Genomic DNA, 41084 nt, shown 5'->3' on the forward strand with positions numbered 1-41084 from the left:
ATCAAGGCAACCAAAACAACCCCAAACCCAATCAATAATAACGACATGGTATGTGCCATGCCATAGTTTAACGCTTCGACTTGCTCGTAAATGGCAATAGAGATGACTTTGGTCTCACCGGCAATACTGCCACCAATCATTAGCACCACACCAAACTCACCAATCGTATGCGCAAAGCTAATCAAGCTACCCAGAATAATACCTGACTTGGCTTGGGGTAGAGCCACACGCCAAAATCGGCGTAACCTATTGGCTTCCATCAATCGAGCCATGTCATTGACGCTTTTTGGAATGCGTAAAAATTGCGCGTAGACCGGCTGCATATAGAAGGGAAGGGAGTAGATAATAGAACCAATAACCAAGCCTTCAAAAGTAAATGCCAGTGCGCCAATATCATGCGCAATGAGCCATTGACCCAGTCCAGATTTTGGACTTAACAGGAGCAGTAAATAAAAACCTAATACTGTGGGTGGTAATACCAGTGGCATGGCAATGATGCCCATTAACATGATTTTTAGTCGAGCGATTATGCTATTTGATGACGGTTTAGCTAGCCAATAAGCCAGTGGCGTCGCAAATATCAGTAGGCAAAAAGTGGTGACGCTCGCAAGCTTGATGCTGAGCCATAACGGAAGCAACATATCAGCAAGCGAGGGCGAGAGTAATGACATAGCGTCAACCGACTATCAATGGGTCAAAGTTCTACAAAAGTGTGCACAGAAACCCTATTATAACGGTTTACGCCATATTAAGTAGACCATTAGATGAAAGTCTAAAGATGAGAAAATTTGTTTATCATTCAATCATATATTTACTCAATGGCACCTTTGTCGATAGGCAGATATCCGGCTTTAGAAAACACCTGCTGAGCAGGTTTAGACTGTAAGTACTGGCTAAACTCAACCGCCTTTGGGTGCTGACTGATAACAATACCATCTTGTAGGATGGCAGGGTAACTGTCCGGTGCCAAAGGGATATATTGGCTGGAATTAATATCGGCACTGACTAATTGTGATAGCGCAACAAAGCCATAATCGGTACTGGCGGTATGCGTATATTGAAAGGCTTGGCTGATATTTTCTGCTTGAATGATATTTTTGTTAGCGCTTAAGGTTTGATAGAGTCTTTGCTGTTCCAAAAATGCTTTGGCTGATGCGCCGTAAGGGGCGAGTTCTGGATTGGCAATCGCAATTTTCAATGTCGGCTGAGTTGCCATATCGTTCGAAAGCAGCTGATTCACTTGCGTACTACTAAGTTTAGACTTATCTGCCTCTTGCTTATTATTTAACGGATGCTTGCTACTGTATAACGCCAGTTGACCTTGCGCGTAGGTAAAGGGCTGATAAGACTGCGCTAACGAGCCTTGCTCTGATTGTTTCTGGTGCTGCTGAGCGTATTTTTTCGGATAACTTTGATCCGCTGATAAAAAAATATCATAAGGTGCGCCAGAGTTAATCTGAGCGTACAGCTTGCCAGAGGACGCATAGGTAACCTCTATATGGGTATTATCATTTGCCTTTACTGAGTCTTGAGCTGAATGGTTTTCATTATACTCATCAATTATAGATGGTAATACACCTGCTAAGTTTGCCGCTGCTGCGATACGCAAAACCTCAGTGTCTTCGCTGGTGTTATGCTCAACTGTTTTTGGCTTTGTTTGAGATTGCGTGGCAGTGCTGTTATCGCTGTTGTTATGAATGCTAGATTGATTATTGTTCTGTAAGCTGTTCTGATTGCTGGCTTGATCGTTTGAGCAGCTAGCAATCATGACAGCCAGTGGCAATAATACCAGTTGTTTTAGACGCAACGTCAGGGTTATGGTTGGCTTAGAGGTTAGCGGTGGTTTATGAGTCAATAGGGCGAACATAGGTCACCTAGATAATATTGGGATTAAAACTGACGCAAAACAAGAATAGTTCTAGTCAGCGAACTACTAAAATGTCTAGCGGGTGGTGTAGCGCAGCGAAACCCATGTTGACGTCTTTAATCGAATAAAAAGTTAAGTGCCTAATTTAGTATCGCGACATCACTATTGCAGCACTTCTGCGATCGCATTCGCGACATAATCGACATTATGAGTATTTAAGCCGGCGACACACATCCGAGAAGTGGCCAATAGATAGATGGCATAGTCTTCTCGTAGCCGATCGACCTGTTCAGGGGTCAAGCCGGTGAAGCTAAACATCCCCTTTTGAGACGTCAGATAATCAAAGTTATGAGCAGGTAGCTTAGCTTCTAATACCGACTTGAGCTTATAGCGCATGGCTTTGATGCGATCTCGCATAGCATATAATTCACCTACCCATTGCTCGTACAACGCATCGTCACTCATGACGATATTGACCACATGCTCTCCGTGGAATGGCGGAGTAGAGTACAGACGGCGTACGACAAGTTTCAGTTGCCCAAACACCCGCGTCGCCTCATCCTCTGACGGGCAGACGATAGACAGGCCACCGACTCGCTCCCCATACAAAGACAGGTTTTTCGAATATGAGTTACTGACAAACACTGGCAAGCCCAACGCTACCGCTTTGCGAATCGCATAAGCATCGCTGTCTAAGTCCTCACCAAAGCCTTGATAGGCAATGTCCATAAAGGGGATAAGCTCACGTTCTTTCACCACTTCCAGTACGGTGTCCCATTGCTCATGGGTCAAGTCAACGCCAGTGGGGTTGTGACAACACGGATGCATCAGCACCACATCGTGTTTATTCAGGCTCTTAAAGAAGGCGATCAGCGCCTCAAATTTAAGTCCGCCCGTCTCTGTGTCATAGTAAGGATAGCTACCCACTTCAACACCGCTACCTTCAAAAATAGCAACATGATTGACCCAAGTTGGGTCGCTCACGTAGCATTTTGATTTTGGGAACCAAGCATCGATAAATTCCGCACCGACTTTCAAAGCGCCAGAGGCTCCGACTGTGCCAATAGTCGCGACACGATTTTGTTGTAATACTTCCGCATCTTTACCAAACACTAAGTTTTGACAGGCTTTTTGAAAGCCGACCAGTCCCTCCATCGGCAGATAAGGACGCGGAACAATAGGATCGGACAGACGTGCTTCTGCTGTCTTCACGCACTTTAGTACCGGTAGCTGACCGTGCTCATCCAAGTATATACCAACCCCCAAGTTTACTTTATTAGGATTGGTGTCCGCCAAATATTGACCCACCAATTCTAAGATGGGATCACCTGCATAAAACTCGACATGTTTAAACATTTTAGAACCTTACGTTTTACGTTGCCCTTTATTGCCCTTCATAACGTTCATGAGCCGCATTGAGCAACAATAAGCCACTTTATTGTTATCAATATAACTATTGAGATTATGATTTGGGTTTATGATTAAAGTATAGGTAAAATTAGTGATAATTGCTATGATGCGTCCGTAACATAGTGTCCAAACCTATAGTTAGCAATATCGGTACTAATATAGGTACTAATATAGGTAGCAATATAGGTAGATAGATAGCTCGACAGCATAGCTCAAAAACATAGCTCGAAATATAGAACACTAAAACTGACACAACCCAAAATAGCCAAAGCAAAACAGCCGTTACAAAATAGCAAATCTATCAATAAATCCCGAAGCAAAAAATACCCGTCATTTCATTATTGGGTCAACAGGAGGAAGCGTGTATGACGACAGCGCAGACAGACACCGCACAACAACCGTCCCCAGATCTAAACCAGTCCACTCAACCGCAAAGTGCGCCACACAGCCGCCCGCCCAGTCCGCCGCAAAGTCCACTGCCCACGCCACTATGGGCGCTTATCATTGCTGGCCTAGTGATATTGATTATGGGTATCACCATGATAGGCTTTGGCTGGGTGCCTCACTTGTCGTTGCTATTGGCGATTTGCTTCTTATTCTTTATCGGTAAGACTCGAGGTCTAAGCTTTCAGCAAATGCAAGCCCACATGGCAGAAGGGGTGATGAGTGGTATTGGGGCCATCTATCTGTTTTTCTTTATCGGACTGATGGTGGCTGCTTTGATGATGTCTGGCGCTATTCCGACCCTGATGTATTATGGCTTTGAGCTGATTTCACCTGACTTTTATTATATCTCAGCGTTTGTATTGACCTCGATTATCGGTATTGCCTTGGGCAGTAGTCTTACCACCGTCGCCACTTTGGGCGTTGCGTTTATCGGCATGAGCCATGCCTTTGATGCCAATGTTGCGATAGCGGCGGGTGCGGTGGTCTCTGGCGCATTCTTTGGTGATAAAATGTCGCCGCTATCAGATACGGGCACTATCGCCTCGTCTGTGGTCGGTATTGATTTATTCGAGCACCTTCGCAATATGGTATATACCACCGTACCGGCATGGCTGATCAGTGTCGCATTATTTTGGCTATTCTCAGGGCAGACTCACAGTCCAGAATTGGCTCAAGTCTCGGCATTGGCGCAAGGCGAGGTTCTCAGTCAAGCAAGCGAACTTAGCCAAAGCGGCAGTCTTAGTAAAGTCACCGTCCTGCAAGCACAATTGATCGACAGCGGCTTAGTACACCCCTATGCGGTATTGCCGTTTGTGGTATTGATCGTATTGGCCCTACTGCGCGTCAACGCCATTTACACTATTATCGCCACTATCCTCACCGCGTTAGTCATTACATTTAGCCACAGCACGCTCAGCATCGAGCAATTGGGTGGTTACTTCTTTGCAGGCTATACGCCAACCGGCCCCTCTGGGCAGTCGTTAGAATTGGGTGAGGTCGGCGATATGTTGTCACGGGGCGGGGTGCAAAGTATGTTCTTTACCCAGACCATTGTGATATTGGCGTTAAGCTTAGGCGGACTGCTAAAAGCCTTGGGTATCTTACCTGCTTTGTTATCAGGGCTACACGATACCTTAACCAATGCAGGGCAAGCCATATTTGCCGCCGCCATGACTGCACTAAGTGTCAACGTATTGATTGGCGAGCAGTATTTGAGTCTGTTGCTAGCGGGTACCGCGTTTAGACCGACCTTTGAGCGTCTCAACCTCCATCCGAAGAATTTATCGCGTACCCTCGAAGATGCCGGCACGGTGATTAACCCGTTAGTGCCGTGGAGTGTCTGCGGGGTATTTATTAGCCAAGCGTTAGACGTTCCGGTATTGGATTATCTGCCTTATGCGTTCTTTTGTTACTTGTCTTTGTTATTGACCCTGATATTTGGCTTTACCGGCTTTACCATTAGTCAAAAACAACCCAAAACCCTAGCCAATCCTTATAACGATCAATGACAATAACACCCAACAATAACCATCAACCTGCCACACTAAACGGGTGCAATGCATCGTATTAACAGTATGAAGGCGATAATACAACAGGAGCTGATCCAGCTTTACGCTACTATCTGCCCGTCTGTGCACAGCGTTGGCAAGTGGGCGTTGACTGTCACTTGCTTCGCGTGCCAGCCAACCCCCAGCCATCGCAATTTGCACCGTCAGGCAGGATATTCGCTGCAATCTGGGCTAGCGGTCACATCCTATCTCTTACCACTATACCTCGTAGTCTGAATTAACGCCTTCCTTTCTCAAAGAATGGTTGCGCTGGATTTTTTAGCCCCTTCCTTTCTCAAAGGAAGGTTGGGATGGATTTTTTAACTCCCTCCTTTTTCAAAGGAGGGTTGGGGAGGATTTCTTAAAGCAAGGCTGGGATGGATTTAAGCCCCCTCCTTTTTTAAAGGAGGGTTGGGGAGGATTACTTAAAGGAGGGCTGGGGGGATTTTCGGTTGAGATTAACAAAATAGGCTGAACAAATTCATTGTTCAGCCCAGATATTAAAAAATTAGAAATATCAAAAGTATTAAGCTTTAATTAGCATCGTCCTTTAACACTTCCGCCATCGCATTCGCCACATAGTCGATGTTACTGGTATTGAGTCCCGCCACACACATACGAGAGTTGGACACCATATACACTCCAAACTCCGCTCTTAAGCGTTCGACTTGCTCAGGTGTGAGACCAGTGAAGCTAAACATACCATTTTGGGTAGTCAGATAGTCAAAGTTACGACCAGGTACTTTTGCTTCAAGCACTGATTTAAGCTTTAAGCGCATGGCTTTGATACGGTCACGCATACCATACACTTCGCTGACCCATTGCTCATATAGCGCGTCATCATTCATCACGATATCGACGATATGACCGCCGTGTGACGGTGGGTTTGAGTAGGTACGGCGCACCGTAAATTGCAATTGACCAAATACTCTATCGGCAAGCTCAGCGGTCGGGCAGACGACAGATAGACCGCCGACACGCTCCCCATATAATGATAAGTTTTTAGAAAATGAGTTACTGACAAACAGTGGCAAGTCCATTTCGACCGCTTTGCGAATCGCATACACATCGCTGTCCATGTCTTCGCCAAATCCTTGATAGGCAATATCCATAAACGGGATTAATTCACGGGTTTGGATGACCTCGAGTACTTTGTTCCACTGCGCGGGTGTCAAGTCCATACCGGTAGGGTTATGACAGCAAGGATGCAGGATGACGACGTCATTTTTATTCAAGGTTTCAAAGAAGGCCACCATCTCATCAAATTTGACGCTGTTGCTGGCTTTGTCATAGTACGGGTACTTAGCCACCGGCACATTGCTGTATTCAAAGATAGAGATGTGGTTGCCCCAGGTTGGGTCACTGACATAGGCTTTGGCATCAGGGAACCATTCATTGATAAATTCTGCGCCGATTTTAAGCGCCCCAGAGCCGCCCACTGTGGCGATGGTTGCCACACGTTTGTCTTCTAGTACTTGAGCACCTTTACCAAATAATAGCTCTTGGCACGCTTTACGGTGTCCAGGCAAGCCTTCCATCGGTAGGTAGGGACGCGGAGTGATAGGGTCTGCGATACGTTGTTCTGCTGTCTTTACACAGTCCAGTACCGGCAATTTACCGTCTTCATCATAATACACGCCCACACCAAGATTGACTTTATTAGGGTTTGGGTCAGTGGCAAATTTTTTATTAAGACCTAAAATGGGGTCACCAGGGTAATAATCGACACGATCAAACATATTTTATCCTTTACAGGTTGGTGAGTCATAGCATACAAAGGATAAACCAGAATGAGGGTTAACTCAATCTAAGATTGTTTAGTTTCCTCACTTATCAACAAATAGCTTGTATAATGTAAGACGTAATGAACATTTTTATAATAATTTAAATAGGGAGACCATTCTATGACCTTAACCAATACTGAAAATGCAACGACTGATAACAATCAAACTAATAAAATATTAGTCACTGGTGGCGTCGGCTATATTGGCTCACATACTTGTATCGAGCTAATTGAAGCAGGCTATGATGTGGTGGTCTATGATAATTTATCAAACAGTCATCTTGAGGCATTAAAACGTACTGAACAAATTGCGGGTAAAGAGATACCTTTTATAAAAGGGGATGTGCTTGATGGTGGGCTGTTAAATCAAGTGTTTTCAGAGCATGACTTTTTCGGTGTTATTCACTTTGCAGGATTAAAGGCGGTTGGTGAGTCAGTAGCACAGCCACTTAAATACTACAAAAACAATGTTAGCGGTACATTGGTCTTATTAGAGGCAATGCAAGCGCATAATGTGAAAAACTTTGTTTTCTCATCCTCAGCTACGGTGTATGGCGATCCTGAAATCTTACCAATTCCTGAAACAGCACCCAGATCTTGCACCAATCCCTATGGTCAATCCAAGCTAACAGTTGAATATATTTTACAAGACTTAGCTAAAGCAGAACCTAGTTGGAATATTGCGTGTCTACGTTACTTTAATCCGGTAGGGGCACATAGCTCAGGGTTAATCGGGGAAGACCCTAATGGTATCCCCAATAATTTAATGCCTTATATTAGCCAAGTCGCTGTCGGTAAGCTTAATCAGTTAAGTGTCTTTGGTGGGGACTATGATACGGTTGATGGTACAGGCGTACGCGACTTTATTCATGTAGTCGACTTAGCTAAAGGACACGTGGCTGCTTTAGACTATCTAGAGCAGAGTCAGCAAGCATCTAAGACAGGTTTGGGTTTTGAGGCGATTAATTTAGGGACTGGTAATGGAAGCTCGGTTCTACAATTAGTAGACGCTTTCGAAACAGCAACAGGTCAAAAGGTACCTTATCAGATAAGTGCTAGACGTCCAGGTGATATAGCTGCTTGTTATGCAGGGGCTGATAAGGCAAAAGCTTTATTGGGCTGGGAGGCTGAACTAACGATTGAGAATATGTGTAAAGACAGTTGGCACTGGCAGAGTAAGAACCCTGACGGCTATAAGTAAAAACCCTGATAGTAGGCAATAAAAAACAGCCGCTAAATTTTAATTTAGCAGCTGTTTTTTATTTGATAATCTAAGCTTAACGTTTAAAAGTTATTAAACTCAATACCAATACCGCCGCCGATATCTGTTGAATGAATATCAGAATCAGATACCCAAGCACGGCTTGAAATCAAGGTTTTTGGATTTAGTTGATGCTCCCATGCAACATCTAATACTTTTAATTTATCTGCTTCAGGGAAAGATTTGTTATTAGTACCGTTAGACTGGTTGACTTTGGCATACTGCATTTTACTAGTAATAAAGTTCTGATTATCCAGCCACAGTTTGCCGCCAACAGCAATGCTTTCAGTGTCTCCGCCTAATGCATAACCCAAAGGATAGCCTTGTTGGTAGTAGCCATCAGTATAAATAAAGTGATTATAAGAAATACCTTCTACATCACCGCTGGTTCGAGTATCTGTCCACTCTGTATATAGTTGGTAAGGCACCGCACCAAATTGTTCAGTATTAAAGCTTGAGGCATAATCAGCACCAGCAAGGTACATGTTTTTTGCAGGTAATGCGCCCGCTTCATCTTCACCAATATATTGTCCATACACGCCTACAGGTGCTTTAATCAAAGGGGCTAGGTTAATTCGAGCATCAAAGCCACCTAACTGGTTTGCGGGGTCGCTAGTACGATTACCTGTATTATCACTAGTGCCTTTTAATGCATCCCAAAACGAATCCCAATTTTCAGGACGACCGTTACCACCCCACATAAAGCTACGCGATGCACCAAGCTCTAACCAATCCGTAGGGTTCGCTGTCAAACGCATGCCAATCAGCTTTGCATCATCAGCTGCTTTATAATCCTCAAGCTGACCCGCGAATAATTGATATTGCCATGGGCCAATCCAGTTTAGATAGCGATTACTTGGTGCCGCTTGCGTATCACGCTGCATGGTAACCCCCATGACAGGGCGACTTGCATCGCCACGGATTAAACTACCATCATTACCAGGACCCCACCATGTGGGTATTTGACCAGCTATCAGCCATTGATTAGCATATTTACCCGCAATGTACGACCCTTCAAAGCTGACATCATCGTCATCAATTAAATCGTCATCTTTTAGGTTAACCTGTACATTAAACTCCCAATCATCTTTACTCATCCCTGCTTGAGCGCGGGCCCCGAAGTCTGCCATCTTATCATCAGCAAAGCTTTGAGGTAGTTGCTTTCTGCTGGTTTGACCATAGGCAGATACTTTAGTATTCACTAATGACTTAGGCTGCTTACTCAGTGTATAACGTACAGATTGAATAATTTGCTGCTGCTCAGTAGTCTGAACTTTTGCGTTCGACAATGCTCGATTAATCTCATTAGCAGTTAGAGGCCATGTACTCGTACTAATCTGAATAACGCCTTGCGCTTGTAACCAATCAAGCTCAGACTTTAGACTCATGTCGTTCAGCTGCAAATTCTGTGCATTAGCAAGGCTACTGACTAAGCCTAGGCTAATGAGTAGGCTTAATGTTTTTATTTTGGGATAGTTCATTGATAGATTCATAATAAGAAAGTTCTATAGTTGAAGGGGTAGAGTAATAATAGCATTGAAAGACTTTAGAATCGGCTTCCATCAGATAAAACAAATGAAATTAATTGAGCCAGCATAATACTTCAAATTAAAGCAAAATTACATAGTTGGAATTACTCAGATTAAGTCATTTCAGCTAATTTAAACTTGATAAATAACAATAATGGGATAGATAGACAGATTTATGAATGTTCCGTACTTTCAGTAATTTTGGGTATGGTTTTTACCGCATCGCCACTTCCTTTACCAAGTGCGGTCCGAATAATATAGCTGAAGTAATTTTTTAGCGTTAAGTTGTCAATCATCTCTTTATCTATCTCGGCAAGCAATTCTGGTGTAGACATATCTATACCGCTAAGTTGGGCCAATCCAGTAATACCGGGTAAAACATTGTAGACACCTTTGTCATCTCTGGCTTCTATAAGTTCACGTTGATTAAACAAATTTGGTCTTGGCCCAACCAAGCTCATCTCACCTTTCAACACATTAATGAGCTGAGGTAATTCATCGAGTTTTGTTTTACGAAGTATGCTACCAAGTTTAGTGATTGAGCTTGTATCAGCTAAGTGACTCGCTACGGAAGCAGTATCAACCTTCATGGTACGAAACTTTACTAACTTAAATGGCTTTTTATCTTTACCAACACGTTCTTGAATGAATAGGGGCGAGCCTGTGTCAAAATAGCCAATAATAGTTGTGGCTATCAGCAAGGGAGATGTAGCTATTAACCCTGTTGCTGAAAATGTAAAATCTAGAGGTCTTTGCCAACCTAGATTGTTCTCATTTTTTTTTAAATTCAGTTTATATGATTTAGCCGTTTCTTTAATAGAGTCATGAGTACCTTGTTTCGGTTGCCAGTTTAACTTTTCTTTGCTCTTCGATATGTCTACTTGAAGGGAACCACATAGTCTTCTGGCTATATGCTCTTTGCCAAAAAGACGTGCTCCAGCTTGAATTAGTACAGGAGGAATAGGTAACGCCCGATTCTTAACCTCTAAACCGGATGCAATGTCTTTAAGCATACTGGCAGTCGATATATCCTCATCGTCGGAAACTAAAAAAATTTCATTTTTAGCATTGGCGTTATCAATAGTATTGATAATAAAATCAATTAGGTTATCCACAGAGACTAAACTACGTAAATTATTTCTAATACCACCTAAAGGCAGGGGTATACCCTTATAAGTCCATTTCATTAAAGAATTAAAGTTTCCTTTAACATTCTCTCCGTATACTAAGGTAGGACGTATAATCACATAATCCATATCAGAATTATTAGCAACTTCTTTTAGTCCGAGCTCCGCCTCATACTTACTAAACCCATAGGGATCAGTAGGGGTTTTTGATATATCTGGTGTAAAGGGTTGGTCAGGTAAACTATATTCGCCATTGACCTTGATTGAGCTTAGAAAAATGAATCTTTGTACACCTGCATATACAGCTTGCTTTGCTAAGTTTAGAGTTGCTAGTGTATTTATTTCTTTTAGAGACTTTGACGAATTATTGAAGTCCTTTTTAGAGACACTTGCCTTGGCTGCGCAATGTACAACAACGTCAATATCTTTTAAAATATTTTGCCAATCAGTAGTGGCGCTAAGATTGTTAATAAAGCGATACTCACAATCAAAAGTAGGTTCCACTGATTGGCGAACACAAGCAATAACTGTATATGATGTCTTTTTTAATAAACTTTTTATTAAAGCTTGACCTATAAAGCCGTTTGCGCCAGTTACTAAAATATTCATGTGTTATCCATATTTAGGTGTTTGATATTCAGGAAAATATAAATTCTAATACAATATCTAAATCCATGTGGTGCAACGTTTCTATAAATTCATTTCTTTAATCATGTGAGCGTTTACTTTTTTAACATCATACTTATCTTCTGCTATTCGCCTTGATGCTTGTCCCATCTCTGTATATAAATTAGGGTTTGCAATAAACTTAATCATAGCATTAGCTAGTTCATCAACCGACTTTATAGAGACTAAAAAACCATTCTCACCATTTACAATAGTATCCCGACAGCCAGGCGCATCGGTAGTGATAATAGGTCTACCCATGGCCATGGCTTCAAGTACAGAGCGTGAAGTACCCTCTCTATATGAGGGAAGGACATATACTGAACTATTGGCTATAGCAGGACGAACATCATCAAGCTTTCCCCAATAGTTTATAACATTCGAGGCTATCCAACTGTCTAACTGGGCTTGATTTATAGCTGCTGGATTTTCATCAATCCAACCTACTAAATGGAACTCAGCATGTGGGTATTTTTGCTTTACTAACTTCGCAGCTTCCACATACTCCACTATTCCTTTATCTTTTAAAAGACGTGCGACTAGTAGAAAAGAGGGTCTAATTTTATCCTCTATATCCCTAGGAAAGTCGACAACATTAAAGTCGCTAACATCAACACCTGAACCATTCACAACTACCGTATTACACTTATTGTTAATCAACTTTAGCTGCTCGAATAGTTTTAAGTCGTCTGGATTTTGAAAAAAAATAACCTTTGTTTTTGATAATGATTGTTTATATAAGCCGTAAACGATTTGCTGTAGTTTTGTCGGTTTACTGTCTTTGTCAGAAGCTTGAAAAGCATAACCCAAACCAGAAAGTAGAACAAAGCGTTTAGGCACTCTAGCCAGCCAGGCTGCTAAGGTGCCATAAACAACTGGTTTTATGGTATATGAGAGAATAGCATCAGGTTTAATTCTAATTAGCAACTTATAAGTGTAGATAAGTGTTTTTATATCTACCACAGGGTTTGTGCCAGTTCTCTGCAGTGGAATTGAGTGCAAATGATAGCCAAGTGAGTTTAAATGTTTATACTCATTAGGATGACTATCTAAATCAGGCGCAAGTATATGAATCTCATAGCCTAAGTCTGATACTGTTTCAAGAATCTTGCCTCTAAAATTTAAAACATGAGGCAAATAGTTAGCGACTATAGTAAATTTCAATTTACTCTCCTACTTTAGGTACAAGTAATGCAACCTAGTAACCAAAAAATTGTTGCACCGTCAAAACGTCAGACATCTATAAGACTGCTATGCGCAATGAGATGCACATTAAACGTTTTTTACTATTTATACCCTCTATTAAGTGCCTTAACACTCTTAGTCAATATTTATTAAAAATATTGGAACTTTATATAATTAAAGCTTTTAATTATAACTTATAGTAACTTGATATAAGCATTTAAGCGTAAATAAGCTTCTTTAAAATTTAATTGTAATAAAGATGAAGCAAAATGCTTATAAAAGATAACAAATAAATATTTATCAAGAGATTTGGTTCTTTTTGTTTTTGGATACTTAGAGAAGTATATTAATGGATAAGGAATACTTTGTTTTCTAGAAGATCTAGAATTATCAGCAACTTGATGCACGATACAAGAGTAAGACATCTCACATGCAACAGGACCTAATAATGCTAATTGAATCCATACATATAAGTCTTCACCGGCTACAGCTCTCTCAGGAAAACCACCGAATGTATTAATAGCAGACTTCCTAGCACAAACTTTTGAGCTTTTTGCCACACTTCCTTTACATGAAGCTTTAAAAAAGTCATCAACATATCCACGATACCCTGCACTTAGGGCATGCTTGGCTTTAGTAGCAGTTAGATCCTCTTTTTTGAGCATGTGCGCTAAACAGTAAAGGTTTGCACTAGGATAATCCTTAATCAAATGATGTATTTTATATAAAAAGTCAGGTAGCCATTCATCATCAGCATCTAAAAAACATATATATTCAGAGCTGCAAAGTTGTAAAGCATTATTTCTTGCTACTGAAACGCCTTGATTATGTTGTTCAAGTACTTTAATTAAGCCTTGACTAATTTCGTTTTTAAAAACATCTTTAACAATAAGTAGGGAGTCATCAGTAGAGCCATCATCTACGATAATTATCTCATAATTAGTATATGTTTGAGCTAAAACAGAATTTACACATCTCGATATTGAATACTCCTTATTATACAGAGAAATTGCTATAGAAAATTTCATTATGAAGTCCATAATTTGTTAGTAGTATACATATTAGTTTAAAAGATACTTTAGAAGTATGCTCAGAGCGGATGGTAATCATTCATAATTTATTTTAGTAAGTCTATACTGATTAAATTATGTATTTTAGATAATTGAAGTAGATTACTGTTATTGCTAAATAATAATATTTAATTATAGTTTAGACTCTTCCATATTCATCCGACAATCGAATGATGTCATCTTCATCTAAATAGCTACCAGACTGTACTTCAATCATCTCTAGCGGAATCTTGCCAGGATTTTCTAAAGAATGAATGCTGCCTATGGGTATAAATGTGGATTGGTTCTCAGTCAAAATGAATTCTTTATTATCTATTTGAACTTTGGCAGTACCCGAAACAATAATCCAATGTTCTGCTCGATGATGGTGAAGTTGTACTGATAGCTTCTCTCCAGGCTTAACTGTTATCCGTTTGACTTGATAACGGTAACCTGAGTCAATACAGTCATATTTACCCCAAGGTCTATAAACCTCTCTATGTAACGCTGTCTCTTTACGGCAATCAGCTTTTAGTTCGTTAACAATTTTCTTAACATCTTGAGTGTTGTTTTTATTTATTATCAAGACTGCATCTTTTGTGTCAATAACTATAGTATCTTTCAATCCTGACATCACAACCAGTTTACTATTAGCGTACCCAAAGCTATTACTACACTCTTGGAATAAAACGTCTCCTTTTTTAACATTTCCATGAGTATCTTTATCAGATATTTCCCACAGTGCATTCCAAGAACCTACATCGCTCCAAGTAGTATCTAATGGTATTAATGCAGCATCTTGAGTGTTCTCCATTACAGCGTAGTCGATAGAGTCTGAAGGTGATTTTTTAAATTCCTCTTCATTAATTCTAATGAAGTCCAGATCCTGGTAACTAGTGGAGATTGCGTCTTTGCATGCAGCTAATATACTAGGTTGGTATTTATGGAGCTCTTCAAGATATCTCTTAGCCCTAAACATAAAGATACCGCTATTCCAGTAATAGTCACCCTCGGCAATATATTGTTTAGCAAGATCTAAATTAGGTTTTTCAACAAACTGTGAAACCAAGAAGCCTTCTGTATTCACAATACTTGATCCAACTTTGATATATCCGTAACCTGTTTCAGGATGTGTGGGATTTATTCCAAAAGTCACAAGCTTTCCTTGCTTGGCCAAAGGTAGTGCTCTGCTTATAGCATCATTAAATGCCTTTGTATCAGGTATTGAATGATCAGCAGGGAGTACCAACAATATAGTATCTTCAGAGTTTTTTAGCGTATGCAAGGCTGCAAGCGCAACGGCAGGTGCTGTGTTTTTTACAATAGGTTCTAATAAAATATCTGGAGCAAGGTTTAGAGCTCTTAATTGCTCAGCAACGATAAAGCGATGTTCTTCATTACAAATAACCATACTGGATTCATAGTTCAAATCCTCTAAACGGTTAAATGTAGCTTGCAACATACTTGATTCACCAACCAAGTTGAGAAACTGTTTTGGATATGCTGAACGGGATAGGGGCCATAGGCGACTACCAGTACCACCGGCAAGTATTATTGGGGTTATCATAGATTGTATCTCTGACAGTTTTAATTGGTTATTGAAATTTATTTGTTTAACTTATCGATCAGCTTCTGCTTACTAAGAATCGATAAGACTTGATCTTTGGTGTACATTGCTAAACCTAGAGGTGCATAAAGAAGAGGTGCATTAAACTTTTCGTTCTGATATTTTTTAAATAACCTAAAGCGCCACCAATTTATAGCGGCTCTATGTTTATTTGATGAGAACAAAGGGTAAGTTTTATACATTGATTGATATACGAATAACGTAGAATTAAAGCAGCGATGTCGATTAATAATGCTATTGTCACTTAGACCATCAGGCAGATATTTGCATACATACCCACCGTAGTTTATAAACTTGGTTTTACCTTTAGTTCCAAGCCATAGAAACATTGGTGCTTCAGCCATGAAGTTTTCATCTTCAAACTCGGGGAATGAGAAACCTTGTAATGCAGACTTTCTAATTAAATCAGATTTATCTCCAGTAACTTTTCCTTTTGAAAAATCGAGGTAGCTTTCACGAGACTCTATATGCTTTGTTCCAATAACACTGTCATCTTCGTAGACTCTCAAAGTGGATAGAGAGTTGTATGATCCATCAAGCTTTGAGCTTTCTTTTACTAAAAAGTCAACCATGTCAGGTTTTAGCCAGTCATCACTATCTACAATTAATACCCACTCGTGCATAGCCTCACTAAAGCCAATATTAAGAGCTGAATGCTTGCCTCCATTGCTTTTTTTAAGGTAACGGATATCTATTAAACCCTCTTCCTTAAATTGTTCAATCAGACTTTTAGTCTGATCAGTACTTCCATCATCTATGACTAACCATTCGAAGCCCTTATTAGTTTGATTTAATAGTGAGTTATAAAGCTTTGGTAAAGTATGTGCTCGATTATAGGTTGGTGTCAGTATAGTTATCATTGAAAATATCCTTTGGTATAAATCAACATCAATATACTGTAGCTAATAAACATTATAGCGACGAATACATGACTATATTTTTTTGTATTTATTATTTGATACAGTATATAAGGTATCAAAAACCATGAAAATGCTGCGACCCTATCTGAAAAAGGTATGAATGACAGTAAGAAGTAGCCACTAGCTAATAAGCAGTATATTTTTAGAAAATCATACTCCCGATTAGCTTTTAGTTTGGGTGGTCTTAATAATAAGAAACAAGCAATAGGTAGAACTGTAAATATTGCAAAGTCTAACCTAAAGCCAGTTTGATAGTTTAAACTTTGATAGTGCGCACCTGAAGTAAATGTATCATCAAAGTATTCATTAAAACTTAAGCTTTCTACAACACTAGCTGGCAGTGCAAACCTGACAACTGGCTCTACTAGACCTAATATTGATAGGCTCATACACAGCATGAGTATTGCTATACTCCACATTATAGAGCGATGTTTAAACCAGTAGCGCCATGCTATAAATGCAACTATAGCTATCAAAAATGAGTTATGAAATAACGTAGCAATAAAGAGTAACAACAACCCTTTAATTGGTTTAGATTTATCTAGGCCGATCAAACAGTTATACCCCCAAAGCATAAATCCAAAAGCGATACCTTGTTTAAATCCACTGCCTAGATAAGTCAGATAAAATGGGTATAGCAAGTAGAGCATGAGGAGTGTAGAGGTGTCAGTTTTACCGTACTTCTCACGAAACGCTAAATAAAGGGGAACAATACATAATATGTAAATTATAGAGAAAAAGAACTCAGATTTAATACTAACTAATGACACAATCCAATTAAGTAGAGTAAAGCCGATAGGGCCTTCATGAGTCAGAAGTTGACTAAAGCTCAACGTTGATATGTACTCAAGGCCTCGCATGTATCGCCAAGGGTCACCTGCAGGCTCGCGAAAGGAAAGCGTAGCCCACAACCATATTACTGCAATAAAGGCATACAACAGCATACCTGCTTTTGCAGCTTTATTATTCCGATATGAGTAAAGTAACAAGAAGGTCACACAGACAATGCTATAAAAGGTAAAGTGAAAAAGAATCACAATCCATTAACTCTCTTTTAGACTGTCAAGGGATACTTCTACTCCCTCAAGCTGAGTGTTTAAAGCAGGCATTTTTGCGACTTTTCTGCCTTTATTCAGTCCTTTTAGTGTAGCAAAAAAGGGTCGAGGGCTTTTATCTAATTTACTATAGGACACGCCAAGTAATAACGTACGTATTAGAGAAGTAGGCCAATAAATAGGTGCAAGGTGTCTGAACACCAAAATAGCTCTATTATAACCTAAACCATACATATATTTAGGCCAATCGTTAGGCACACGACATCCGCCCATAGGGGCAGCAAGGTGAGTTAGATGTGCCTTTGGCTCAAACCAGGCTTTAAAGCCTGCTTGTTTAAGTCTTAGTGCAAATTCTGATTCTTCATACAATGCAGCACCAGTACTTAAAGCTTCATCAATGCCTCTAATATCTTGAAAGGTGCTTTTGAGGATAGAGAAGTTTCCTCCAGGTGCATGACAACACCAGCCCGGCTGCTTAGATGAATAGTTTCGTATAGCAGTACCAGTCCACATCCTAAAAGAACCAGGCTTAGCCTTTGATAAGCTATCTCCTTTCAATTCTGTTATACCACCAGCTATTAGTTGGGCACCACTTTTTAAATGAGCATCATAATGGTTTTTGACTAGGTTAGTATCACATCGTATGTCATCGTCAATGTATAGCAATATATCTTTAGAAGCTTTTTGAGCACCAAAGTTACGCGCTTGAGGTAAGCCCTTAAACTTAGCTTTAAAATAACGATGCGGTACTGTTGATTCCGCCAATAATTGCAACGCTTCGTTATTAGTTTGATCAGACTGATCGATAACGATTATTTCAAAGTTATCGAAGTTCTGTTGGAGAATATCGTTTATAGTATCTATCAATACGTCTGCACGATTAATAGTAGGAATAATAACAGAGACACCATTAGGTAAGTTTGTAGGCATTTTAATAATTCTCCAAAATCTGAAGCAGTTGTTTTGAGTAGTTATACCAAGAAGCATCTGTTTTTGCTCGTTGTTGTCCAATTATTGCTTGTTTAGCAAATAATTGAGAGTCACTTATTAACAACCTTACATATTTACTAACTTCACCTGGGTTATTTTGTTCGATTAGCCAACCCCCTTGTTCAGGTATAATGGCATCAGATATACCACCGGCATTAGTTCCAATAACTGGTATACCAGCAGCTTGTGCTTCTAAAAATACCATGCCAAAGCCTTCAACTCCTCGAATATTCTTATCCTCTCTTGTGCATAAAATAAAAAGATTGGAAGCTTTATATAAGATAGGTAAGTCGCTATCCTGAACAAAACCGGTCCATGTAATACAGTCATTCAAATCAAGACTTTCAGCTAATTTTTTTAGGTCATCTAGATAAGATCCTTTACCAGCAATTACATAATGAATTTGCTGTCTTTCAGGCTTAGATAGGTTAGCTAAAGCATGCAGTACAGTATCATGACCCTTGTAAGCATCAATTCTAGAAATACTAAGTATTATTTTTTTATCTATAGGAAGATTGAGTATTTCTCGAGCTTCTTGTTTAGATATATCAATATCAAATCTTTTATAATCTACACCTGGATTGAGAACTTCAGTTTTAATACTTGAGTCAATATCAAGTACAAGTTGCTGAGTGTATCTGCTATTACAAATAACACAGCGAGCGGATTTTAAAACCCTTTCGCGAAGCTCAGATTTTATTTTAAATTTAACAGACTCGGGGTAGGGCATTACCTCATTTCCATGCGCTAGAATATATAAATTTTTCCGCTGTAAGCAGTAGGCTATAGTTGCTTCCGGGTTCCAGACTGAAGTAATTAGAGTTCTATCTCCCGGTATTTTTAATAGGTACTTGGCTAGGCCTATTTCACGAAAGCCTTTTTTTCTAGGTAACTCATGAGTAGGAATCTCTGGACGGTGTAAGATATCCTTAGATTGCGTCATCTTCAGTGTACATAACTCTATATTATGCCCTTGATTGCTTAGCTCTTGGCAAAATGAGGCAGTAAGACGACTGATACCCCCATCATTGGGAGGGTAGTCGTAGCTTAATACACTAATATTACTTTTCATTTTCTATCCTGATTTCATCAAATATTTTAGCGAAAGATGCAACCTGTGAACTTGCTAAGTAACGCTTCTGATAGTCTAAGTTTTCATTTTTTAGGCTATTACCTATTAGCCATTCTTTTATATCTTTCGCTTCACTTTTGGCATCATCACCTTTGAGGAAAAAACCATTACCAGCTTTAGATAGCTCTTTTCGGGCTTCACTAGAATCTGGCACATAAGCAATGACAGGCGTGCCAAGAGCTATATAATCAACCATTTTAGCGAAGTTGGTCCACCAATATCGGCTCCTGCCGGGAGCCAAAATGCATGCTGTTGAATTTTTTATTAGTTTATAAAGTGATTTTTGAGGCATATGATCTTCAAAAGTTACCCTAACATTCCAATTTGAAATATTGGATACAATAGTTTCAATAATTGGTTTGTTGACTTCTACTCTTCCTATAAATTTAAGTTCAACGTCTCCATCTAAGTTGTGGAGTTCATTAATAACTTCTAATATATAAGAACTTTGCTCTGGCATAACCTCGCCGGCAAATATAATATTTTTTGTCTTAGTAGATTTATCAGGAGTAGACATCGGTAAATATTCATCATCTAAACCTGTGGGTATAAATGTATATCTTTTTTCTGGCAAATTATAAATATCGGAGAAAATAGATCCATAAGCTTCAGAAAGACCAGTTATGCGGTCTGCCTGATTAAGAGTGTTAGTAATTAGCTTATTTTGTAATAATTGACCTATGTAGTTGCTTGATGAGTTTTTATAACCATAGCCACAAGGATCTCTAAAGTCTGCTAACCATGCAATATCTAAATCTTTTTTAATCTTTGAAGCTAAAGCTAAGTGACTATAAGGATTTGCTGTTGTATACATGATATTAATATCATACTTTTTTATCAGCTCTTTGGCAGTACTAACTGAAGCCAAAGCCCATGTCCAGTATGCATCTGGTATATTATATAGATAGTCAGTTGTAGAGCCATATAGAGAGGACAGAGTCGTTCTAATTAATCCAGATCTAGATGGCTGTTTAGAGACTCTCGAGGTTCTTGAGACTTGAGTATTATTTAATTCTTGCTCATGTTTATTCGCTGAGAAAGTTCTATCACGCCCGCCAAGCTGCATGCGAACTCCGCGCAAACTTGGCTCCATATAATGTGTACGGATAATTTCTACACAGTCAGGCAGCTCTTTTAATAGTTTGTCATCGCTATTGTAAAGGTAGTTAATATCTGTCGTTAGAATAATAGGTCGGTACCCATACTTTGGTAGGTATTTAGCGAGTTTATGCACACGAAACATGGCTGCATGTGACTGAGGTGCAAAAAAAGGTGTAATGATTAGAATTGGCTCAAACATGGTTTGATATCTCTTTATATAATGCTTCATTTTCAGTGACTTTATTTAAATTAGAATAGTGCTCTTCTACAATAAATCTACCAAGATTTGCTAAGTATTGCCTACGCTCCTTATCCTTTAAAAGTGAAATAATTTTTGCAGCAATATCTTTATGATTGTTGGGATCAACGCTCATACTAATTAAATCTTCATGCCTCATAACTTCAGGGCCACAACTTAGCTTGGTATAAATAGTAGGTACTTTTAAGCTCATAGACTCTATAGGAGCTAAACCAAATGTCTCTGAGTAAGAGGGGTAAACAGCTAGGTCACATTCAACCATAATTTTCTGCATCTCATCTTTAGGGAGGTGACCATAAAAAATAATATCCTTATGTTGAGACAGTTTTTTAATGTAGTCCTTAGAACTTAATCCATTTTTTTTATAAAGTACATCCTTTCCAATCAGAGCTAATTGTACATCAGGAAACTCAGCCTTAACTAAAGGCCATGATTTGGCTAATGCAAAAACACCTTTTTTTTCTATTAGAGACCCAGTGAAAACTACCTTATGAGCTTTATTCCAGTTACTTTTACATTGATTAAGATTAGGTAGATCAATGCCATTGTAAATAGTAGTTATTTTTCTTTTGATACCGAATAGCTGTTTAGTCTTCTGAGCTGTATAGTCACTTACTGAAATGATAGAATCAGCACGTTTAAGAGCTATATATTCAAGAGACTTAATAAGCAGTGATGGGTCTTCATTCATCTCATCAGCAAAGTACGTATGAGATCCATGTAACCTAACTATAGATTTATATTGACCTTTCGGTAGAAAGCTCAGAAGTCCTTCAAAATCAGGTGTTTCAATTATATGAATTTCATCATTAGAAATGATGTTTTTAATTTCTCTATAAAGAGATATCCTGTCTAAAATGAATCCAAGCTTTCCAGATGACTTAGGTAGCTTAATGACATTAATATTGTCGACTTCAACTTCTAGCCTTAGTTTGACATCGTCAATAAAACCTACTACAAATATCTTATGACCACGAGCAGTAAGTTGACTTGCTAATTCATGAACAAATGTACCAATGCCTCCAGTTTTACCAGGAGGATACTCATTGCATATATATATAACATTCATAGATGGTCACTTTTTATTTAAAAAATTAAACTTAATTAGAAGTTCATTGAAGATTAAATCTTTCATGAAAATATAAGCAGTAAGTGAATAGGTAACAACACCTACGATTATTTTTGATATAAGGGTAGCTACCCATGTAAATTCTATAGTATTCATTACTAAGTCTATACATATTACTGAAAAAGACATTACTGTTAGTGAAAGAGCAACTGGCCAAAGCTGTCTCAATGACTGTAAAAATGAAATTCTTGCTATATTATGAGACCACCAAAGTGCAGGGACAAAAATAAGTATTCCCATCACTATGCCATAAGCTTTAGCAACTCCTATAGCACCATTGGTAACTGAAACATAGAAACAGATACTTAGTACGATGCCACTTATAATTGTAAGAAATAAATATGATTTAGCTTTGCCAACAGCTGTAAAAAGCCATCCTGTGGTGTTATATAAGGGTTGAGTCACACTGGCCAAGCTTAACCATAGCAGAATGGGTACCACAGGTTGCCACTGTTCGCCATATATTAACATCACCATCTCGTCAGCAGTTAATGCTAAACCCACTGCCATTGGACACCCGATCAACGCAACCAATGTTAATGCTTTACGATAAGCATCTCCAAATCGTTGTAGATCATCTTGAAAAGCCGATAGCGAAGGAACCATTAGGTTTGTAAGGACACCAGTCGCTAACATACTAGGCAACAACATCAAAAAGTAAGCTCTATTATAGTATCCAAGTTCTTCTGCGCCCCAATATTTGCCGATTAACACGCTATCAAGGTTTCGAGCCATATATATTAATAAGCCGTTTAAAGCCAAAGTACCACCAAAACTCACTAAGCTTAAAGTATCAACATTTCGCTTAGGCGCATATAGACTGATTTTGCTCATACGAATAGCTAGCACTGCTCTGAAACTACTACTGGTTAAACCTTGAATTACTAAAGCCCAATAGCCCAGACCAGTATAGGCAGCGTACAAGGCAGCGATAGCGCCTGCAATAATTGATAGGACCTCAATTTGTGCAACCGCCTTATAATTCATACTACGGTTTAACAGCGCTATCGGCTGAGCAGCAAATCCACTCAGCAAGAACCCTGCACCAAGCACAGTAGTAACTGCAGTTAGCTTGGGTTCATCATAGAAGCTAGCTACTAGGGGTGAAAAGAATATGCAGATCACCCATAAAAACAGACCTACAATCAAGTTTATCCAAAACAAATTACTAACTTGTATTTTGCTTAGAGCCTGACGCTGTATCGTTGCCCAACTTAACCCCATATCTGAAAAAACCATCAGAAGAGCAGTTAACGTAGCAACCATGCCGATTAAACCAAAGTCTTCTGGAGTTAATAGGCGCGCCAATACAGCGGTGGTTCCGAGGCTTAGTATATTGCGTGCAATAATCTGTAAGGCTGTCCACTTAACGCCTTTACGTGCCTTCGATCCTACTTCATCTTTACTAACATGACTAACTTTGCCAGAAGATTCTTTAGTATCATTTTTAGTCATGAGTTTTATCGCACATTTCTTACATACCAAGGCATCGCTTCATCAATGCCCTGCGAGATATTAAACTGAGGCTTATAGCCAAGCAGGCTATTGGCCTTACTCACATCCGCTTGACTGTGTCGCACATCACCGGGTCTAAAGTCGCGATAAGTCGGCTTCTGATCATAGGTCACACCGTTGTCTGCTAATGCTGATTTAATCGCATTAAATAGCTCGTTTAGAGTCGTACGATCACCGACAGCTACGTTATACACTTGATTAGTAGCGTCTTCATTCTGAGTCGTGGCTGCCAAGATATTGGCTTGTACTGTATTTTCGATATAACAGAAGTCGCGACTAGTCTCGCCATCGCCATTAATAAATACTGTGTCATTCTTGATCATGGCAGCAGTCCACTTAGGGATTACCGCTGCATAAGCACCGTCAGGGTCTTGACGACGACCAAAGACATTAAAGTAGCGTAAGCCAACACTCTTAAAACCATAAGAGCGAGCGAATACATCGGCATATAGCTCATTCACATATTTAGTTACCGCATAAGGAGATAGCGGCTTACCAATTTTGTCTTCTACCTTAGGTAGGCCAGGGTGATCGCCATAAGTTGAGCTACTGGCAGCATAGGTAAAGCTCCTCACCTCTGCATCACGAGCTGCACTTAGCATATTTAAAAAACCCGAAATATTAACTTCATTGGTTGTGATTGGGTCTGCTAACGAGCGAGGTACTGACCCTAGAGCCGCTTGATGAAGGACATAATCCACACCTGAACATGCCTTTTGACAGTCTGCGAAGTTACGAATATCACCTTTAATAAATGTAAAACGTTGCCATTGTTCAGATGAGACTAGGCTTTGCACTTCATCTAAGTTTTTTTGATAGCCAGTAGCAAAGTTATCTAACCCGATTACAGTTTGATTAAGCGTTAATAATGTCTCAAGGAGATTTGAACCAATAAAACCTGCCACACCTGTGATAAGCCATGTTTTCGGGGTAGCTACTAAGTCTTGTTGAGTTTTTTGGTATTGAGTCATAGAACATTGCTCTTTTATATTTTATAAATTCAGCGTATATATAGGGTTTACTTTATAGATGTAAGTGCTTTATAAACGTATATCGCTCAGCGCACTATCGAACAAATATTTTAAGTCATAGAGCACATTATTCTCTTTACCTAACGCTCTAATCTTTTCTATACCCATTTGGACAAATTGATTGTGTGCTACTGCTAATATAATTGCATCATAGCTATCATTTGCTAGATTAGTTATGTCATTCATAGGCGTAATGCCATATTCATGTTGCGCTTCAACCGTGTCTACCCAAGGATCAAACACATCCACATCGATATTATATTCTTTTAGCTCATGGACAATGTCTATCACTTTTGTATTACGCACATCGGGGCAATTTTCTTTAAAACTTAAGCCTAAAATAAGTACCTTAGCACCTTCTACTTGGATACGTTTCTTGATCATAGTTTTTACTAACTGCGTAACGACATATTCACCCATACTATCATTGAGTCGACGACCTGCCAAAATAATCTCTGGATTGTAACCAATGGCCTGAGCTTTATGAGTGAGGTAGTAAGGGTCAACACCGATACAATGACCACCCACTAGACCTGGACGGAACGGTAAGAAGTTCCATTTAGTACCTGCCGCAGTTAAGACTGCCTCAGTATCAATACCCATTTTATTGAAGATGACTGCCAGCTCATTAATCAAAGCAATATTGACATCACGTTGAGTGTTTTCAATGACTTTAGCCGCTTCTGCTACCTTGATAGAAGGCGCCTTATGAGTGCCAGCAGTAATGATTAAGTTGTAGGCCTCATCGATGAAATCAGCAACTTCTGGCGTCGATCCTGCTGTTACTTTTAGGATATTGGTTACTCTATGTTCTTTATCGCCTGGATTAATACGTTCTGGGCTATAACCAGCAAAAAAGTCTTTATTAAACACTAAGCCAGAGCTGCGTTCTAATTCTGGGATGCAGACTTCTTCAGTAGCACCTGGGTAAACGGTAGACTCATAAACGACAATATCGCCTGGTTTTAGTACGCTACCGATGGCGGTAGAGGCTTTAACTAAAGGAGTTAGGTCCGGCTGCTTATACTCATCAATAGGGGTAGGCACAGTAACAATATAAAAGTTGCACTCTTCAAGTGCTGTAATATCAGCGCTAAAGCTTAGGTGAGTGGCACTAGCAAGTTCTGAGTCGCTTACTTCTAATGTATGGTCTGTGCCAGAGTTCAATTCATTGATACGAGTTTGATTGATATCAAAACCGATAACCGGGCGCTGTTTACCAAATTCAACAGCAAGTGGCAGACCAACGTAACCAAGGCCAATGACTGCAATTTTAAGATTGTTAGTGTTTAAATTTAACATTAGATACCTTTAAATATAGGTTATTTAAATGTGAGTTATAATTTTCGCATTAGCTTGCTTAAACCTCTAAATAGCGAGCCTAGGCTGAACTAGTTAGACTGATATCCTTCTACATACTTTATAAACTGCTGCTTTAGCCATGCCACATCATGTTGCTGAGATTGAATATTTAGCTCATCAAGTGTCGCTTCGATTTCTGCCAATGGAAAGCTGTGTTCACGGGCTTGCATAATCAATGGGTGATGAGTACATTCAACATTATCATAACCGATGATCAGCTCTTCATATAGCTTCTCACCTGGTCGTAGTCCACTATATACGATTTCAATATCTCCATCTAGATGTTGCTCGTCTTTTACCTCATAGCCACTCAGATGAATCATCCTTCGAGCCAGATCGACTATTTTGACAGGATTACCCATATCGAGTACAAAGACTTCACCACCTTGCGCCATTGCACCGGCTTGGATCACTAGATTTGCCGCTTCGGGTATGGTCATAAAGTAGCGGGTGACTTCTGGATGAGTCACCGTGATAGGGCCGCCATTTGCTATTTGTTTTGTAAATAAAGGTACGACAGAGCCAGATGAACCGAGTACATTCCCAAATCGAACCATGCTTATTTTTGTAGATAGATTTTGCTCACTAAATCCTTGGCATACTATTTCAGCCAGTCGCTTAGAGGCTCCCATAATATTGGTTGGGCGTACTGCTTTATCCGTTGATATTAATACAAACGTTTCAACTTGTGACTCTACAGCCGCTTTGACACAGTGATAGGTACCTTTAGCGTTATTTATCACTCCTTCAAAAGGATTAAACTCTACGATAGGCACGTGTTTGTATGCTGCTGCATGATACACAGTGTGTATATCATATTGATTAAAGACTTTGATTAACTTATCTTGGTTATTCACATTACCCAATAGAGCAATGATTTCGGTACGGGGATAGTCAAGATGCTGAGCTTGCCAAGCAAGTAAGTCTTGCTGTATAGCATACAGCGCGTATTCAGATAGCTCATACAGTACCAAGCACTGTGGTTTGTTTTTAATAATCTGCCGACACAGCTCACTACCGATAGAGCCGCCCGCTCCAGTCACTAGTACATTTTTATTTTCAATATTTTTAGACAATAATCTTTGATCAGGTTCTACCGTTTGTCGATCCAGTACATCGAGGATATCCACTCGGCGCATGGTACTGACGGTGACTTTACCTTCTGCTATATCATGCAAGCTCGGTAATTGCTTAATTTTGACCGACATTTCGGTCAGGCGATCTATGATGTCACGTCGGCGTTGACGACTGACGGAGGGCATAGCGAGAAACACCTGGGCCACATTCAAGTCAGCGACCAGTTTCTCAATGTGAGTGGCAGGGTAAATCTTCTTATTTAAGATACGTCCACCGGTGAGACCATTATCATCATCGACAAAGGCCACCACTTGATAGCGTGGAGAAGTTTGTAAGGCATCTAATAATGCCGTACCAGAAGTTCCTGCGCCATAGATGATGACTTTATCTCGATCAGATGTACCGTGACCATCCGTATAGTAAACAGGTTTTCCCTGTAGGCGCAGCAGTAAGTCTCGGAAGATAAGACGACTGCTCCATAGCCATATTAACAACATAAATAAAGAGAGCAAAGGCACAGAACGTGGGATACTACTAATCCCATCGAGTAAATAGGCAATCGTAAACAGTATTAAGATACCTACAAACAGCAACAATACCTTACGCATATCAGTATCAAAGAATATGCGCGTCACGCCGCGGTAAAAGCCAATGAGGTATAGACCTACGATAGGTACTAATCCATATAAAGAGACCAACAAAGGACTGGCATTGACATCTAGCACCCCTTGGCGTAGGGACAGTGCTAAAAATAAACACAGTATTGAAACCGCATAATCAACCGTTAGCAAAATGGCTTGCTTGGCAGGGCGCGGTAATTCTAACAACCATTCTGCAACTTTTTTTAAAGCATTAGTATGACCGACTACTGACTCAACATTGTGAGCTTTCATTCTTTTACGACTGACAGTTTTATCGTGATGGCTATTATTAGGATTGTGTCGCATTTTGATATCGCTAGTTTGATGTTCTGGTCTATTAGATTAACACGGTGTGACTAACAGTTAGCATTTACCTTTCTTTAAAGGCACATACTAACTTGCTATTCTTTCGAATTACCATACGCATAGTTATAGTGGTAGCTATATTTGTCAGTGATGCCTTGTACCACATCATTTAGCACGATACCATCTACCGTGATATTAGCCTTATGCATTTGATTAATCGCATAAGAGACCTGTCCTTCAATAGAATCATTATAGCGTACCACAATCAGTACTTTATCCGCATACTGTGCGGTAATCATCGCATCCGATACGGCTAAGATAGGCGGCGTGTCAATAATAATATAATCATAGACCGACACCAACTGCAGTATCATAGTCGCAAATTTATCAGTTGACAACAGCGAAGCAGGGTTATTCGGATGTTTACCGCGTGGCATAAAGTCAATAAATTCAAAGCTAGTCGGCTGTATATAGTCTGCGATAGTCAACCCAGCTGAGTCCGTTAAGTAGTCACCAAGTCCCATATTATGATTGACAGTAAAGATATGATGTAGCTCACCACGACGCATATCCCCATCGATGATTAGCACCTTTTTATTTAATTGAGAAAACGTCTCTGCTAAATTAGACGCAATAAAGGACTTACCAATACCAGGCGACTCACCACTGACCACAATTACTTTACCAGACTTACGATCAGTTAGCGGTTCATCGTGCAGTTGGTTTTTATCATCCAAAACAGTAGCAATTTTACTCACAGGTGGCATGGCAAACATAAGCGCTGTACGTAGGCTTTTTATCCCTTCATAGCTCAGTCCATCATGCTCGACGGTTGCCAGTAGACGGCGGTTATTTTTATTATTATTTTTACTCAAATTAAAGCTAGTCTTAGAACGAGGAATGGTAGCAATGACGGGAACCCCTGTTTTCGCTTCCAAACGCTCAGGATCTTTAACCGTATTACGCAGTAAGCTCTTAAGAAATACCAGTAAAGTACCCAGCATTGTACCTAGTAGTAATGCTAATACCCAAATCTGTAACTTCTTCGGCGCAATAGGGCGATAGGTATTAATTGGCATATCGACCACCCGGACATAGCCAATCTCACCGGCGCGTGCAATCTTAAGCTGCTCGTAGTTCTTCAGCATGGTCAAATAAATCTCGCGATTAATATCCATATCTTGTGATAACTGTAAGAACTGACGCTGTACTTCCGGTAGACCGGATAAGGTATCTTTTATTTCTTGACGACGTGCATTTAATACCTCAAGTTGATCATTAATCTGAATGACTAAAGGATGCTCTTCAGTATAATAAGTCAACAGCTCGGCTTGCTTTAAGTTTAGCTCACTTAGTTGCCGTTCAATCTGTGCGCTTTCATTCAATAAAATTTCTGACTCTTTACTGACATCGATAGTACCGTACTCTTCGCGGAATTTGTTAAACGCTTCCTCCGACTCTTCAAGCTTTTCTTTTAACTGAGGAATCTGAGACTCCATAAACTCAATCGTCGTCGTGGTTTGCTCCGAGCCACGCGCTAAGTTTTGATCGACATAAGATTGAACCACATTGGAAAGCACTCGGCTGACTTGTTGTTGATCGTCGCCAGTCAGCGTTAACTGTACAATACCCGTTTGTTTACCACGCTCAGAAACGGATAAATTTTGACTGAGTGCGTCAATAGCAGAGGGCGTTGACAGATTGCTGATACTAATGGCATGGCCTACTGCTGGTAATGCAGTAACTTGAATATGTATATCACCTTCTGGCGTACGTATGGTTACTGGTGTTCCTAAGTTACCAGTATAAGCAACAGTTTCTTTGTTTAATTCTGTACTTAACTCAAACCCCGAATCTGTTTTCACCAGATTAAACGTTTTACCTTGATAGGCCAACGGTACCTCAAAGTTTGCGATTTGTACTTGCCCGTCTTCAGTCTCTAAGAACACGCCTTTATCAGTGCTAGTCTGAGTAGGGACGCTTGACTGAGCAATACGATCTAGCGCGCCTATTGCAGGATCACTAACCCTAATATCTAGATGCAACTTGTCCACTACTGTCTCCAGCACCATACGTGATTTAATCAACTCGCGTTCAGTCTCAGCCGGGCTAGTACTTTCACCCACCAGTTCAGAGATGTTGCTACCTAATGCAGCGATGCTAGAAGACTTATCATCGATTTGGATCAGCGCATCTGTCTTGAAAGTGGGTTGCACAAATCGACTATAGGTAAAACCTAGTATCAGGCCGATTAACGCACAGCCAAGGATGATCTTCCAGCCTTGTAATAAGGTCAGCAATAGCGCAATCAGATCGATCTCATCGTCCGGTTGAGTGGTCGTATTGGTCGCAGGGTTTGGCACTGTTTTGCTCATAGGGTTTCGCTATATCTAAATCAGAGGTTAATTCGAGTGTTACTGTTATGTTAGGTCAGACTAAATGGCTCTATGTTTGCAGGTCGTTTGCCCGTCGTATGTAGAGCAGGACACCCTACACCAGTTTATCTTGCCAGTCGTCAATACTGTTGACGATGTCGTTATACGCCGTCTCAAATGCTGATATTTCATGTTTATAGGGGTCAGCAATGTCTTTATCGCGCCAATGCCCCAGCTTAAAGGTCTTACCACGGCAAAATGGCCAGCGGTCTTCGATCCATTTGGTTTGACTGTCTGACATCGTAAAGATCAGATCTGCTTTGCGTACCAAGTCATCATCGATCTGTTTCGCCACATGGTCGCTAATGTCAATCTTATTGTGCTCAGTCATAATCTTAATAGAGGCAGGGTCTGCAGGATGACCGACCAAAGCACCCACACCAGCAGAGTCAATATGCTTATTGGGGAAGCGCTGTTTTAATAACGCTTCAGCCATGGGACTACGACAGATATTGCCGATACAAACTACCAATATGTTATCAAATGCCATAGGGTATCACTCAAAATATTAAAACAAATAAAAATATAAAACTAATGCAAAGAAGCTAGACTTCGGTGCTTCAGGCGACTAGGGATTATTTATGAAGCCTCTGGAACTACTGTACAGCAAGCGAATAAATGATACCCAGTCGCCACAAATTCTAACTATGCATAAGAAATCATAAAAATACTGCAAAACGCTAAAACAGTCTAAACGGCGCTGACCATCTACAGCGTCGCTAACTGACGGATAGCGGTTGATGACGGTAATATCGAGTTGATAAATCGTGACCAGCGCGTTAAGCCAGTAGGATCGACATAGACAATATCATTCGGCTGCATCTCAAAGCGATTGGCTAATGCCAAGTTGGTCACCGTTTGCAGATTGACATAATATATATCAGTATAAGAAGCGTTACCATGGTCGCGGACAATATAGATTTTTGCCGCATCTGCCGTTAATGGATTTAAGCCGCGTGACTGTCCCATAACATGGGCTAGCGTTAACCCTTGTTCAGGTATTTCTACTGGTTCAATCTGTCCGAATTCACCCAGTACATAGACCTTATTACGATCTAAGCTATTTACATGGACTGAATCACCATCTTGTAAATAGATTTGGTTCGCAGATATGCCCATTTCTTGTAGATCGCGTAAGCCTAGGTGATATTGAGTACCATTACGTGTTAATACCACACTATTGGTGTCGCCTTCAGGTGTTTGTCCACCTGCTAAAGAGATAGCACTGTATAGAGTTACTGGGGCATCCGCGATATTAAACTCACCGGGTTGACGCACTTCGCCATCGATAAAGAATTTACTGCCTCGGAAGTTAACGATCTTCACTTGTGGGTCAGGATACTTTAAATAACGCTGTAGTTGACTACGTAAGCTGGCAGTGAATTGACTCACGGTGAGTCCACTGGCCATAATACGGCCAACCAATGGAAACTGGATATAGCCTTGTTGATCGACAGGATAGCCTGATGCGTAGGGGTTAGATGCATTAACAGATGTCGTATTGGGAGGCGTAATTTCCGGATAGCTAATCAGGTTAATGTTTAAGATATCACTGGTTGAGATACGATATTCAGAGCCACGTGATTTTGACCCACTCAATAACTCACGCACGCGTGAATTCTTCGTCCCTAAGCCTGGATGACTGTTATTCAAACCGCTATAAGTGGGTGAAGAAGGTAAATTTGCTAAGCTTAATGGCTGAATATTAAATTGCATACCATTGTCTGCAATAAAGGCGCCTTGTGGTGGTAGTTCGCCAGATTGCAGTCCAGAGTTTATACTGGTACATCCTGAAGTTAACCCGATAAGCACCGCTAAAGTGGTGCTGGTAAGCAATGATTGAGGACGTTTTAAAACATTCATGTTAACTTCTCTACCTTTTTTACGACGACGCTTTACAACAGCATAGGTCTTATCTTATTGAGCTTAATACAATTATTTGAATTTAAATACGTCATTAGAGTCAGTACATAAGACAGCTTGGATCTTTAATAAGTCTATATGCTTTATAAACTGTGCTCAAAATATATACATTATTACCGCTATTTTAACACTAAATTAAGTGCGCTGTCTCAATATGCGCGTATCTTACTATAAAAAAGAGGATAGTTGCTATAGCAGTAGGGATTTAATAGTAGAGTCGATAGCAGTAAAATAAGCTCAAATATAGGCTAGAGTAGTAGTCATAACACTAGGCTAGAAGCAATAAACTTGCTTTTAATGGGCTTATTCTAAATATAACTTAAATATTATACTCAAATTCTAGTCAGCTAAGAGAATTGTGCTTAAAGCGATCACTACCACCATTCAGGCTCCGTAACTTTTGTCTGGACCTCTTCTTCAACCTCAACTGTATTTTTTGGCACTTCGCCAACAAACCGAGAGACTTTGTCAAAATATCCTGAGAAGCTAGAAAAGTAATTTGGCGCCGTTAAATATAAGTGAGTTTTGGCTCGACTACAGGCGACGTAAAACAGTTTACGTTCTTCCTCTAACGATTCAAAGTCGTCTAATGAGCGGTGATGTGGCATTAAGCCATCTACCAAGGCATTGATAAATACCACTGGCCACTCAAGTCCTTTTGCACTGTGAATCGTCGAAATCGTCACTGCGTCATTGTCTTGCGCCGCAGCTTCGCCCTGGGTTGCAACCGAGTCATTAGGCGGATCGAGCACAAGGGTCTCCAAAAAGCGCTCAATACTCGCATGCTCTTGCGCCAAGCTCTTAAGTACGCGGAAATCTTCAGCACGTTCACGCCAATTGTCCTCAATAGCCTTTAATACCGGCATATAAAATTCAATCAGTTTATCGATAATATCGGTTATCGATTCAGCCTGTTCGGCTTGAGTGAGCACATGATACAACTCAGCGAGCTGCTCATTATTTTTATTAAGCTTAGGGTCGCGCAGTGGTTCTAAAGAGTTGCCTTGCTGATTAATCGCTTGGGTCAGTCTAGTCGCTGTAACACTGCCAACCCCTTTAAATAGGGTCAGAATCCGGTGCCAAGAAATAGTGTCATTGGGATTATATAATATTTTAACCAATGCCAAGATGTCTTTAATATGGCGTTTTTCAATAAACTTAATACCGCCAACTACGATAAAAGGAATACCGCGCTCCATAAACTCTATCTGGATATGGCTAGACTGAAAGGAGGTGCGCCCCAGTACTGCGAAATCATTATAGTCGTGCTCGGGCTTTAATTCGATGATTTTATCAGCAATATATTTGGCCTCTTGTGTCTCATTACTGCGTCGACAAAAGGACGGTTTAAGTCCTTGCATCGGCATATCTGAGAAGAGCTTCTTTTGATAGCCAAGAGTGATTTGCTCCGATAAGGCATTGACGTAATCAAGCACAGCGGGCGTACTGCGATAATTTTGCTCGAGTTTAATCAGCTTAGCTTCTGGATAGCTGTCGCCAAATAACAGGATGTTTTCATAATTAGCCCCGCGAAAGGCATAAATACTCTGATTATCATCACCGACCACCATTAATGATACATTCTCAGGCTCGCAAATATAGTCAATCAGCTGCTTTTGCGGAATATTGGTATCTTGATACTCATCGACCATCACATGATGGTAAGTATCTTGCAAAATTTTACGGAACTGTTTATTGGTCTTCAAATGCATGACCACTTGACCGATAATGTCATCAAAATCATAAAGGTGATTGGCACGTTTATAGCGATGAAACTCTTGAGCCAATTGTTCAATCGCTTCTATATGAATGATTAAATCAGGATAGTCATTTTCAATTAAATCACGAATCAGGATACGGCGATTGCGCGAAGTAGAGATAATATTTTGCAGGCGCTTTTTGCGCGGGAAGGCCTGTTTGGTGTTTTTGGCAGAATAGCCTTTTTCTTTGCAAATAAGGTCAATCGCATCCTCGCTGTCACCGGTATCTAAAATAGTGAATCTTGGGTTAATGCCTAACAGCCCCGAGTAGCGACGCAGCAGCATATTACAAAACGAGTGAAAGGTACCACTAGTAATATCATTAGGGTTTTGGTTATCCGCTAGGCGATCTGACAGTAAGGTTTTGACCCGACTTTTAATCTCATTAGCAGCTTTACGAGTAAAGGTCAGCAATAGAATACTATTCGGCGCTGCACCTTTTTCAATCAGGTAACTGGTTCGGTAAGTCAGGGTCTTGGTTTTACCAGATCCGGCGCCAGCAATAACGAGCGCTTTGCCTTGAATAGTAGTCGCTGCCAAGCGCTGGCTTGGGTTTAATTCATTAAGATAATCGACAGACAGTTCTAAATCATCAACCTTTGAGTCATCGTTGTTTTCAGATATAGATTCTGGCGTGATGAGATTGGCTTCAAGCTTTGCAATGGACTGACGTAGTTTACCAATCTTACCTCTGATGTCATCATGTAGCAGCGGATAAGTATAGGTATGGGTGTCAAATAAGGTGTCAGTCATAGTATCCCCTTTTTGGGTCATTGGCGGTCAAGGGTTCAAAAAGGAATATAAAGTAGGGCGTGTCCCTAATTGGATTATTGAGTCAAAAATTGTTTAAGAGCGTGGGTGAATTGCACCGGCGCATCCATAGGTATAGCATGGCCGGAATGTTCAATCTTAATAACAGTACTATTAGGTAGGGAGTCTGCGACTTTATATTGCCAAGCAGGGTCATATAACTTTGACCGACCGCCAATTAATAGCGTAGTGGGCGTCGAGGTTGTCAGTGCTTCTCGATAATCATAAGGTAGAGTCAGGTAAGCCTCTAGACCATGCAGCTTCTGTCGCCATGTCTTGTGCTCATAAAGTGCCAGTTTATGCGGCGCTTGATAGGCCATAGCATTCACCAGCCAGCGCGATGAGGGGCGATCTACTGACATTAGGGAGAAAGCAGTCTCCATTTTGACGATTTGCTGTTTAACCGGATAAGGCAGATGGCTAAACTCAGTGACGGCTGTTTTTTGAGCGTCTAACTTATTGGTATAAGGTAGCGTGGCCTTAAGTACGTCACTAAACTGTTTAAAGACTTCTGCTTGTTTATCGCCAAAAACACCACCCTGCCAATCAGGCTGATTATGCACAATCGGAGATTGGTCAATATTTAGATAACGACGTACCCGATTTGGACGGGCACGGTTGTTTGGGCGGTCACTGTTGATAGTAGATTGACGAGCGCTATTTAAATCAACAGCAGCAGCAGGTGAGTGCGGATGACGATTAAAATAGGCCCACATCACTAAGGCACCCATAGAAATCGCTGCCACATCTATCGATTCAACCTGATGAGTATGACAAATATGCTCAAGCAACACGTCAACATCATCGGCATATTGCTCAATAAAATCAAACTGCGTTGAAGGGCTATCAGCCGCAAGTCCCCAACCACGCAAATGCGGTAGATAAAATTGAAACTGCTTAGTTAGCGGTAAAATAAAAGGCAAAAATTGCCGCGCGTCCATCCCAAAGGCATGTAACAGCAAAACAGGTTCGCCTTCTCCAATCACATTGACTGGAATCAAGAAGCCATCATCCGCAACCACATGTTGCAAACGTAGATGATACTGCTGCAACAAGCGACTGTTTAGTGGCAATCTATTTAATAGGGAGCTATTTAGTAGGGAGCTATTTAGTAGGGAGTTATTTAATAGGGTTTTTTTTACTAGGGAGCTATTTAATAGATTGCCACTGACGACTTTTTTACCCAATACTTTAAGCATAGCTGTTGACATTAAGCGTTAAAGTCTGGTGAGTCGATACATTCAACCACATTTAAATCAAAGCCAGATAAGGCGTTGAATTTCAGCGGGGTTGATAACAAACGCATATCACGCACGCCTAGGTGACGTAAAATTTGTGCGCCAACACCAATACTGCGGTAAGGCTGATTAGATAAAGTCGATAGCGACTGATTATTGGTCGCCCGTTCTAATACCTCCCCAAGATCTACAGGCTCATTGTTACCAATCCACACCAACACACCACGTTCAGACTGACTGATTTCTTTTAGTGAGCTTTGCACGCTCCAACCACTACGGCCGGTTTCATCACGCTTAGCTGCGAATAAATCACGTAAAGGATGGAAGCCATGCACACGTACGGTACTCACGCCTTCGCTTGGATCGCCTTTGACTAAGGCTAAATGCGTCTCTGATGTACCATATTCTTGGAACTGATATAAGGTGAAGGTGCCAAAGTCAGTTTCAAAGGGGCGTTTATTCACCTCTTTTACGGTTTGCTCATTGGCAATACGGTAGTTAATCAAATCAGCAATGGTACCAATTTTAAGGTCATGCTCTGCGGCAAATTTTTCTAAGTCATCACGGCGGGCCATGGTGCCATCTGGATTGATAATTTCAACGATAACTGCTGCTGGCTCAAGGCCGGCTAGTCGAGCTAAGTCGCAGCCTGCTTCAGTATGGCCGGCACGGTGCAGAACGCCGCCATTTTGCGCCATAATTGGGAAAATATGACCGGGTTGTACGATGTCTTCTGCTTTTGCTGATGACGATACAGCAGCTTGAACAGTACGTGCGCGATCCGCAGCGGAAATACCCGTGGTTACGCCTTCAGCAGCTTCAATCGATACTGTGAAGTTGGTGCTAAATTTGGCTTGGTTACGGTCACTCATTAGCGGTAATTCAAGACGACGGCAGCGCTCTTCGGTCAAGGTCAAACAAACCAAACCGCGTGCATGGGTAATCATGAAGTTAATGGCTTCAGGATTGATGTGAGTGGCCGCTATGATCAAATCGCCTTCGTTTTCACGGTCTTCATCATCCATCAAGATGACCATTTTGCCTTCACGAATGTCTTCAATGATGTCTTTAATATTATCTAGTGCCATAGCAATGGATCTCTTTTATTGTTTAATAATGTGATTTAGTCAAGGATTTTATAGGCGACCATTGTACCCCTAACTGAGGTTTAGTGCCATTAACTGCCATGAATCAACGGTATTGAAATGATTAACCGTATTCAGTGTGATTGAGCTTCTTATTAACCCTATTAAGATGATTTAATAGTACTAAGATGATTTAAAGCTACTAAGACGATTTAATGGTACTAAGATGATTTTGTATTGGGCTGTGATTGCAGCCACTGCATAAATTGTAAGCTGTGCTGCTCGCGTTGATTATCTGCATATTCATAAAACTGAGTACCGATTAGATTATCAGGCAAATATTGCTGCGGATAATAATGATTTGGATAATCATGCGGGTAGATATAATCTTGACCGTAACCTTGTGCTTTCATCAGACCAGTGACGCCGTTACGCAGATGCAAAGGAACAGGCGACTGGTCTTTTTGTGCCAATGCCATGGCTTTATTAATGGCCATATACGTGCTGTTGCTCTTGGCAGAGGTGGCTAAATATACCACCACCTGACCCAAGATAATCCGTGCCTCTGGCATGCCAATCATTTTTACCGAACGCAGTGCGGCATCTGCTAATAACAGGGCATTTGGGTTGGCATTACCAATATCTTCACTGGCTAAAATCACCAAGCGGCGAGCGATAAACTCTGGCGGCTCACCAGAAACGAGCATACGTGCCATCCAGTACAAGGCTGCATCAGGGTCTGAGCCACGTACTGATTTAATCATTGCCGAGATAATATCATAGTGCTGATCGCCATCTTTATCGTAGCGCTGTAGAGTCGTCTGTGCCACACTGGCAAGTAGATTATCATCAATCACAATGGGCGATTGATTATGATCAGCGGCTTGTACTGCCATCTCTAACAGGTTTAAAGATTTACGTGCGTCACCTTGGGCAAGCGCAGCAATTTGCTCTGCAGCATCAAGCTTAATATCAAGCGTCGATAAAATGACATCGGTTGTGATGGCGCGGTTTAATAGGGACTCAATCTGTGTTTTATCCAAAGGTTCAAGCCTATAAACCTGACAACGTGATAACAGGGCATTATTGACACTAAATGACGGATTTTCGGTGGTGGCACCAATTAGGGTAATATCACCAGATTCTACCGCGCCAAGTAATGCATCTTGCTGTGCTTTGTTAAAGCGATGAATCTCATCAATAAAGACCACAGGTGCGGCAAAATCAAGACCTGTCTGTCCAGATTTATTACCCGCATCGAGTACTTCACGTAATTGTTTTACTCCCGTATTAATCGCCGATAACGGATAAAACGGACGGCCTACCGCATCGGCAAGCAGCATCGCAATCGTGGTTTTGCCAATACCCGCCTCACCATGTAGTATCAAAGAGGGCAGATGACCATTCTCAACAAAGCGGCGTATCGGTGCATGCTCTGCCAATAGATGAGATTGCCCAATGACTTCATCAAGCGATTTAGGGCGCAGGCGCTGTGCTAAAGGAATATCAGATTGAGCAGACGTGTTATAGCGATTGGACATAATAAGTGGTCAATACCTTGTTATACGATTAAATAAATTATTTATGGTAGAAGATTAAGGCCATATTGCTTATAGTCAAAGAACTGTGAACTAGTTATATGGTAGACGAGTAAAGTGACATGGCAGACGAGTAAACGTTATACGGCCTGCATATCAGGCAAGTCTAAAACGCTAGCGGTTTGGTCGTTTGCAAACTATAGCTCTCGATTACAACCGAAAATAGAGTCATTTGCAAGTTAACCGAGTGTAAGCGTTTATGAGATTTGTAAGAGTCGAGTGAGTAAGGTATCTGCCGCCTTGTAGTACGGCAGTAGTGCACGCATTATGAGAGCGGTATTTATTTCAAATTATTTTATGTCGAGACATTATCATGGCATTAAAGCGAGGGCGGGTGAATAAGTTGATGAATAAATTCTGGCCATCGTCTTTGGTCAGTAAACCGACCAAACAAAGGACTCGGTTTTTAAACGAGGCAGAGATTGCCATGGCGCATTCTGTGTTCGGTAATGATTTTGATGTGAGTCAGGTGCAATTAAAAACAGCTTGGTGGGTGCTTAAAAATTATGCGGTCAGTCCCAATGGCAATATTTATTTTAACGAGCAAGACTTGGTGGAGGACTTCTCTAAGGTATCTTTAGGCAAAAAAAGCTGGCTGATTCATGAGTTAACCCATGTATGGCAATTGCAGCACGGCTTAAAAGTCGTCAGAGGCGCATTAATTAATCGCCGTTATGATTATGCGTTTGAAGAGGGTAAATCGTTCTTTAAGTATGGTATCGAGCAGCAAGCGCGCATGGTACAAGATTATTTTGTTAGACGAGAGCAGGGTCAAGAGTGCCAACAATGGCAGGCGTGTATCCCATTTTTAAATAATAATGATTTGACCAAAGCTTAGTCGCTCTGATATAGATATAACAGCCAAACATTTAAGCAGATATTTAAGCAGGTATTAGAATAGATAAAGACAATAATAGGGTAGGATATGACACATAGAGAGTTTGATATGAATAAGGAAGTTCACCTTGCTAAACGGCAGTCGCTTAGCAAGGCGCTGTCTGCCATTCTACTAAGTAGTGTGGTATTGGCCGGTTGTCAGCCTAATACGGAAGCCGAGTCAGAAGAAACAACCGTTTCCGAGACGGCTCAATCTACTAATCCAGAAAATGCGGTGCCGATGAGCGATGCTGCAAAGGCTACTGTGGAAGAATTTGAAGCAGAGTTTGTGGCAAAGATGCTGAATGTACAGGAAAGCCAGTTAGCAGAATACGAAGCACTGCAAGCGGCGGATAAACCCGATGGGTCGTTATTGGATACTGCGATAAGTAATAATGATGCCGATACAGAAGCGGGTAGTCCTGTGGCCGGCAATCAGACCAATGCGACGACCAATAATGGCGCAGCAAACACGGACATCCAAAACCCCAATGCTAAGCTTGAATCAGAAACTCAAGCAACAGCATCGACCGAACAAGCGCAGACCGATAATCAAATCAGTACTCAGTCGAATACCGCAGATAACCGTCAGGCAAAAGAAGCGGCGGACGATACTGGTGATGATACTGATATCGATAATATTGAAGCATTGGCATTAGAGAAGCTGCCTTTGATTAACAATACAGCTTTGGTAGCGCCGCAAATGTTGACTGCCAATGAAATCAGTCGCCGTTATAACGTGGCGCTGCAATCACTGTATTTGCCTGAAGAGGTGCCGCTGCCTGCTGAAGCGATGGATACCTTGCTTAATATTGCGACGCTAACGCCAGATTTATTTGCGAACTCGGAGCTTGCTCAGCGTTTGGTGATTAAGAGCCCTGCATTAGCACGCTTATTACGTCAATATCAAACGTGGCAGCAAATTCAACTACAGCAAAGCAAGGAGCTTGAGAGTCTACAGCAGAAGCAGTCAGAAGAGTTTGATAACTTGGTTAGAGAGTTTACCGACAAGATTGAAAGTTATGATGAGCAGATTGCTAAGTATGAAGAGCGTCTAAAAGAGTTTGAATAGATTTATCTATAGTCATAGGCAACTAAATGAGATACAAGGCAACCGAGTGCAAGTACTACTCTAGTAGGCTTAATAAGGTTAACGCTGTAGCTCTTTAGTTTGGCTAAGACTATAAATGTTTGTCTTAATTGAAACAATATTAATTGTCTCGTCCTAAAATAGGTTGATGATTTAAAACAAGCCAGATACCCCGTGTATCTGGTTTTTTCTATGCAGAACACCCATAACTTTGATGAAACTCGAAAGGCGTTCTCATATTCAAACTCAAATG

The 41084-nt window shown here is 40.7% G+C and carries 30 protein-coding genes (1 of these 30 only partly in view); 4 read left to right on the forward strand and 26 right to left on the reverse strand.

Annotated elements, in window-relative coordinates:
- The 3 genes from modB to AC2SLM_RS05075 form a co-directional block, all read right to left on the reverse strand.
- Positions 1–671 carry the 5' portion of a molybdate ABC transporter permease subunit gene (gene modB / locus AC2SLM_RS05065; protein ID WP_486552428.1) on the reverse strand. Its footprint begins 31 nt before the window's first position, so only the first 671 of its 702 coding nucleotides appear in the window; it begins with the start codon at positions 669–671; the stop codon falls past the left edge of the window.
- 140 nt (positions 672–811) lie between these two features.
- The gene (modA, locus tag AC2SLM_RS05070) at positions 812–1867 is read right to left on the reverse strand and encodes a molybdate ABC transporter substrate-binding protein (RefSeq protein ID WP_486552429.1); all 1056 of its coding nucleotides are present in this window, start codon (positions 1865–1867) and stop codon (positions 812–814) included.
- A 162-nt stretch (positions 1868–2029) separates the two neighbouring features.
- Complete coding sequence (locus tag AC2SLM_RS05075) at positions 2030–3223, reverse strand: amino acid aminotransferase (protein WP_486552431.1); 1194 nt, start codon at positions 3221–3223, stop codon at positions 2030–2032.
- Between the two features lie 419 nt (positions 3224–3642).
- Between AC2SLM_RS05075 and AC2SLM_RS05080 the strand changes: the two genes are divergently transcribed.
- Complete coding sequence (locus AC2SLM_RS05080) at positions 3643–5232, forward strand: Na+/H+ antiporter NhaC family protein (RefSeq protein ID WP_486552433.1); 1590 nt, start codon at positions 3643–3645, stop codon at positions 5230–5232.
- Between the two features lie 572 nt (positions 5233–5804).
- Here the strand turns inward: AC2SLM_RS05080 and AC2SLM_RS05085 are convergent.
- Complete coding sequence (locus AC2SLM_RS05085; protein WP_486552435.1) at positions 5805–7010, reverse strand: amino acid aminotransferase; 1206 nt, start codon at positions 7008–7010, stop codon at positions 5805–5807.
- A gap of 165 nt (positions 7011–7175) precedes the next feature.
- Between AC2SLM_RS05085 and galE the strand changes: the two genes are divergently transcribed.
- Complete coding sequence (galE, locus tag AC2SLM_RS05090; protein WP_486552437.1) at positions 7176–8255, forward strand: UDP-glucose 4-epimerase GalE; 1080 nt, start codon at positions 7176–7178, stop codon at positions 8253–8255.
- Positions 8256–8338: 83 nt separating this feature from the next.
- On the opposite strand, the gene AC2SLM_RS05095 is transcribed toward galE, so the two are convergent.
- The 22 genes from AC2SLM_RS05095 to AC2SLM_RS05200 form a co-directional block, all read right to left on the reverse strand.
- Positions 8339–9796, reverse strand: a complete 1458-nt coding sequence (locus AC2SLM_RS05095) for a capsule assembly Wzi family protein (RefSeq protein WP_486552439.1) — start codon at positions 9794–9796, stop codon at positions 8339–8341.
- A 221-nt stretch (positions 9797–10017) separates the two neighbouring features.
- Positions 10018–11580: a sugar transferase gene (locus tag AC2SLM_RS05100; protein WP_486552440.1), complete on the reverse strand. Its 1563-nt coding sequence runs from the start codon at positions 11578–11580 to the stop codon at positions 10018–10020.
- An 81-nt stretch (positions 11581–11661) separates the two neighbouring features.
- Positions 11662–12801 (reverse strand): glycosyltransferase family 4 protein, encoded by a 1140-nt coding sequence (locus AC2SLM_RS05105; RefSeq protein ID WP_486552442.1) that lies wholly within the window; start codon positions 12799–12801, stop codon positions 11662–11664.
- A 215-nt stretch (positions 12802–13016) separates the two neighbouring features.
- Positions 13017–13850, reverse strand: a complete 834-nt coding sequence (locus AC2SLM_RS05110; protein ID WP_486552443.1) for a glycosyltransferase family 2 protein — start codon at positions 13848–13850, stop codon at positions 13017–13019.
- A 181-nt stretch (positions 13851–14031) separates the two neighbouring features.
- Positions 14032–15438, reverse strand: a complete 1407-nt coding sequence (locus AC2SLM_RS05115) for a mannose-1-phosphate guanylyltransferase/mannose-6-phosphate isomerase (RefSeq protein WP_486552445.1) — start codon at positions 15436–15438, stop codon at positions 14032–14034.
- Between the two features lie 38 nt (positions 15439–15476).
- Entirely contained in the window at positions 15477–16358 is an 882-nt protein-coding gene (locus AC2SLM_RS05120; RefSeq protein WP_486552446.1) for a glycosyltransferase family 2 protein, read from the reverse strand.
- Positions 16355–17455: an EpsG family protein gene (locus AC2SLM_RS05125; RefSeq protein ID WP_486552447.1), complete on the reverse strand. Its 1101-nt coding sequence runs from the start codon at positions 17453–17455 to the stop codon at positions 16355–16357. The genes AC2SLM_RS05120 and AC2SLM_RS05125 overlap by 4 nt, the downstream gene beginning before the upstream one ends.
- A 6-nt stretch (positions 17456–17461) precedes the next feature.
- Complete coding sequence (locus tag AC2SLM_RS05130) at positions 17462–18403, reverse strand: glycosyltransferase family 2 protein (RefSeq protein ID WP_486552448.1); 942 nt, start codon at positions 18401–18403, stop codon at positions 17462–17464.
- A 1-nt stretch (position 18404) separates the two neighbouring features.
- Entirely contained in the window at positions 18405–19535 is a 1131-nt protein-coding gene (locus AC2SLM_RS05135) for a glycosyltransferase family 4 protein (protein WP_486552450.1), read from the reverse strand.
- On the reverse strand, positions 19525–20895 hold the full coding sequence (locus AC2SLM_RS05140) for a glycosyltransferase family protein (RefSeq protein ID WP_486552452.1): 1371 nt from the start codon (positions 20893–20895) through the stop codon (positions 19525–19527). The genes AC2SLM_RS05135 and AC2SLM_RS05140 overlap by 11 nt, the downstream gene beginning before the upstream one ends.
- The gene (locus tag AC2SLM_RS05145) at positions 20888–22024 is read right to left on the reverse strand and encodes a glycosyltransferase family 4 protein (RefSeq protein ID WP_486552453.1); all 1137 of its coding nucleotides are present in this window, start codon (positions 22022–22024) and stop codon (positions 20888–20890) included. Before AC2SLM_RS05145 ends, AC2SLM_RS05140 begins: the two co-directional genes overlap by 8 nt.
- Before the next feature lie 6 nt (positions 22025–22030).
- The gene (locus AC2SLM_RS05150; RefSeq protein WP_486552454.1) at positions 22031–23539 is read right to left on the reverse strand and encodes a lipopolysaccharide biosynthesis protein; all 1509 of its coding nucleotides are present in this window, start codon (positions 23537–23539) and stop codon (positions 22031–22033) included.
- A 5-nt stretch (positions 23540–23544) separates the two neighbouring features.
- Complete coding sequence (locus tag AC2SLM_RS05155) at positions 23545–24570, reverse strand: NAD-dependent epimerase/dehydratase family protein (RefSeq protein ID WP_486552456.1); 1026 nt, start codon at positions 24568–24570, stop codon at positions 23545–23547.
- Positions 24571–24639: 69 nt separating this feature from the next.
- On the reverse strand, positions 24640–25932 hold the full coding sequence (gene tviB, locus AC2SLM_RS05160; protein ID WP_486552458.1) for a Vi polysaccharide biosynthesis UDP-N-acetylglucosamine C-6 dehydrogenase TviB: 1293 nt from the start codon (positions 25930–25932) through the stop codon (positions 24640–24642).
- An 89-nt stretch (positions 25933–26021) separates the two neighbouring features.
- On the reverse strand, positions 26022–27962 hold the full coding sequence (locus tag AC2SLM_RS05165) for a polysaccharide biosynthesis protein (RefSeq protein ID WP_486552473.1): 1941 nt from the start codon (positions 27960–27962) through the stop codon (positions 26022–26024).
- Between the two features lie 149 nt (positions 27963–28111).
- Entirely contained in the window at positions 28112–30391 is a 2280-nt protein-coding gene (locus AC2SLM_RS05170; RefSeq protein WP_486552459.1) for a polysaccharide biosynthesis tyrosine autokinase, read from the reverse strand.
- Between the two features lie 115 nt (positions 30392–30506).
- A complete protein-coding gene (locus tag AC2SLM_RS05175) occupies positions 30507–30941 on the reverse strand; it encodes a low molecular weight protein-tyrosine-phosphatase (RefSeq protein WP_486552461.1) in 435 nt (144 codons plus the stop codon).
- Positions 30942–31159: 218 nt separating this feature from the next.
- Positions 31160–32314: a polysaccharide biosynthesis/export family protein gene (locus tag AC2SLM_RS05180; RefSeq protein ID WP_486552463.1), complete on the reverse strand. Its 1155-nt coding sequence runs from the start codon at positions 32312–32314 to the stop codon at positions 31160–31162.
- Between the two features lie 434 nt (positions 32315–32748).
- Entirely contained in the window at positions 32749–34887 is a 2139-nt protein-coding gene (locus tag AC2SLM_RS05185) for an ATP-dependent helicase (protein ID WP_486552464.1), read from the reverse strand.
- 74 nt (positions 34888–34961) lie between these two features.
- The gene (locus tag AC2SLM_RS05190; protein ID WP_486552466.1) at positions 34962–36155 is read right to left on the reverse strand and encodes an alpha/beta hydrolase; all 1194 of its coding nucleotides are present in this window, start codon (positions 36153–36155) and stop codon (positions 34962–34964) included.
- Positions 36155–37270, reverse strand: a complete 1116-nt coding sequence (gene ribBA, locus AC2SLM_RS05195; RefSeq protein ID WP_486552468.1) for a bifunctional 3,4-dihydroxy-2-butanone-4-phosphate synthase/GTP cyclohydrolase II — start codon at positions 37268–37270, stop codon at positions 36155–36157. The genes AC2SLM_RS05190 and ribBA overlap by 1 nt, the downstream gene beginning before the upstream one ends.
- Positions 37271–37488: 218 nt before the next feature.
- A complete protein-coding gene (locus AC2SLM_RS05200; RefSeq protein ID WP_486552470.1) occupies positions 37489–38808 on the reverse strand; it encodes a replication-associated recombination protein A in 1320 nt (439 codons plus the stop codon).
- A 403-nt stretch (positions 38809–39211) separates the two neighbouring features.
- Here AC2SLM_RS05200 and AC2SLM_RS05205 point away from each other — a divergent pair, with 403 nt between their 5' ends.
- Positions 39212–39703 (forward strand): type IV secretion protein Rhs, encoded by a 492-nt coding sequence (locus tag AC2SLM_RS05205; protein ID WP_486552475.1) that lies wholly within the window; start codon positions 39212–39214, stop codon positions 39701–39703.
- A gap of 87 nt (positions 39704–39790) precedes the next feature.
- On the forward strand, positions 39791–40813 hold the full coding sequence (locus AC2SLM_RS05210; RefSeq protein WP_486552471.1) for a hypothetical protein: 1023 nt from the start codon (positions 39791–39793) through the stop codon (positions 40811–40813).
- Positions 40814–41084: the final 271 nt, after the last annotated feature.

This window comes from Psychrobacter sp. CX16 (genome assembly GCF_057396245.1).

Excerpts from the sequence above, each read along its gene's own strand:
- modA (WP_486552429.1), bottom strand. The coding sequence starts at position 1,867 with ATGTTCGCCCTATTGACTCATAAACCACCGCTAACCTCTAAGCCAACC.
- AC2SLM_RS05075 (WP_486552431.1), bottom strand. The coding sequence starts at position 3,223 with ATGTTTAAACATGTCGAGTTTTATGCAGGTGATCCCATCTTAGAATTG.
- AC2SLM_RS05080 (WP_486552433.1), top strand. The coding sequence starts at position 3,643 with ATGACGACAGCGCAGACAGACACCGCACAACAACCGTCCCCAGATCTA.
- AC2SLM_RS05085 (WP_486552435.1), bottom strand. The coding sequence starts at position 7,010 with ATGTTTGATCGTGTCGATTATTACCCTGGTGACCCCATTTTAGGTCTT.
- galE (WP_486552437.1), top strand. The coding sequence starts at position 7,176 with ATGACCTTAACCAATACTGAAAATGCAACGACTGATAACAATCAAACT.
- AC2SLM_RS05095 (WP_486552439.1), bottom strand. The coding sequence starts at position 9,796 with ATGAACTATCCCAAAATAAAAACATTAAGCCTACTCATTAGCCTAGGC.
- AC2SLM_RS05100 (WP_486552440.1), bottom strand. The coding sequence starts at position 11,580 with ATGAATATTTTAGTAACTGGCGCAAACGGCTTTATAGGTCAAGCTTTA.
- AC2SLM_RS05110 (WP_486552443.1), bottom strand. The coding sequence starts at position 13,850 with ATGAAATTTTCTATAGCAATTTCTCTGTATAATAAGGAGTATTCAATA.
- AC2SLM_RS05115 (WP_486552445.1), bottom strand. The coding sequence starts at position 15,438 with ATGATAACCCCAATAATACTTGCCGGTGGTACTGGTAGTCGCCTATGG.
- AC2SLM_RS05120 (WP_486552446.1), bottom strand. The coding sequence starts at position 16,358 with ATGATAACTATACTGACACCAACCTATAATCGAGCACATACTTTACCA.
- AC2SLM_RS05130 (WP_486552448.1), bottom strand. The coding sequence starts at position 18,403 with ATGCCTACAAACTTACCTAATGGTGTCTCTGTTATTATTCCTACTATT.
- AC2SLM_RS05135 (WP_486552450.1), bottom strand. The coding sequence starts at position 19,535 with ATGAAAAGTAATATTAGTGTATTAAGCTACGACTACCCTCCCAATGAT.
- AC2SLM_RS05140 (WP_486552452.1), bottom strand. The coding sequence starts at position 20,895 with ATGTTTGAGCCAATTCTAATCATTACACCTTTTTTTGCACCTCAGTCA.
- AC2SLM_RS05145 (WP_486552453.1), bottom strand. The coding sequence starts at position 22,024 with ATGAATGTTATATATATATGCAATGAGTATCCTCCTGGTAAAACTGGA.
- AC2SLM_RS05150 (WP_486552454.1), bottom strand. The coding sequence starts at position 23,539 with ATGACTAAAAATGATACTAAAGAATCTTCTGGCAAAGTTAGTCATGTT.
- AC2SLM_RS05155 (WP_486552456.1), bottom strand. The coding sequence starts at position 24,570 with ATGACTCAATACCAAAAAACTCAACAAGACTTAGTAGCTACCCCGAAA.
- tviB (WP_486552458.1), bottom strand. The coding sequence starts at position 25,932 with ATGTTAAATTTAAACACTAACAATCTTAAAATTGCAGTCATTGGCCTT.
- AC2SLM_RS05165 (WP_486552473.1), bottom strand. The coding sequence starts at position 27,962 with ATGAAAGCTCACAATGTTGAGTCAGTAGTCGGTCATACTAATGCTTTA.
- AC2SLM_RS05170 (WP_486552459.1), bottom strand. The coding sequence starts at position 30,391 with ATGAGCAAAACAGTGCCAAACCCTGCGACCAATACGACCACTCAACCG.
- AC2SLM_RS05175 (WP_486552461.1), bottom strand. The coding sequence starts at position 30,941 with ATGGCATTTGATAACATATTGGTAGTTTGTATCGGCAATATCTGTCGT.
- AC2SLM_RS05180 (WP_486552463.1), bottom strand. The coding sequence starts at position 32,314 with ATGAATGTTTTAAAACGTCCTCAATCATTGCTTACCAGCACCACTTTA.
- AC2SLM_RS05185 (WP_486552464.1), bottom strand. The coding sequence starts at position 34,887 with ATGACTGACACCTTATTTGACACCCATACCTATACTTATCCGCTGCTA.
- AC2SLM_RS05190 (WP_486552466.1), bottom strand. The coding sequence starts at position 36,155 with ATGTCAACAGCTATGCTTAAAGTATTGGGTAAAAAAGTCGTCAGTGGC.
- ribBA (WP_486552468.1), bottom strand. The coding sequence starts at position 37,270 with ATGGCACTAGATAATATTAAAGACATCATTGAAGACATTCGTGAAGGC.
- AC2SLM_RS05200 (WP_486552470.1), bottom strand. The coding sequence starts at position 38,808 with ATGTCCAATCGCTATAACACGTCTGCTCAATCTGATATTCCTTTAGCA.
- AC2SLM_RS05205 (WP_486552475.1), top strand. The coding sequence starts at position 39,212 with ATGAATAAATTCTGGCCATCGTCTTTGGTCAGTAAACCGACCAAACAA.
- AC2SLM_RS05210 (WP_486552471.1), top strand. The coding sequence starts at position 39,791 with ATGACACATAGAGAGTTTGATATGAATAAGGAAGTTCACCTTGCTAAA.